Source organism: Micrococcus sp. TA1 (assembly GCF_014199555.1).
Classification (GTDB): Bacteria; Actinomycetota; Actinomycetes; order Actinomycetales; family Micrococcaceae; genus Citricoccus.
This window is the reverse complement of sequence record NZ_JACHNW010000005.1, coordinates 1-57,671: the sequence shown is the minus strand read 5'-3', so window position 1 is coordinate 57,671 and position 57,671 is coordinate 1. Positions and strand designations below refer to the sequence as shown.

The 57,671-nt window shown below is 70.2% G+C and carries 44 protein-coding genes and 1 riboswitch (1 of these 45 running past the window's edge); of the genes, 20 read left to right on the top strand and 24 right to left on the bottom strand.

The window, feature by feature from the left end; genetic code table 11:
- The 5 genes in view from mftC to GGQ69_RS15345 are tightly spaced (at most 44 nt apart) and all read left to right on the top strand, a layout consistent with a single transcriptional unit that may run on beyond the window.
- On the top strand, positions 1 to 686 hold the 3' portion of the coding sequence (gene mftC, locus GGQ69_RS15365; RefSeq protein WP_183530131.1) for a mycofactocin radical SAM maturase. It extends 547 nt beyond the left edge of the window; 686 of the gene's 1,233 nt are visible here — the last part of the coding sequence; its start codon lies off the left edge, out of view; its stop codon occupies positions 684 to 686.
- Between the two features lie 30 nt (positions 687 to 716).
- Complete coding sequence (gene mftD, locus GGQ69_RS15360) at positions 717 to 1,910, top strand: pre-mycofactocin synthase MftD (RefSeq protein WP_183530129.1); 1,194 nt, start codon at positions 717 to 719, stop codon at positions 1,908 to 1,910.
- On the top strand, positions 1,907 to 2,656 hold the full coding sequence (gene mftE / locus GGQ69_RS15355; RefSeq protein WP_221243872.1) for a mycofactocin biosynthesis peptidyl-dipeptidase MftE: 750 nt from the start codon (positions 1,907 to 1,909) through the stop codon (positions 2,654 to 2,656). The genes mftD and mftE overlap by 4 nt, the downstream gene beginning before the upstream one ends.
- Positions 2,653 to 4,137 (top strand): glycosyltransferase, encoded by a 1,485-nt coding sequence (locus GGQ69_RS15350; protein ID WP_183530127.1) that lies wholly within the window; start codon positions 2,653 to 2,655, stop codon positions 4,135 to 4,137. The genes mftE and GGQ69_RS15350 overlap by 4 nt, the downstream gene beginning before the upstream one ends.
- A gap of 44 nt (positions 4,138 to 4,181) precedes the next feature.
- On the top strand, positions 4,182 to 4,958 hold the full coding sequence (locus GGQ69_RS15345; RefSeq protein ID WP_221243871.1) for an IclR family transcriptional regulator: 777 nt from the start codon (positions 4,182 to 4,184) through the stop codon (positions 4,956 to 4,958).
- 118 nt (positions 4,959 to 5,076) lie between these two features.
- Here GGQ69_RS15345 and GGQ69_RS15340 read toward each other — a convergent pair whose 3' ends face one another.
- From GGQ69_RS15340 to glyA, 7 genes are all read right to left on the bottom strand, one after another.
- A complete protein-coding gene (locus tag GGQ69_RS15340; protein WP_183530126.1) occupies positions 5,077 to 6,489 on the bottom strand; it encodes an aminomethyl transferase family protein in 1,413 nt (470 codons plus the stop codon).
- 246 nt (positions 6,490 to 6,735) lie between these two features.
- A complete protein-coding gene (locus GGQ69_RS15335) occupies positions 6,736 to 8,130 on the bottom strand; it encodes an L-serine ammonia-lyase (RefSeq protein WP_183530123.1) in 1,395 nt (464 codons plus the stop codon).
- Positions 8,127 to 8,780, bottom strand: a complete 654-nt coding sequence (locus tag GGQ69_RS15330) for a sarcosine oxidase subunit gamma (RefSeq protein WP_183530121.1) — start codon at positions 8,778 to 8,780, stop codon at positions 8,127 to 8,129. The genes GGQ69_RS15335 and GGQ69_RS15330 overlap by 4 nt, the downstream gene beginning before the upstream one ends.
- Positions 8,773 to 11,682: a sarcosine oxidase subunit alpha family protein gene (locus tag GGQ69_RS15325; RefSeq protein ID WP_183530119.1), complete on the bottom strand. Its 2,910-nt coding sequence runs from the start codon at positions 11,680 to 11,682 to the stop codon at positions 8,773 to 8,775. The genes GGQ69_RS15330 and GGQ69_RS15325 overlap by 8 nt, the downstream gene beginning before the upstream one ends.
- Positions 11,679 to 12,035, bottom strand: coding sequence for a sarcosine oxidase subunit delta (locus GGQ69_RS15320; RefSeq protein ID WP_183530117.1), 357 nt, complete (start codon positions 12,033 to 12,035; stop codon positions 11,679 to 11,681). Before GGQ69_RS15320 ends, GGQ69_RS15325 begins: the two co-directional genes overlap by 4 nt.
- Positions 12,036 to 12,055: 20 nt before the next feature.
- Complete coding sequence (locus tag GGQ69_RS15315) at positions 12,056 to 13,273, bottom strand: sarcosine oxidase subunit beta family protein (protein WP_183530115.1); 1,218 nt, start codon at positions 13,271 to 13,273, stop codon at positions 12,056 to 12,058.
- 2 nt (positions 13,274 to 13,275) lie between these two features.
- Positions 13,276 to 14,607, bottom strand: coding sequence for a serine hydroxymethyltransferase (glyA, locus tag GGQ69_RS15310; RefSeq protein WP_183530113.1), 1,332 nt, complete (start codon positions 14,605 to 14,607; stop codon positions 13,276 to 13,278).
- Positions 14,608 to 14,726: 119 nt separating this feature from the next.
- Between glyA and GGQ69_RS15305 the strand changes: the two genes are divergently transcribed.
- Positions 14,727 to 15,386 (top strand): GntR family transcriptional regulator, encoded by a 660-nt coding sequence (locus GGQ69_RS15305; protein ID WP_183530111.1) that lies wholly within the window; start codon positions 14,727 to 14,729, stop codon positions 15,384 to 15,386.
- A 9-nt stretch (positions 15,387 to 15,395) separates the two neighbouring features.
- Here the strand turns inward: GGQ69_RS15305 and GGQ69_RS15300 are convergent, their stop codons facing one another.
- Together GGQ69_RS15300 and GGQ69_RS15295 are read right to left on the bottom strand one after the other, a co-directional pair.
- Positions 15,396 to 16,922 carry an MFS transporter gene (locus tag GGQ69_RS15300; protein WP_183530141.1) on the bottom strand — a complete coding sequence of 509 codons (1,527 nt, stop codon included), beginning with the start codon at positions 16,920 to 16,922 and terminating at the stop codon, positions 15,396 to 15,398.
- Positions 16,923 to 17,213: 291 nt separating this feature from the next.
- Positions 17,214 to 18,728, bottom strand: coding sequence for a PucR family transcriptional regulator (locus tag GGQ69_RS15295; RefSeq protein WP_183530109.1), 1,515 nt, complete (start codon positions 18,726 to 18,728; stop codon positions 17,214 to 17,216).
- A 108-nt stretch (positions 18,729 to 18,836) separates the two neighbouring features.
- Between GGQ69_RS15295 and GGQ69_RS15290 the strand changes: the two genes are divergently transcribed.
- The 5 genes from GGQ69_RS15290 (at position 18,837) to GGQ69_RS15270 (ending at position 25,776) form a co-directional block, all read left to right on the top strand.
- Positions 18,837 to 20,516, top strand: a complete 1,680-nt coding sequence (locus GGQ69_RS15290; protein WP_183530107.1) for a cytosine permease — start codon at positions 18,837 to 18,839, stop codon at positions 20,514 to 20,516.
- 296 nt (positions 20,517 to 20,812) lie between these two features.
- Positions 20,813 to 22,636, top strand: a complete 1,824-nt coding sequence (locus GGQ69_RS15285) for a BCCT family transporter (RefSeq protein WP_183530106.1) — start codon at positions 20,813 to 20,815, stop codon at positions 22,634 to 22,636.
- On the top strand, positions 22,633 to 23,463 hold the full coding sequence (locus GGQ69_RS15280; protein WP_183530104.1) for a creatininase: 831 nt from the start codon (positions 22,633 to 22,635) through the stop codon (positions 23,461 to 23,463). Before GGQ69_RS15285 ends, GGQ69_RS15280 begins: the two co-directional genes overlap by 4 nt.
- Before the next feature lie 127 nt (positions 23,464 to 23,590).
- A complete protein-coding gene (locus GGQ69_RS15275; protein WP_183530102.1) occupies positions 23,591 to 24,844 on the top strand; it encodes an aminopeptidase P family protein in 1,254 nt (417 codons plus the stop codon).
- 128 nt (positions 24,845 to 24,972) lie between these two features.
- Complete coding sequence (locus GGQ69_RS15270) at positions 24,973 to 25,776, top strand: IclR family transcriptional regulator (protein ID WP_183530100.1); 804 nt, start codon at positions 24,973 to 24,975, stop codon at positions 25,774 to 25,776.
- Positions 25,777 to 26,071: 295 nt separating this feature from the next.
- Here the strand turns inward: GGQ69_RS15270 and GGQ69_RS15265 are convergent, their stop codons facing one another.
- Positions 26,072 to 26,842, bottom strand: a complete 771-nt coding sequence (locus tag GGQ69_RS15265) for an N-carbamoylsarcosine amidohydrolase (protein WP_183530098.1) — start codon at positions 26,840 to 26,842, stop codon at positions 26,072 to 26,074.
- 365 nt (positions 26,843 to 27,207) lie between these two features.
- On the opposite strand from GGQ69_RS15265, the gene GGQ69_RS15260 reads away from it, so the two are divergent.
- Positions 27,208 to 28,584, top strand: coding sequence for an MFS transporter (locus GGQ69_RS15260; RefSeq protein WP_183530096.1), 1,377 nt, complete (start codon positions 27,208 to 27,210; stop codon positions 28,582 to 28,584).
- Between the two features lie 83 nt (positions 28,585 to 28,667).
- On the opposite strand, the gene GGQ69_RS15255 is transcribed toward GGQ69_RS15260, so the two are convergent.
- On the bottom strand, positions 28,668 to 29,456 hold the full coding sequence (locus GGQ69_RS15255) for an IclR family transcriptional regulator (protein WP_183530094.1): 789 nt from the start codon (positions 29,454 to 29,456) through the stop codon (positions 28,668 to 28,670).
- 799 nt (positions 29,457 to 30,255) lie between these two features.
- Here GGQ69_RS15255 and GGQ69_RS15250 point away from each other — a divergent pair.
- Together GGQ69_RS15250 and GGQ69_RS15245 are read left to right on the top strand one after the other, a co-directional pair.
- Positions 30,256 to 34,122 carry a hydantoinase B/oxoprolinase family protein gene (locus GGQ69_RS15250; RefSeq protein WP_183530092.1) on the top strand — a complete coding sequence of 1,289 codons (3,867 nt, stop codon included), beginning with the start codon at positions 30,256 to 30,258 and terminating at the stop codon, positions 34,120 to 34,122.
- 166 nt (positions 34,123 to 34,288) lie between these two features.
- A complete protein-coding gene (locus tag GGQ69_RS15245) occupies positions 34,289 to 35,656 on the top strand; it encodes an MFS transporter (protein ID WP_183530090.1) in 1,368 nt (455 codons plus the stop codon).
- A 170-nt stretch (positions 35,657 to 35,826) separates the two neighbouring features.
- Here GGQ69_RS15245 and GGQ69_RS15240 read toward each other — a convergent pair whose 3' ends face one another.
- Together GGQ69_RS15240 and GGQ69_RS15235 are read right to left on the bottom strand one after the other, a co-directional pair.
- The gene (locus GGQ69_RS15240; protein ID WP_298044021.1) at positions 35,827 to 36,486 is read right to left on the bottom strand and encodes a GntR family transcriptional regulator; all 660 of its coding nucleotides are present in this window, start codon (positions 36,484 to 36,486) and stop codon (positions 35,827 to 35,829) included.
- A gap of 109 nt (positions 36,487 to 36,595) precedes the next feature.
- Complete coding sequence (locus GGQ69_RS15235) at positions 36,596 to 37,219, bottom strand: DUF4126 domain-containing protein (protein ID WP_183530088.1); 624 nt, start codon at positions 37,217 to 37,219, stop codon at positions 36,596 to 36,598.
- 168 nt (positions 37,220 to 37,387) lie between these two features.
- On the opposite strand from GGQ69_RS15235, the gene GGQ69_RS15230 reads away from it, so the two are divergent.
- The 3 genes from GGQ69_RS15230 to GGQ69_RS15220 are packed head-to-tail and all read left to right on the top strand — an operon-like array spanning position 37,388 to position 39,518.
- Positions 37,388 to 37,888 carry a hypothetical protein gene (locus GGQ69_RS15230; RefSeq protein WP_183530086.1) on the top strand — a complete coding sequence of 167 codons (501 nt, stop codon included), beginning with the start codon at positions 37,388 to 37,390 and terminating at the stop codon, positions 37,886 to 37,888.
- A 1-nt stretch (position 37,889) separates the two neighbouring features.
- Positions 37,890 to 38,735 (top strand): bifunctional hydroxymethylpyrimidine kinase/phosphomethylpyrimidine kinase, encoded by an 846-nt coding sequence (thiD, locus tag GGQ69_RS15225; RefSeq protein ID WP_183530084.1) that lies wholly within the window; start codon positions 37,890 to 37,892, stop codon positions 38,733 to 38,735.
- A 45-nt stretch (positions 38,736 to 38,780) separates the two neighbouring features.
- Positions 38,781 to 39,518: a DsbA family protein gene (locus GGQ69_RS15220; RefSeq protein WP_183530082.1), complete on the top strand. Its 738-nt coding sequence runs from the start codon at positions 38,781 to 38,783 to the stop codon at positions 39,516 to 39,518.
- Positions 39,519 to 39,536: 18 nt separating this feature from the next.
- On the opposite strand, the gene GGQ69_RS15215 is transcribed toward GGQ69_RS15220, so the two are convergent.
- The 3 genes from GGQ69_RS15215 to GGQ69_RS15205 all read right to left on the bottom strand — a co-directional run bounded on the left by GGQ69_RS15215 (position 39,537) and on the right by GGQ69_RS15205 (position 42,530).
- Positions 39,537 to 40,781, bottom strand: a complete 1,245-nt coding sequence (locus GGQ69_RS15215; RefSeq protein ID WP_183530080.1) for a CynX/NimT family MFS transporter — start codon at positions 40,779 to 40,781, stop codon at positions 39,537 to 39,539.
- 333 nt (positions 40,782 to 41,114) lie between these two features.
- On the bottom strand, positions 41,115 to 42,302 hold the full coding sequence (locus GGQ69_RS15210) for a sensor histidine kinase (protein WP_183530078.1): 1,188 nt from the start codon (positions 42,300 to 42,302) through the stop codon (positions 41,115 to 41,117).
- 6 nt (positions 42,303 to 42,308) lie between these two features.
- Complete coding sequence (locus GGQ69_RS15205) at positions 42,309 to 42,530, bottom strand: hypothetical protein (RefSeq protein ID WP_183530076.1); 222 nt, start codon at positions 42,528 to 42,530, stop codon at positions 42,309 to 42,311.
- Positions 42,531 to 42,627: 97 nt separating this feature from the next.
- On the opposite strand from GGQ69_RS15205, the gene GGQ69_RS15200 reads away from it, so the two are divergent.
- Complete coding sequence (locus GGQ69_RS15200; RefSeq protein ID WP_183530074.1) at positions 42,628 to 43,311, top strand: response regulator transcription factor; 684 nt, start codon at positions 42,628 to 42,630, stop codon at positions 43,309 to 43,311.
- A gap of 111 nt (positions 43,312 to 43,422) precedes the next feature.
- Here the strand turns inward: GGQ69_RS15200 and GGQ69_RS15195 are convergent, their stop codons facing one another.
- The 8 genes from GGQ69_RS15195 to GGQ69_RS15160 all read right to left on the bottom strand — a co-directional run bounded on the left by GGQ69_RS15195 (position 43,423) and on the right by GGQ69_RS15160 (position 55,060).
- On the bottom strand, positions 43,423 to 44,703 hold the full coding sequence (locus tag GGQ69_RS15195) for a Y-family DNA polymerase (protein WP_183530072.1): 1,281 nt from the start codon (positions 44,701 to 44,703) through the stop codon (positions 43,423 to 43,425).
- Positions 44,704 to 44,746: 43 nt separating this feature from the next.
- Positions 44,747 to 45,247: a LexA family transcriptional regulator gene (locus tag GGQ69_RS15190; protein ID WP_183530070.1), complete on the bottom strand. Its 501-nt coding sequence runs from the start codon at positions 45,245 to 45,247 to the stop codon at positions 44,747 to 44,749.
- A gap of 9 nt (positions 45,248 to 45,256) precedes the next feature.
- Positions 45,257 to 46,429: a thermonuclease family protein gene (locus GGQ69_RS15185; RefSeq protein WP_183530068.1), complete on the bottom strand. Its 1,173-nt coding sequence runs from the start codon at positions 46,427 to 46,429 to the stop codon at positions 45,257 to 45,259.
- An 82-nt stretch (positions 46,430 to 46,511) separates the two neighbouring features.
- Positions 46,512 to 47,711 (bottom strand): glycine cleavage system aminomethyltransferase GcvT, encoded by a 1,200-nt coding sequence (gene gcvT, locus GGQ69_RS15180; protein WP_183530066.1) that lies wholly within the window; start codon positions 47,709 to 47,711, stop codon positions 46,512 to 46,514.
- 12 nt (positions 47,712 to 47,723) lie between these two features.
- Complete coding sequence (gene gcvP / locus GGQ69_RS15175) at positions 47,724 to 50,726, bottom strand: aminomethyl-transferring glycine dehydrogenase (RefSeq protein WP_183530064.1); 3,003 nt, start codon at positions 50,724 to 50,726, stop codon at positions 47,724 to 47,726.
- Between the two features lie 146 nt (positions 50,727 to 50,872).
- Positions 50,873 to 50,993: riboswitch (glycine riboswitch) on the bottom strand.
- A gap of 550 nt (positions 50,994 to 51,543) precedes the next feature.
- A complete protein-coding gene (locus GGQ69_RS15170; RefSeq protein ID WP_298045907.1) occupies positions 51,544 to 52,455 on the bottom strand; it encodes an SDR family oxidoreductase in 912 nt (303 codons plus the stop codon).
- Between the two features lie 139 nt (positions 52,456 to 52,594).
- Positions 52,595 to 53,698, bottom strand: coding sequence for a type I restriction endonuclease (locus tag GGQ69_RS15165; protein ID WP_183530062.1), 1,104 nt, complete (start codon positions 53,696 to 53,698; stop codon positions 52,595 to 52,597).
- A gap of 210 nt (positions 53,699 to 53,908) precedes the next feature.
- Positions 53,909 to 55,060, bottom strand: coding sequence for an MFS transporter (locus GGQ69_RS15160; RefSeq protein WP_183529819.1), 1,152 nt, complete (start codon positions 55,058 to 55,060; stop codon positions 53,909 to 53,911).
- A gap of 39 nt (positions 55,061 to 55,099) precedes the next feature.
- Between GGQ69_RS15160 and GGQ69_RS15155 the strand changes: the two genes are divergently transcribed.
- Entirely contained in the window at positions 55,100 to 56,659 is a 1,560-nt protein-coding gene (locus GGQ69_RS15155) for a TIGR01777 family oxidoreductase (protein WP_183529821.1), read from the top strand.
- Positions 56,656 to 57,450 carry a PIG-L deacetylase family protein gene (locus tag GGQ69_RS15150; RefSeq protein WP_324590196.1) on the top strand — a complete coding sequence of 265 codons (795 nt, stop codon included), beginning with the start codon at positions 56,656 to 56,658 and terminating at the stop codon, positions 57,448 to 57,450. Before GGQ69_RS15155 ends, GGQ69_RS15150 begins: the two co-directional genes overlap by 4 nt.
- Positions 57,451 to 57,671 lie beyond the last annotated feature (221 nt).

The following is a 57,671-nucleotide window of genomic DNA, read 5'->3' as shown; positions in this document are numbered from 1 at the left end:
TCAAGGCGATCGCGGACCGCTACGGTGCCACCCTGAGGCTCACCCGGCTGCGCCCCTCCGGACGCGGGGCGGACGTCTGGGACGAGCTGCACGTGCTGCCCGAGCAGCAGCAGGAGCTCTACCGGTGGCTGGTGGCCCACGGTGAGGACGTGCTCACCGGGGACTCCTTCTTCCACCTGGCCCCACTCGGTGGCCCGCTGCCCGGGCTGAACCTCTGCGGCGCCGGCCGGGTGGTGTGCCTCATCGACCCCATCGGTGACGTCTACGCCTGCCCCTTCGCCATCCACGACGAGTTCCTTGCCGGCAACGTGCTCGGTGAGGGCGGGTTCGCCGGTGTCTGGCGCGACTCCGGACTGTTCCGGGAGTTGCGGAACCCCCAGTCCGCCGGGGCCTGTTCGTCGTGCCCCTTCTTCGACTCGTGCCGCGGCGGGTGCATGGCGGCCAAGTTCTTCACCGGCCTGCCCATGGACGGCCCCGATCCGGAGTGCGTCCTGGGCCACAGCGAGACCGCCCTGCTGGGACAGCGATCCGTCCCCCCGGCGAGCCAGGACCACTCCCGGCCGTTCGCCACGCGCAACGAACCGGTCCTGGTACAGCTGCAGCGCCGACGGCCCGATGCCCCGCCGGTCTCGGCCTGTGCCGAGAGCCCCCTCGCCGGGTTCCAGCCGGCCCCCACCCTGCGCTGAACGCGCACCAGACCCGCAAGCAGGAGAACCATGGCAACACGGCTTTCGACCCCCTGGACCAAGAACCCCTGGTTCGAGACGGTGAGCGAGGCGCAGCGGCGGGCACGCAAGCAGCTGCCCTCGCCGGTCTACTCGGCGCTGCTCGCGGGGTCCGAGGCCGGTGTGACGGTCACGGAGAACGTCGCCGCCTTCTCCCGCCTCGGCCTGCGACCGGTGACGGTCGGCCAGACGAGGGGGCATGACCTGGCCACCTCCGTCATGGGCGTCGACCTCTCGATGCCGGTGATGATCTCCCCCACCGGGGTGCAGGCCGTGCACCCCGACGGTGAGGTCGCGGTGGCGCAGGCCGCCCGGAACCGCGGCACGGCGATGGGGTTGAGCTCGTTCGCGAGCAAGCCGATCGAGCAGGTGATCGCCACCAATCCGGACCTGTTCTTCCAGGTGTACTGGACCGGTTCGCGCGAGGACATGGTCCGGCGCATCGAGCGGGCCCGGCAGGCCGGGGCCAAGGGCCTGATCCTCACCACGGACTGGTCCTTCTCCGTGGGGCGCGACTGGGGCAGCCCGGAGATCCCCGAGCGGATCGACCTGCGCTCCGCCCTGCGGCTGGCGCCCTCGGTGGTGACCAGGCCCCGGTGGCTGGCGTCCTTCCTCGCCAACGGCGGGATCCCGGACCTCACCGTGCCCAACCTGGTCGATCCGGGCCAGCTCGGCCCGACGTTCTTCGGCGCCTACGGTGAATGGCTGCAGACGCAGCCTCCCACGTGGCAGGACATCGAGTGGATCATCCGCGAGTGGGGTGGTCCGACCATGGTCAAGGGCGTCATGCAGGTCGAGGAGGCCCGGCGGGCGGTCGACGCCGGCGCCACCGCGATCTCCGTGTCCAACCACGGCGGCAACAACCTGGACAGCACGCCGGCCGCCATCCGCATGCTGCCGGCCATCGCCGAGGCCGTCGGCGACGAGGTGGAGGTCCTGCTCGACGGTGGGGTGCGCCGCGGTTCCGACGTGGTGAAGGCCGTGGCCCTCGGTGCCCGCGCCGTCATGATCGGCCGCGCCTACCTCTGGGGCCTGGCCGCCAACGGCTCCTCCGGCGTGGAGAACGTCCTGGACCTGATGCGCTCGGGCATCGAGGCCTCCCTGACCGGCATGGGCGTCGGGTCCATCCACGACCTGGGCCCGGAGCACCTCGTGGTGCCGGACGACTTCGCCCTCTCGCTGTGACCACCCCCTCCGCACGGGCGATGCCGTCGACCGCGACGCCCACCGGGGCCGTCGGCCTCGAGGCGCGCACGTCCGCGGAGTCGGGAGGGTCGCCGATGCTGCTGGTGCCGCTGGGATCGGTGGAGCAGCACGGCCCGCACCTGCCCCTCGGCACGGACAACGTGATCGCGGGGGAGGTCTGCCGGCGCGTCGCCCCGCGGCTCGGACCGGACTGGGTCCTGGGGCCGCTCATCCCGTTCGGATGCAGCGGCGAGCATGAGGGCTTCGCCGGCACCGTGTCCATCGGGCGGGCCCAGCTCGTCGGGTACCTCGTGGAACTGGTGCGGTCCGCCACCCGCTGGACGCGGGGCGTCCGGTTCGTCACGGGACACGGCGGCAACGTCCCCTCCCTCATCGAGGCGTGCGGACTGTTGGCGTCAGAGGGCCGGGACGCGGCGTGGACCGGCATGGAGCTGGCCGGAGCGGACGCCCATGCCGGGCACACCGAGACCTCGCTGATGCTGCGGTTGCGCCCGGGCCAGGTGCACCACCGGGCGCGTGAACGCGGCCGGACCGATCCGGTCGGGGACCTCATGCCCCGGCTGCGGGAGCATGGTGTCGCCGCCGTCTCCCCCAACGGGGTGCTCGGGGACCCGACCACGGCGACGGCGGCGGCCGGTGACGATCTGTTCGACCGGTTGTGCTCGACGGTGCAGGAGCGGCTGGTGCAGGGCCGGGTGGGCCAGGGCGGGCGTCTCGTGCGATGACCGTGTCCGCGCCCTCCGAGACCCCCCTGCCGGAGGGGTTCCGCGTGCGCCTGACCGCGCGGCACCACCGTCACGGCGTCCTGGAATCGTCCCTCCGGCCCGCCGTGGCCAGGATGAGCCCGTCGGTGCGTGCGCTGCTGGAGGGTGACTCGGTGCGCGTGGGCGAGGACGTCGGCACCGGGGTCGTGCGCCGGCTGATGGAACTGGACATGGCCGTGCCCTGGCCGGATCGGCTCCCCGCGGCACCGGCCCTGGAGGACCTCACGGTCGTGGTCCCCGTGAGGGACCGCCCGGCCGGACTGGACCGCCTGCTCCGCGCCTTGGCCCCCCGCGCCCGTGACGACCGGGCCGCCCCGGGTCCCCCCGTGCTGGTGGTCGACGACGCCTCCGCGGACCCGCGGTCGATCGACCGGGTCGTCCGGGCCCACGGGGCCCGCCTGCTGAGGCTGCCGGCCAACCGGGGGCCGGCCGGCGCCCGCACGGCCGGGATCGCGACGGTGTCCACCCCCTACGTGGCGTTGGTGGACTCCGACGTGACCCTCGGGCCGGCGGATCTGCGCCGGTTGCTCGCCGAGCTGGCGGACCCGCTGGTGGCCGCCGTCGCACCCCGGGTCCGCGCGCACTCCACGCCGGCAGCCCATCCCGTGGTGCGCTACGACCAGAGGTGGGGTGCCCTGGACCTCGGGACGGTGCCCGGCCTCGTCGGACCGGGCCGCCGGGTCTCCTACGTCCCCACCGCCTGCTGGGTGGCCCGGACGGAGGTCCTCCGGGGCGGATTCGACGAGACCCTGCGCGTCGGCGAGGACGTCGACCTGGCCTGGCGGCTGGTGGACCGGGGCTGGTGGGTCCGCTACGTCCCGGAGGTCGTGGTGCGGCACGCGAGCCGGCCCGGCCTGCGCGCCTGGTGCCGCCAGCATGCGGGCTACGGCGAGAGCTCCGGTCCCCTCGCCCGGCGGCACGGCCCCCTCCTGGCCCCGGCCCGGTACACGGTGGGCGGACTGGTGGTCGCCGCCTGCCTCGTCGCCCCCGCGGGATGGTCCACCGCCATCCCCCCGGGCGTGTTCGCCGTGACCGCGCTCCGGTTGCGCGGCCGCCTGGCCCCATTGGGCCTGCCGCCGCGGTCCGTGCTGCGCCTGGCCGCCGCCGGGCTCCGGGCCAACCTGGAGCAGAGCTCGGCCCTGGTGGCCCGCTACTGGTTCTGGCCCCTGGTCCTGGCAGCACCGTCCTCGCGACGGGCGCGGCGCCTCCTGGTGCGTGGCGTCGCCGTGGACCTGGCCCTGCGCCTGCGCCATCCGGCCGACCTTCCCCTGCTGGCCCTGCGGGTGGTCGAGAACGCCGCCTTCGCCTGGGGGACGGTGCGCGGCCTGGCCCGCGGAGGATCGATGAGGGCCCTGCTGCCGGTCCTCATCGGCAGCCGCGCGGGCCCACGGGGGTCCTCGGGACGACGACGGCCCGCGCGACAGAAATACCTATCAAGATAGTTATTCGTTGAATACGATGATGCGATGGTGGACACGGTGAGATCATGACCTCTGCGGTATCCGAAAAGATGACAGCGGCCGGCCGCGTCCTGGCGATCCTGGACGCCTTCTCCGACCGCAACGACAGCCTCACCCTCAGCGAGATCGCCCGGCTGGCGGGACTCACGCTGCCGACGGCCCACCGGCTGGTCGGGGAACTCACCGACTGGGGTGCGCTGGAACGGCAGGCCAGCGGGCAGTACACGGTGGGCCTGAAGATCCTGGAGCTCGGCTCCCTCGCGCAGCACCGCCTGGCGCTCAAGTCGGCCGCGTATCCCTACCTCCATGGCCTGCACCACGCGACCCGTGCCAACGTCCACCTGTCCGTGTCCGTCGGGCACGACGTCCTCTACCTCGAGTCGCTCAAGGCACCCGGCGGGGCGGACGTGGACAGCCGCTTTGGGGGCCGGTGGCCGCGCCACGCCACCGCGACCGGGCGGGTCCTGATGGCGGCCGCCGACCCCTACGAGCAGGACCTCGCCCTCGACCGGCCCCTGGAGTCGTACTCACCCTTCACGGTCACGGACCAGCACGAATTGCGTCAGCTGCTGGCCGAGATCCGGCAGCGCGGCGTCGCCGTCGCCTACGACCAGATCGCCACCGGCGTCATGGCCGTCGCGGCACCGATCGTCGACTCCCACGGCAAGGTCGTCGCGGCCGTCGGCATCACCGTGCAGAAGGACCGCTTCACCTCCCACCAGCTGATCCCCCCGGTCACCACGACGGCCCGCAACATCTCCCGCGAGCTCGCGCGCCTGGCGTACTGCGCCGCCTGCGGGTGAGGCGGGCCCGGGGCGCGGCTCCGGGACCCTCGCGTGCGGGGCGCGGCAGGCGCACGGCGGCCCCGCGACCGGAGGGCTCGCGGGGCCGCCGTGGCGCTGCCTCAGGGACGGGCGCCGGTCAGACGGCCCCCACCTTGCGCCAGGACCCCTCGTAGTTCTCGCGGACCTCGGAGGAGTAGGGCACCGGGGAGACGGTCACGTTGACCTCGATCTGCCGGTGGCGTTCCACGGTGGTCTTGCCGGAACCGCCGTCGGGCTCACCCCACACGACCTTCAGCCGGTCCCCGACCTGCACGTCCGGGTCCACCACCGCGAGGGAGAGCGCGGTGCGCTCGTTGAACGAGTACCCGGTGAACATGGACAGCCCCACCACCCTGCCGGACTCGTCCACCACGGCGTCGAAGTTGGACGAGCCGTAGTTGGCGTTGGGCAGGTCGAAGAACTTGTAGGGCAGCTCGCCCTTGCCGTACATCGAGGCGTGGATGCGCGCCATGTCCTCGTCGTCCCAGGCCAGGGTGACCTTGTGGCGCTGGGCGGACTGGTCCATCTGCTCCAGGGCCTCGCGGCCGATGAAGTCGTGGTCGTACTTGATGAAGTTGCCGTAGCCCAGTTCGAACGGGGTGGTGTAGTAGTCCTCGATGTCCTCGGAGACGAAGGAGCCGGCGATCGTGTTCATCGCCTCGTAGGAGTCCGCACCGAGCCACCGCCGGTACTCGGCGAGCATGCCGTCCCCGGAGTAGATGGCCGGCAGCGGGGACGGGATCCAGCCGGACTCCAGGGTGTTGGAGGAGTACGCCCGGGCGCCCACGGCGGTGAGGCCGAACTCCTCACCGGCCTCCATGAACACCTCGCGGACACGGTCGTAGTCCTCGTACGGGCCCCACAGCTCCAGCCCCGGGGCGCCGGCCATGCCGTGACGCAGCGTGCGCACCTGCGTGCCACCCACGTTCATGGAGCTCATGTGGAAGAACTTCAGCTGCTCGACGGGTCCGCCGTTGACCTTCTCGATCACGTCCCACGCGCGGGGGCCCTGGATCTGCAGGCGCCAGAACTCGCGGGTGACGGCCTTGCCCATCGGTCGGGACGGCGAGCGCCGGTCCACGGTGAGCTCGACGTCGTAGCCACCGGTCTCGGCGTGGAAGGTGATCCAGTCCGTGACCGGGGCGCGGCCCACATAGGTGTACTGGTCCTGCTCGTCATGGAACAGGATGCCGTCGCCGATGACGTGGCCGGCCGGGGTGACCGGGACGATCTGCTTGGCCCGGTCGACCGGGAAGTTCTCCAGCGAGTTGATGGCCACTGTGGACAGCAGCCGGTGGGCGTCCCTGCCCCGGATGATCAGGTTGTCCATGTGGTGGGTCTGGTCGAACATGACGGCGGAGTCGCGCCAGGCGCCCACCTCGTCGCGCCAGTTGGTGAACTCCGGGGCCACCACCGGGTATATGTACGCGCCGGTCTTCACGTTGCGCATGTGGTCCACGGGGTTCCCGGCCGCGTCCAGCACGTCCTGCAGGGTCTTCTTCTCGGTCATGACTGTCTCCTCGCGTCGTCCGGCCGTCGGCAACGATCACCCGGCCGCCAATACCTCTCAGCATAGGTATTGAGGTGTGATCTGGGCAACACTTTTGTCAACGATCCGCGAGACCCGTTCAACGCCGGGCGCCCCCGGTGGTCCCGGGGCCGCCCCTGGTGCAGGGATCCCGCAGGGATCCACCGGGGGCGACGCCGGGACGCCGGGGGCGCGGGACGCCGGGAGCGGGAGGACGGTCAGCCCACCTCAGCACTCCGGGATGTTGACGGCCACGTTCACGGCCAGGCCGCCGCGGGAGGTCTCCTTGTACTTGGACATCATGTCCCGTCCGGTCTCCCGCATGGTGTTGATCGCCTCGTCCAGGGTGACCCGGTGCGAACCGTCCCCCACCAGGGCCAGCCGGGCCGCGTTGATGGCCTTGACCGAGGCGATCGCGTTGCGCTCGATGCAGGGGATCTGGACCAGTCCGGCGATCGGGTCGCAGGTCAGGCCCAGGTTGTGCTCCAGGCCGATCTCCGCCGCGTTCTCGACCTGCTCGGGCGTGCCGCCGAGCACCGCGCACAGGCCGGCCGCCGCCATCGAGCAGGCCGAGCCGACCTCGCCCTGGCAGCCGACCTCCGCGCCGGAGATCGAGGCGTTGCGCTTGAACAGCGTCCCGATCGCCCCGGCGGTGAGCAGGAAGTCCACGACGGCGTCGTCGTCGCACTCCCGGAACCGGTCGAAGTAGTGCAGCACGGCGGGGATGATGCCCGCCGCCCCGTTGGTCGGGGCGGTGACCACCCGGCCGCCCGAGGCGTTCTCCTCGTTGACGGCCAGTGCGAACAGGTTGACCCACTCCATGGCCCAGAGGGTGTCCTTGTCATCCCCCGCCGCCTCCTGCTCCTGGAGCCGGCGGAGCAACCCGGGCGCCCGGCGCCGGGCCTGCAGCCCACCGGGCAGGGTCTCCTCGGTGCGGCCGCACCCGTTCTCCACGCACTCCCTCATGACCGCCCACACGTGGAGCAGGGACGAACGGACCTCGTCCTCACTGTGCCGGGTCAGTTCGTTCGCGAGCATCACCTCGGCGATGGACTTGCCGGACTCCCGGCATCGCTGCAGCAGCTCGGCCGCGTCGGCGAACGGGTACGGCTCCGGGTTGTCCTGGTCCTCCGGTTCCGGCGTGCCCAGGTCCTCGGCCGTCACCACGAAGCCGCCGCCCACGGAGTAGTACTCCTGCGAGGCGACCAGGCCGCCGGCGGCGTCATACGCGGAGACGCGCATGCCGTTGGGGTGGCCGGGCAGGGACTGGCCGCGGTGCAGCACCACGTCCCGGTCCTTGTCGAAGTCGACCTCGTGGGTGCCGTTGAGGGCCAGCCGGCCGGTCTCGATGGCCTCGAGGACGACGCGCGGAGCCTCGTCCGCCTCGATCGTCTCGGGGTCCCGGCCGGCCAGCCCCAGCACGACCGCGGCATCCGAACCGTGCCCGATGCCCGTGGCCGCCAGGGAGCCGAACAGCTCTCCCTGGACACGGGCCACGGACTCCAGCGTCCCGCTCTCCGCCAGGCCGCCCACGAAGATGCGGGCGGCACGCATGGGTCCCACGGTGTGGGACGACGACGGCCCCAGCCCGATGGAGAACAGGTCAAGCACGCTCAGGGTCACAGAACCTCCTCATGGCAGAACTCCTCGGCGGCATCCAGCACCCAGCGTACGAGGTAGTCGGCGAAGGAGGCACGGGGGTAGACCCGGTATCCACTGTCCGCGTAGCGGTGCAGGACCACCGGCACCGGCCCGAGCTGGGTGGCGATGGCGGTGCCCACCCCGAACGACCGGGGGTGCAGGTCGGCGTGGCACCCCTTCTCCAGGACCTCGCGCACCCTCGGACCACGCAGGTCCAGGACGCTGCGGTTGGCCGAGATGTCCACCGCCTGACCGGGCAGGCCCTCCAGCGCGTCCTCCAGCTCGCGCCCCTCGCCGGGCACCTGCTCCCGGGAGACGTCCACGGCGAGGAACTCGTCCGGGGACAGCCACACCACGTGCAGGCCGTCCGGGTCTCCGGTGACCTGTCCGTGTCCGGTGGGCAGGGACACCCCGAGCACGCCCTCCAACGCGGTGGCCGAGGCGGAGTTCGGCCGGGCGCGCAGCCCCAGCTGCACCGGGAAGGCCAGCTCGCGCACGGACACTGCGCCCTGGGAGCGTTCACCCACCTGGGCCATCTCGGCGGCCAGGTGTGCGGCCGGGGTCCGGCGGAGGCCTGCGGCCACCTGGCCGGATGCCTGGGACTGGTCGATCGTCATGGTGTTCTCAGCCATCGCGACGGCTCCCTTCAGGGTCAAACAGGACGGGTGAGGTGATCTCGACATCCACGGATCCGTCCCCGAGCGGGGACTTCACGATCTCGCCGAACCGGTTGCGGCCGTTGTCCACGAGGGCCAGGCCGAACGGCCGGCCCAGGGCGGCCGAGTTGTAGGAGGAGGTGACGTGCCCGATCATCGGGACCGGGCCGGCGTCGGGGGTGATGGGGGTGTCCGCGGCCACCAGCTGGGCGCCTTCCGCGAGCCGCGTGGTGCGGTCCACGGGCAGCACGCCCACCAGGTGCCGGCGGTCCTCCCGGGCCGCGTAGGGCCGGGAGTAGGAGCGCTTGCCCACGAAGTCCTTGAGCTTCGAGACGGCCCACTCCATGCCGGCGTCCTGCGGGGTCACCGTGCCGTCGGTGTCCTGGCCGATGATGATGAGTCCCTTCTCGGCGCGCAGGACGTGCATGGTCTCGGTGCCGTACGGGGTGATGTCGAACTCCGCACCGGCCTCCGCCACGGCCTCCCACGTGGACAACCCGTAGAACGCCTCGACGTTGATCTCGAAGGCGAGCTCACCGGAGAACGAGATCCGGCAGATCCGCGCCGGGGTCCCGTTGGCCAGGGTGGTCTCGCGGAACGCCATGAACGGGAACGCCTCGTTGGAGACGTCCAGCTCCGGGGCCAGCTTCGCGACCACGGCGCGGGACTTCGGCCCCACGACGGCGATCGTGCTCCACTGCTCGGTCACCGAGGTGAACACCACGTCCAGTTCCGGCCACTCGGTCTGGTGCCATTCCTCGAGCCAGTCCAGCACCTTGGCGGCGCCACCGGTCGTGGTGGTCATGAAGAACCGGTCCTCGGCCAGGCGCATGGTCACGCCGTCGTCGAAGAGCATGCCGTCCGCGGTGCACATCAGCCCGTAGCGGCCCATGCCGACCTTCAGCTTCTTGAAGCCGTTGGTGTAGATGCGGTTGAGGAATTCACCGGCGTCCCCGCCACGGATCTCGATCTTGCCCAGCGTGGTCCCGTCCATGAAGCCGACGGACTCGCGCACGGCGGCGCACTCGCGCAGCACGGCCGCGTCCATGTCCTCCCCGTCCTTCGGGAAGTACCAGGGCCGCTTCCACTGGCCCACGTCCTCGAACAGGGCCCCGTTCGCCACGTGCCACGGGTGGATCGAGGTCAGGCGGGCGGGATCGAACAGCTCACCGCGGCGGCGTCCGGCGACGGCGGCGAAGGCCACCGGTGTGAACGGCGCCCGGAAGGTGGTGTTGCCGACCTCGCCCAGGTCCGACTCGTTCAGGGCGGCGGCGATCACGCCGATCGCGTTGACCCCGGAGGTCTTGCCCTGGTCGTTCGCCGTGGAGATGGAGGTGTAGCGCTTGACGTGCTCCACCGAGCGCATCCCGGCCCCGGTGGCGCGCAGCACGTCGGCCACGGTCTGGTCACGCTGCAGGTCCACGAAGTGCGTACGCCACTCCCGCGGCTCGCCCTCCAGGGCCGGCACCAGCCACAGCGAGCGCACCGATCCGTACTCCGACGACGGCGCCTCGGGTACCCGGACCGTTGCACCGAAGCCAGTGCGGTCGGCGGCCAGGCCGCCGGCCTGGGCACCCTGGGACAGGGCACCGGCCAGGGTGTACTCACCGGTCACCGCACCGGCCACGTGCTGGTCGGCGACGGGGGCGGACGGCACGAAGCCGGCGATCTCGGCGTTCCAGTGCAACCGGCCCTGGCGCTGGCTGTGCAGGTGGACCACCGGCGTGAACCCGCCGGCCACGGCGAGCAGGTCGGTCTCGAGGCGCTCGGGCGTGCCGGCGATGGCACCGGACTCGTCGATCTGGGCCACGGTGATGCCGCTGATGCGGCCGGCCGGCCCCTCGCCCTCGGTGTCCACCACCGCGGCGCCGAAGATGCCCCGCACGCCGGTGGCCTCGAGGACCTCCAGGGCGGTGGTCGAGGCATCCGGGCGGGAGTCCACCACGGCGGTGACGCCGATGCCCGCGGCGTGCAGGTCCTGCACGAGGAGGTAGGCGGAGTCGTTGGTGGTGGCGACCGCCACGTTGGTGCCGGCGGCGGCCGCGTACCGGTTCAGGTAGCTGCGGACGGCACCGGCGAGCATGATGCCCGGGCGGTCGTTGTTGGCGAACACCAGCGGGCGCTCGTGGGCGCCGGTGGCCAGCACCACCTGGGAGGCGCGCACGTGCCAGATCCGCTGCCGGGACACGCCCGGGCGCTCGCGCGGCTCGAGGTGGTCGGTGCGGTGCTGGACGGCGACGACGAAGTTGGCGTCGTAGCTGCCGAAGGCGGTGGTGCGCGGCAGGTAGGTGAAGTCCTCCGCACCGGCCAGCTCCGTCAGGGTGTCCTGGGCCCACTGACGGGCGTCGACGCCGTCGATGGTCTCGTCCCTGCCGGACAGCAACGACCCGCCGGCCGTGGGCTGGTCGTCCATCAGGATGGTGCGCGCACCGGTCCGGGCCGCCTCGCGGGCCGCGGCCAGTCCGGCCGGGCCGGCGCCGACGACCAGCACGTCCGTGTGCACGTACTTGTGGTCGTAGACCGCCTCGTCGCGTCCCGGGTCGAGCGTGCCCAGGCCGGACAGGTAACCGGCCCGGAGGCCCTCCGTGAGGCCCACCGTGGTCGCCGGCAGCATGGACTCGTCCACGTGACCGGGGAACCGGGCGGAGACCGTCACCAGGGCGTTGGGCTCCTCCACGCCGGCAGCGAGGATGCCGCGGGGCCGGCCGAGGTACATGGACGGGCCGCAGTCGAGGCGGCCGGCGGCCACGAGGGCGCTGGCGAGGGTGTCACCGTGGTGACCGGTGTAGTCCTGGCCGTCCACGGAGAAGGTGATGGTGCGGGTCCGGTCGATGGAATGACCGGGGGCCCGATCGGCGTCCAGTCGTGCGCTGCTCACAGGGTGCCTCCCGCGGGGCTCGAAGGGGTGGTGGAAGGGGTGGAGGGACCGGCCGGCGCCGCCCCCGGGTGGGGGTCGGCGACGTCGGGCCGGGGCTCGCCGACGCGGTAGGTCGCGGCGAACTCGTAGGTGTGGGTGTCACGCAGGGCGTTGAACCACTTGCGGCATCCGGCGGCGTGCTGCCAGCGCTCGGCGAACAGGCCCTTGGGGTTGTCCCGGTAGAAGAGGTACTCCGCCCAGCCACGGTCGTCCAGGCTGTGGGGATCCTCGGGGTAGGCGACGTGCGCCTGGCCCCCGTAGTGGAATTCGATCTCGTCTCGGGGCCCGCACTCGGGGCAGGGAATGGAAAGCATGTCGAAGGCTCCTGAAGCTGTCAGTGGGCCACGGCGGCGGCGCCGTGCTCGTCGATGAGGTGGCCGGTCTCGAAGCGCTCCAGCGCGAACGGGGCGTTCAGCGGGTGCGCCTCACCGGTGGCGATGGTGTGGGCGAAGGTGTACCCGGATGCCGGGGTGCCCTTGAACCCGCCCGTGCCCCAGCCACAGTTGACGTAGAGCTCGTCGATCGGGGTGGTGGACACGATGGGCGAGGCGTCGAAGGTCGTGTCCACGATGCCGCCCCAGGTGCGCAGCAGGTGCGCCCGGGCGAAGATCGGGAACAGCTCCACCGCCGCGGCCAGCTGCTCCTCCACGACGTGGAAGGCACCGCGCTGGCCGTAGCCGTTGTACGAGTCGATGCCCGCACCCATCACCAGTTCGCCCTTGTGCGCCTGGGAGACGTACACGTGCACGTGGTTGGACATCACCACGGTCGGGTGGACCGGTTCGAACAGTTCCGAGACCAGCGCCTGCAGCGGGTGCGAGGAGATCGGCAGGCGGAATCCCGCCAGGTCGGCCAGGACCGAGGAGTGCCCGGCGGCTGCCAGTCCCACCTTGCCCGCGTTGATGCGGCCGCGGGTGGTCTCCACGCCGACGACGCGGTTGCCGTCCTTGACGAAACCGGTCACCTCGCAGTTCTGGATGATGTCCACGCCCATCTCGTCGCACTTGCGGGCGAAGGCCCAGGCCACGTGGTCGTGCTTGGCGATGCCGGCGCGGGGCTGGTAGGTGGCGCCCATGACGGGGTAGCGGATGTCGTCCCCGATGTTGATGATCGGGCACAGCTCCTTGACCTGCTTCGGGTCGAGCCATTCGGCGTCCACCCCGTTCAGGACGTTGGCGTTGACCCGGCGCTGGGACTCGCGCACGTCCTGGAGGGTGTGCGCCAGGTTCATCACGCCGCGCTGGGAGAACAGGAAGTCGTAGTCCAGTTCCTCGGGCAGGCCCTCCCACAGCTTCAGGGAGTGCTCGTAGATGGCGGCGGACTCGTCCCACAGGTAGTTGGAGCGGATGATCGTGGTGTTGCGGGCCATGTTCCCGCCGGCCAGCCAGCCCCGTTCGAGGATGGCGATGTTGGTCATGCCGTGCCGGGAGGCGAGGTAGTACGCGGTGGCCAGGCCATGGCCGCCGCCGCCGACGATCACGGCGTCGTAGCTCTTCTTGGGCTCCGGGTTCCGCCAGAGGAAGTCCGGGTGCTCGGGCAGCAGATCAGCCATGGTCAGGCTCCCATCGGGTCGAGGTTGGGGTAGAGGGGGTGGGCGGCGGCCAGGGCGTGGACGCGGTCGCGCAGGCCGTGCAGGGTCTGCTCGTCGGGGCCGGTGTCGCTGGCCCCGGTGATCAGGGTCTGGGCGATGATCTCGGCGACCTCGGTGAAGGCGGCCTCGTCGAAGCCGCGGGTGGCCAGGGCCGGGGTGCCGATCCGCAGCCCGGAGGTCACCATCGGCGGGCGCGGGTCGAACGGGACCGCGTTGCGGTTGATGGTGATCTCGACCTTCGCCAGCAGGTCCTCACCCTGGCGCCCGTCCAGGGAGGAGTCGCGCAGGTCCACCAGCACCAGGTGCACGTCGGTGCCGCCGGTGAGCACGGTGATCCCGTGCTCGGCCACGTCCGGGCGGGTCAGGCGCTCGGCCAGGATCCGGGCCCCGGCCAGGGTGCGGGCCTGGCGGTCCCGGAAGGACTCCCCGGCGGCGATCTGGAACGCCACCGCCTTGCCGGCGATCACGTGCTCCAGCGGCCCGCCCTGCTGGCCCGGAAACACCGCGGAGTTGACCTTCTTGGCGATCTCGGCGTCGTTGGTCAGGATGATCCCGCCGCGCGGGCCGGCCAGGGTCTTGTGGGTGGTGGAGGTCACCACGTGGGCGTGGGGCACCGGGCTCGGGTGCAGCCCGGTGGCCACCAGCCCGGCGAAGTGGGCCATGTCCACCATCAGGTACGCCCCGACCTCGTCGGCGATCGCCCGGAACCGGGCGAAGTCCAGCTGCCGGGGGTAGGCCGACCAGCCGGCCACGATCAGCTTCGGGGAGTGCTCCCGGGCCAGGGCCGCGACCTGGTCCATGTCCACCTCGTAGGACTGCTCGTCGACCCCGTAGGCCACGATGTTGTAGAGCCGGCCGGAGAAGTTGATCTTCATCCCGTGCGTCAGGTGCCCGCCGTGGGCCAGGTTCAACCCCAGCACGGTGTCCCCGGGCCGGATCAGCGCGTGCATCACCGAGGCGTTGGCCTGGGCCCCGGAGTGCGGCTGGACGTTGGCGAACTGCGCCCCGAACAGGGCCTTGACCCGCTCGATCGCGATCGTCTCGATCGCGTCGACGTGCTCGCACCCGCCGTAGTACCGCTTGCCCGGGTACCCCTCGGCGTACTTGTTCGTCAGCACCGAGCCCTGGGCCTGCATCACCGCCGCGGCGGTGTGGTTCTCCGAGGCGATCATCTCCAGGCCCTCACGCTGACGGGCCAGCTCCGCATCGATGTGCCCGGCGATCTCCGGGTCCAACTCCGCCAACGACGACGTCAACTCAACCGGCACCTGCGTAGCCGCTGCGGTCTGCGCCATGTCTGCTCCTCGCTCTTGTGGATCTATTGTCGATAACTGATATATCAACCTGCAACGCAGACTATGATGGAGATCACACGAGGTCAAGACCTCTCGCGAAAATGACGGATTGGAGCCTTATGAGCACCCAGGTCGACACCGCCCCCAGCGGCCTGTCCCTGGCCGAACAGGCCTACCGGACCATCCGGGACCGGCTGATCATGCTGGACATCGCCCCGGGAGAGCCGATCAACGAGGCCCGGCTCGCCGAGGAGCTCGGCTTCGGCCGCACGCCGGTCCGCGAGGCGCTCAAGCGGCTCGAGATCGACCACCTCGTGGCGTCGTTCCCCCGCCGGGGCACCTTCGCCACCGCGGTGGACATCACGGAACTGGCGGCGATCTCCGAGGTGCGCCAGCTGCTCGAACCCCTCGCGGCCCGCAAGGCGGCCCTGAACACCAACGACCAGGTGCGGACCGAGCTGCAGGATGTCGCGGCGGGCCTCGAGGCACTGGACGGCACCAGGTCCCGGCGCGAGCTGATGGAGTACGACCTCGAGGTGCACCGGCTCATCTACCGTGCGGCCGGCAACCACCATCTCCAGGAGTCACTGACCCGCCTCGACAACCTCGCCACCCGCATCTGGTGCATGGTCCTGGACCGCCTCCCCGCCGTCGAGGAGCACATCACGGAACACAGTGGGCTGATCCGGGCCATTCTCGCCGGTGACGCGGAGGGCGCGGAGTCACTGGCCGCCGACCACGTGGGCCATTTCGAGCAGATGGTCCGCGCCGCACTCTAGGCCCGATCCTCATCCCAGGAGCGTGGCCCCTCCCCCGCCGGTGGACTCGGGATCCGGCAGGCGCTGCATGCGGAACGCGTTGAACAGTCCCAGCAGGCCGGCGAGGATCGGCACGAGCAGGGCGACCTGCAGGGCGATCGGGCGCGCGTCGGTATTGATGCGGATGATCTCGTCGGCGTACTCCTGCGGCTGGCCGGCCAGGAGCTCCTCGAGCTGGGCGTCGCTCATCACCTGGGCGTCGCTCTCGAGGACGTAGGCCACCTGCTGTTGCTCCTCCGGGGGCAGGACGGTGCTCGACGTCGCCATGCCGGTGAAGATGATCGACAGCGCCGCCAGCATGATGCCGCCGGCGAAGGCCAGTCCGAAGGACAGGCCGAAGGATCCGGCTGCGGAGTTCACACTGGCCGCCTCGCTGACCCGCTCGTCGGAGATCGGCGACAGGGTGTAGTTGTTGAGCTGGGACACCAACAGCCCGAGACCGCATCCCGCGATGACCAGCGGAGGCAGCAGCCACCATCCTGAATCGGCGCGTGGCACCACGGGCACGATCACCAGCAGTCCCAGGGCCAGGAGCAGGAAGCCCCACCTGATGGTGGCGGCCGGGCGGGGCAGCCTGGAGGACTTCCCGGCGAGCATCGCGACCGCGAACATCGTCAGGGACAGTGGCGCGATCGACAACCCGGACAGCAGGGCGTTGTACCCGAGGACCATCTGCAGGTAGATGGGCAGCACGATCATGGTGCCGCCGAGGGCGACCTGCTGCAGCATCTGCCCCGTGGCGCCGAACCGGAAGCCCTCCGAGCGGAACAGGTCCGGGTCCAGCAGTGCCGGCCTGTGGTGGCGCTTGCGGGACCTGAGCCAGTAGACCAGGCTGACCAGTCCGACGGCCCCCACCGTCAGGAGCGCGCCGACCGGACCGCCGCCCTCCTGCCAGACCAGGATCCCCAGCACGATGCCGCCCATGCCCACGATGGACAGCACCGACCCGAAGAGGTCCAGGGTCCTGGGCCCCGTGAAGGGGACGTCGTGCACGGCCTTGATGCCGAGCAGGACGACCGCGATGATGAGGGCCTCGAGCAGGAAGGCGACCCGCCAGGACAGGAACGTGGTGATGAAGCCCCCCAGCAGCGGGCCGACCGCTGCGGCGATCGCCGCCGAGGCGCCGACCAGGGCATAGACGCGCTTCTGGGCGTCCCCCTCGAAGTTGCCGTGGACCAGCGACTGCATGGAGGGCAGCAGCAGCGAGGCCCCCAGGCCGCCGATCACCGCCCAGAAGACGATGATCGGGAGCAGGCCCTGGGCCAGGGTCATCGCGACGGCGCCGATCGCGTAGAAGACCAGCCCGATGACGTAGGCCCGCTTCCTGCCGATCAGGTCACCCACCTTGCCGCCGATGAGGATGAACGCCGCGGACACCAGCGCCTCGAGCGCGATCGTCGACTGCAGGCCGCTGACGGTCGTCTCGATGTCGTGGACCACCGCGGAGATGGACACGTTCATGATCGAGGTGTCGACGACGAGCACGAACATCGCCATCGCCAGCAGCAGCGCGAGCCTGCGGTTGAACGGTTCCGTCCCGGCGCCCTCCCGGTGTGGCGAACTCACCGTGGGCCACCTTCCCGGCGCGGGGGGTGGGGTCTCGGGGTCGAGCGGGACATGGGATCCTCCCGTGGGGTTGTCCCGTCAGGGTCCATGGCGTATGGGCCTGATCGAGCAGATCCAACCACAACGATGCCGCCGGCGATAGGTCTGGACGGGTGTCGCGCCCGGGTATCGTCCCGGGTGCGTCCGGCGCCCTCCGGGGGGTCGTCGTACCGGCCGGGCGACCTAGGTCCCCGGGGCCGTCGAGCCGGCCACCACCACCTTCACGGCCACGTGCAGGGACCACAGGTCACCGCCGTGGCGCGGGTCGCCGCCCAGGAGCTCGAAGGCCGTGGACAGTCTCTTGTGCAGCGTCTGCCGTTCCACGTGCATCCGGCCTGCCGCCACCGTGGTGTTGCATCCTGCGTCCAGCCAGCAGGCCAGGGTCTCCACCAGCTTGCTCCCGTTCCGGACGTCCCAGGAGATGACCCTCCCCAGGGCCGACTGCACGTGCCGGGCCACGAATGCCAGGGTCTCCAGCTGGCGCAGCACCCGCCGGCCGAACCACTCCATGGAGTCGATCACGGCGGGTCCGCCGGCGTGCTCGTCCACGAGTGCCAGGGCGTCGGCCATGGACTCGCCGGCAGCGGCGCCCTCCCACACGATCGGGCCCACGGCACAGACCACCGGGAGGGTCCCCAGCGCGTCGGCCAGCGACGAGAAGAGCTCGGCACGGCGAGTGGGTGCATCCTGCCCGCCCAGCGGGACCAGCAGGGCCCGCCCCCGGGCCCAGGGCGATCCTGCGGCCCGGATCACGACCCGGCGCAGCAGGACCTCGTGGGCCGTGGAGGGTGCGAGGGGAACGGCGTAGACCATGCACGCCGGCCCCTGGGGAAGGCTGGTGGCGTCCCAGAGCCGGCGCACCGTCTCACGGGGCGCCCCCTCCAGCACCGCCAGCATCAACCGTGACTCCGCCAGCTGGTCGGCGGACGGCCCGAAGGTCGGTGCCAGGGCCAGGGCCAACACCTCGCTGAGGCGGTTGGCGGCCGCCTCCAGCAGGTCGGTGGTGGCGACGGCAGACTCGATGACGAGGTGGGCGGCGACATGGCCTGCGACGATCACGACGGCCTCGGCGGTGTTCGCCTCCGCGGTTCCCTCCGGCGGGGAGCCGGTGGTGCCGGCCTCCCCGATCAGGTCGTCCTCGCCCCGGTGCACCCCGAAGAGCCGGACCCGGGCCCGCAGTTCCGAGGCCACCAGGTCGAGGATGGGCGGCAGTTCCGGCCCGCGCGTGGAGATGTGCTCGGCGATGCGCCGGGAGAGGTCGTCGACCAGCGTGTGCCGACGGGCGTGGCGCGTGACGATGGCGCTGTTGACCGCCTCGGTGACGTCGATGAAGGGGATGGTCCGGCGGAATTCGATCAGCGCCACCTCCGCCGCGGTCGCGGCGGTCACCAGCGGCTCGACCTCCCGCTGCTCCCAGCCGGCCGTCTGCACGACCAACGCGGCCAGGCCCCGTGCCGACAGGGAGGCCATGTACCCCGCGAGCCCGGCCCCGTCCAGACGGCGCAGCTCCGTGCCACCGGTCAGCAGCACCTCGCCCCCGTGCAGCAGGCCGCCGATGTCCAGCACCTCGCTGGAATGCACCCAGCGCACGGCTCGTGCCATCGCGCCCGGCGGGGCGTGGCGAACCACCGGGTCCGCCCCGGTCACGGCCGGGTTCTGGAGGAGGTCTCCGAGCAGGGGCAGGGAATGGGACGACACTTCGTCACTGATGGCAGGCGAAGGAGTAGACACACTGTCCATTCTAGGTGACCTGGATCACCCCTACGCTCGAACCGTTCCCCCTTCCTTCGTTGAATCGAGCGAAATATGAGCGTGCAGACAAGGTCCCAGGACCTGACGCCGACTCCCACCTCCGGCCCGGCAGACGGGTCCCAGGGTCACGGCGACATCGAGGAGATCCTGCAGCCGATCCCGGAAGCGCACCGGACACGGAAGCTGTCCGGACAGTTCTGGATCTGGGCCGGCGCCAACGTCGCTCCCATCAACTGGATCCTCGGCGCGCTCGGCATCCAGTTGGGCCTGGGCCTGGCCGACACGCTGATCGTCCTGATCGCCGGCAATGTCATCGGCATGCTGGGCTTCGGCTTCTTCGTCCTGCTCGGCCAGCGCACCGGGGCCACCGGGATGCTCCTGGCGCGCGGGGCCTTCGGGCGCCGGGGCGCCTACCTCCCGGCGGCGATCCAGGCCACCATCGCGATCGGCTGGTCGGCGGTCAACACCTGGGTCATCCTCGACCTCATCATGGCCATGCTCGGGCAGATCGGCTGGGTGGACCCGGCCCAGCCCAACATGATCTGGAAGATCGGCACGGCCGCACTGATCATGGCGATCCAGGTGGCCATCTGCTACCGGGGCTACGGGGCCATCTCCAAGTTCGAGCGCCTGACCATGCCGCCCACCATCCTCGTGCTGATCGCCATGTCCGTGGTCGCCTGGACGCAACTGGACATCGACTGGTCCTACATGGGCCCGCCCGGTGAGGTGCTCGAGGGCATGCCCCGCATCGCCGCCATGTCCTCCATCATGACCGCCATCGGCATCGGCTGGGGCGTCGGCTGGTTCACCTACGCGCCGGACTACTCGCGCTTCGTCTCCAAGACCGTCCGCCCGTCGAAGCTCTACCTGGTCAGCGTCCTCGGCCAGTTCATCCCCGTCGTCTGGCTCGGCGTGCTGGGTGCCAGCCTCGCCACCCGCAACGGCAGCGCCGATCCCGGCGAGCTGATCGTCTCCAGCTTCGGCGTCCTGGCGGTCCCCGTGATCCTGCTCGTCATCCACGGGCCGATCGCCACGAACATCATCAACCTCTACACCTTCGGCGTGGCCGTGCAGGCCCTGGACATCAACATCTCCCGCAAGAAGATCTCGATCATCGTGGGCTGCCTGTCGATGTCCGCCGTCATCGGCTTCCTCTTCGCCTCCGACTTCGCCCACCTGCTGCACAACTGGATCATCGCGATCGCCGCCTGGGTCGCGACGTGGGGCGGCATCATGGCCGTGCACTACTTCGTCTTCGAGCGCCGCCACCGGGACTTCTCCTACCTGTTCCAGGCACCGAAGAACACCGTGCTCAAGGCCGTCAACCCGGCCGCGATGATCGCCTTCGCCGGCGGCATCATCATGACCTGGATGTGCATGTACGGTTCCTTCCCCATCCTCCAGGGGCCCATCGCCGCCGCCGTCGGAGGGGTCGACTTCTCCTGGCTGGCCGGCACGGTCACCGCGTCCGGCCTGTACTTCGTCCTCGGCCTGCGGCGCTTCCGCGACAGGATCGACGCCGGCGTCCCCCTCGGCCTGAAGGCGGACATCGACGACGAGGAGGCCGCGCGGCGGCAGGACGCCGCCATGGCAGTCACCGACGGCGACGCCGGCCCGGACGCCGCCCCGTCGCAGGACCGGCAGCCCCTCCTGCACGCCACGGTGGACGCGACCACGGAGATCACCGACGACCGGCCCGACGCGGATCGGATCGCCGCCCCCGTCCCGTGAGCGGAGTGACCCGCGACTGATGCGGGCAACGCCCAGGGGGCGGCCATCGACCGGTGACCTTCGACCGGCGGTGGCCGCCCGCCTGCGTGTGCACCGCGTCCCCCACCCACGGTGACCGCTCCCGCCCCCCTGAGCGTGGGCCCTCAAGGCGGCGTGCACCCCTTGACCGTGATCCGCATCACTGTCAGGATCAATGCAACTCAGTTGCCTCAAGTGCAACAGCGCCACGCCCCCGGCGAGGCGCCACGACCCACCCACCGTCCCCCGGTCTCGCGCCGGGCCGATCAAGGGGCCTCATGTCCGAGCATCGCCACTCCTCCACAGAGACGACCACCAGCGTCGACGACCCGATTCCCACGACCCCCGACCAGGCCGAACAGCACCACGGGGCCGACCGGCCGCGCACGGTCGACCTCCCCCGGTTCCGCGGCAGGGTCATCCCTGCGCTGGACCGGGCGATCATCATGATCCTCCCCCCGGTGCTGATCATCGCCGCTGTCCTGGCCGTCACCACCAACCCCGAGGGTGCCGCCGACCTGATCAACAGGCTGCGGACCTTCGTCACCGGCGGTTTCACGTGGTGGTTCGTGGCCTACTCCCTGATCGCCGTCGCCGTCTGCGCCTGGTTGTGCGTCAGCAGGATCGGCCGGGTGCGGCTGGGCGGCCCCAAGGCCCGGCCCGAGCACAGCAAGTTCGCCTGGTACTCCATGCTCTTCGCGTGCGGCCAGGGCATCGGCCTGATCTTCTGGTCGCTGGCCGAGCCCATCCTCCTGCGCGAGGAGACCCCGGTCATCCCCACCGGGGCCAACCCCGGCGAGGGGGGTATCGTCTGGACCTACTTCCACTGGGGCCTGACCGCCTGGGCCATGTACTGCGTCGTGGCCGTCTGCCTGGCGTACTCCCACCACAACCTCGGCAAGACCCTGACGTTCCGCGAGGCGACCGTGGACATCCTGCCGAAGCGCGTCCAGCGCCCGGCCGGCGTCGTGGTGGAGCTGCTGGCCATCATCGCCACCGTCCTCGGCCTGGCCACCTCCTTCGGCTTCGCGGCCATGCAGTTCGCCTCCGGGGCCACCCAGGTCCTGCCGTTCGAGGCCGGCCCCGTGGCCTGGGCCGTCATCATCCTGATCCTGGGCGGGCTGACCGCCGTCTCCGCCTTCCTGGGCGTGAACAAGGGGATGAAGCGGATCAGTGAGGCCAACTCGATCCTCAGCATCGTGCTGGTCGTCGGCGTCTTCGTCTTCGGCCCGACGGTCTACATCCTGTCGAACATGTCCCAGACCTTCGGCTCCTTCTTCTACCACTTCGTGCCGATGAGCTTCTGGACCGGCGCCGAGACCTCCGGCGCCCCGCTCGCGGACTGGCAGGACAGCTGGAACGGCTGGTGGACCGTGTTCATCTGGTGCTGGGTCATCGCCTTCTCCCCCTTCGTCGCCGGGTTCATCGCCCGCATCTCCCGCGGGCGCACCATCCGCGAGTTCGTGCTCGGGGTGACGATCATCCCCTCGCTGATCGTCATGGTGTGGGTGGCCGTCATCGGCTCGGCCGGCATCCATTACGACAACGAGTCCGGACAGATCTCCGCCGACGCCGCCGAGGACACCTCATCGGCTCTGTTCTCCATGCTGGAGATGATCCCGTGGATCGGCACCCTGCTGATCATCGTGGCCACCGTCCTCGTGGCCACGTACTACGTCACCAGCCTCGACTCCGGCACCTACGCGCTGGCCGAGTTCGTCTCCGCCCCGAAGAAGTCCGGCCCGTGGTTCCGCGTGATCCTCGTGGCGAGCATCGCCACGGTGGCCCTGGTGCTGCTCTCCATCGGCGGCGTCGACGCGGTGGACACGGTCCAGACCGGCACGATCATCGGCGGCTTCCCGTTCTCCTTCGTCATCGTGCTGATGATCGTCAACCTCATCCGGCGCCTGCGGGCCCGGGACGCCGAGACGCGCCAGCTCGAGAAGGACATCAACGACCCCGAACACCGGCCCGAGGACGAGCACTGCGACGAGCACGGCGTCCCGCGCGCCGACCCGCGGCGGGGCGTCGGACCCGGGACCTACGTCCCCGCCCAGGACCTCAACCACCCCCGCCCCAATGGAAGGGACGCCCACTCATGACCATCACCACCACCTCCTCCGGTGCCGTCCGCCTGGCGCACCTGGACGCCCACACCTACCGGGACTGGGTCACCTCCGGGCACGCCACGGTGATCCTGCCGGCCGGCGCGTTCGAACAGCACGGACCACACCTGCCCCTGGGCACCGACGCGACCCTGTCCACCACGATCGCCGAGGCCGTGGGCCGCCAGACCGGCGCGAAGGTCGCCGAGCCGTTCACCTACGGCTACAAGTCGCAGCAGAAGTCCGGCGGCGGCAACCACCTGCCCGGGACCGTCAGCCTGGACGCGGAGGCCCTCGTGGCCATGACGCGGAACCTCGTGACCGGATTCCTGGGCCAGGGCATCCAGAACCTGGTGATCCTCAACGGACACTACGAGAACTACCAGTTCCTCTATGAGGGCGTGGACCTCGCCCTGCGGGACCTCGGCCTGGGATCCGATGCGGAGCAATGCGTGCTGTTGCTGTCGTACTGGGACTTCGTCTCGGACACGACCCTGGGCGCGGTGTACCCGGACGGCTTCCCCGGCTGGGACATCGAGCACGGGGGCGTCCTGGAGACGTCCCTCATGCTCCACCTCCGGCCGGAGCTCGTGGACATGGGCCGGGCCGTGAGCCACCCGCCGGCGGACCTGCCCCGCTTCGACCGCCTTCCCGTCGTCCCCGGCCGCACGCCCGCCACGGGCTGCCTGTCCGCTCCCGACGGCTCTGACGCCGTCAAGGGACAGCTGCTGTTCGACCAGGTCGTGGCCGATCTCTCCCAGGAGATCTCCGCCGAGCTCGGCCTCTCCCCGGCCCGGGACAAAGAAGTCCTCGCAACCCCTTGACGTGACCTGGACCACAGGTCACAATCAATGCAACCGGGTTGCATTCAATGCAACCGGCAAGACCCCATCAGACCGTGAAGAACCACGGATCCCGCCGCACCGCGGCCCCTGACCCAAGGAGATCCCCATGACGACCACCTCGAACGCCGTGAACTCCGTCTCCGAGCTGGAGCGACTGAAGACCCTGCACAACGGAGAGAAGCAGCAGCTGACCTTCTCCGACGCCGAGTTCGAGCGCCGCCTGACCGGCCTGCGCCAGATCATGGCCGAACAGGGCATGGACGCCGCGATCCTCACCAGCTACCACGGCATCAAGTACTACTCCGACTTCCTCTACACCACCTTCGGCCGCAACTACGCCCTGGTCGTGACCCAGAACGAGTCGGTCACGGTCACCGCCAACATCGACGCCGGCATGCCGTGGCGCACCAGCTACGGCGACAACATCGTCTACACCGACTGGAAGCGCGACAACTTCTACTACGGCCTGCAGGAGGCCCTGCGCCGCGCCGGCGTCTCCGCGCAGCGCATCGGCGTCGAGGACGACGCCCTGCCGCTGATGGTCCGCCAGCGCATCCAGGACGCGTTCCCCGGTGCCGAGCTGACCGACGTCTCCGTGCCCGCGATGCGCCAGCGCATGATCAAGTCCGCCGAGGAGATCGAGGTCATCAAGCACGGCGCCCGCATCGGCGACCTGGGCGGCGAGGCCATCAAGGCCGCCATCCGCGAGGGCATCACCGAGTACGAGGTCGCCCTGATCGGCACCGAGGCCATGACCCACGAGATCGCCCGGACCTTCCCCCACCGCGAGGTCCGTGACACCTGGGTCTGGTTCCAGTCCGGGATCAACACCGACGGCGCCCACAACTGGGCCACCACCCGCAAGCTGCAGCGCGGCGACATCCTGTCCCTGAACTGCTTCCCGATGACCTCCGGCTACTACACCGCCCTGGAGCGCACCCTGTTCCTCGGCGAGCCGGACGAGGCCAGCCTGCACCTGTGGAACGTGAACGTCGAGGTGCACCGCCGCGGCCTCGAGCTCATCAAGCCCGGCGCCGTCTGCAAGGACATCGCCGCCGAGCTCAACGAGATCTACATCGGCTACGGCCTGCTGCCGAACCGCACCTTCGGGTACGGTCACTCCTTCGGTGTGCTGTCCCACTACTACGGCCGCGAGGCCGGCCTGGAGCTGCGCGAGGACATCGAGACCGTCCTGGAGCCGGGCATGGTCGTCTCGATGGAGCCGATGATCACCGTGATGGACGGCGAGCCCGGGGCCGGTGGCTACCGCGAGCATGACATCCTGGTGGTCGGCGAGGACGGCGCCGAGAACATCACCAAGTTCGGCTTCGGCCCGGAGCACAACATCATCGACGCCTGACCCGCACGACGATCCGCTCTCCATGAGGGGGTGGCCGGACCGGAAGCACTTCCGGTCCGGCCACCCCCTCTGCGCATCCGCCCACCCCGCCCCCGACCCGCACCCCGTCACCCGATCCGAGGAATGACATGACCCCCGCATCCGACGCCCCGTCCGCCACGTCCGCCTCCGAGAACGGGGCCCGCGGCGCCTCCGTCATCGTCAACGTCCTGCAGGTCATCCGCTGCTTCACGTCGGACGAGCCACTGCAGGGCGTGACGGAGATCGCCGCCCAGGTCGGCCTCCACAAGTCCAGCGTGTCCCGCATCCTCGCCACCCTCGAACAGGAGCACGTGGTCGAGCGTGACGAGGCGTCACGGAAGTACCGGCTGGGCCTGGGACTGATCGCCGTCGCCGGCCCCCTGCTCGCCAACCTGGACGTCCGCCGGGTCGCCATGGAGGACCTGCAGACCCTGCGGGAGGTCACCGAGGAGACGGTGGCGCTGGCCATCTGGGACGGCTCCGCGGCCGTGACCGTCGAGCAGGTCCCCAGCCCCCAGAAGATCAAGCACACCTCGGCCATGGGAAGCCGCTACAGCACCGGCCTGAGCGCCAGCGTCCAGGTGCCCCTGGCCCACATGGACCCTGACCACGTTCGCCAGCTCCTGGACGACTGCCCCATCCGGCTCGACGGCCACATCACCCCGGACCAGTACCTGGAGCGCCTCGCGGACGTCCGCCGCAACGGGTACGCGGTGAACTACGGCGAGACCTCCGATGATGAGGTCGGCGTCGCGGCCCCCGTGTTCGACCACCGGGGCGAGGTCGTTGCCACCATCCTGGTGGCGGCCCCGCGCTACCGGGTCCCGGAATCCGCCCTGCCGCAGCTGACCCGGGCCTGCACCACTGCAGCCCGGCGTGTCTCGCAGCGCCTCGGGGCCCCCGTCAGCTGACATGCTCCCCGCCCGGGGGCATCACCCGCCGGACCATCGACCGGCACGACGCGCTCACCGGTCGACTCCGCGCAACCCGGAGGCGGTGCCGGCCCTGCACCGGAGGACACCCCGTGCAACCGGGTGCGCCCGCCACCGTGAGCGGAAGCCAGGGACCTTCCTACCCGGGGACCTTCGCGCCCGGCATCATCTTGCCCGGACACATGCGACAGTCCGGCACCCACTGAGGGGTACCGGACTGTCATCGGCGCGGCCCGGGAACGCCGGGCCGCAGGACTTCCACGGCGGGTGGGGCTCAGGCCGGGTCCGCGGGGGCCTCGACCTCGGGCTGGGGATCCGAGAGGGTCTTCGGGACCGTGTCCTCGAACTGCGGAAGCTTGTTCAGGTACTCCACCACCGAGTCCGTGGACTCCACGTCTCCGAACTTGTTGTCGATGTCGTAGAGGTTCCACTGCACCACGCCCGGGACCCGGTCGCCGATGGTCTCCCGGGGGATGATCGGGCGGAAGCCCTTGGCGATCGCGTCCTCGACGGTGTGGCGCACGCACCCGGCGGCGGTCGCACCGGTGACGATCAGGGTGTCGATGCGGTTGGAGGTCAGGAAGAGCTCGAGGTTCGTCCCCGGGAACGCCGAGGCGCGGTTCTTCTCGATCACGACCTCGCCGTCCGCGGGTGCGATGCGGTCGTCGATCTGAGCCCAGTAGGAATCGGCCGGCAGGGTCTCCACGGGGATCTTCGAGTACCACAGGCCCATGTCGTTCGTGCCGGAGGTGGCGTCGCGGTTGCGGTACACGTTCGTGGTGTAGAAGACCGGGACCCCCTTGGCGCGGGCGGCCTCGTTGATCCGCTGGACATTGGGGATGATCTCCTCCATGCCCGGGCAGCTGAACGGGTGGCCCGGGCGGGTCCAGGCGTTCGCCAGGTCGATGTGGATCACGGCGGGACGGTTGCCGTAGCCGATCCGGCGCTTGAAGCCGCGGTCGTTGTAGATACTCGTGCCGGCCTCGAACGCCTCCTCCAGCACTGCTGCAAGACGGGCTTCGATGTCGTTGGACGTGATGGTCATGGTTCTCTCCAGTCTCACGGATGGTTGTTGCTAGACGAGCAACTGGGTTGCTGTGGTAGGTACTGTAACCCATGGATTGGTCCAGCACCAGAGGTCCGGGAAGGCAGTTTCTTCTTGGACCGACTGCTTCAAGAACGCAGGCCCGGGCACGCAGCTCACCTCGTCCTGCACGCCCTCGGCAATAGCGCCTCTCGCTGGACATCACCGTGAAACAGGACGGACACAGACCGCGATTAGCCTTCGACCATCCATTGCGCGTTGCAATGTTCGTAACTAGATTGCTCACCTAGCAACTCCTGGTGATCCAGATCACTCTCCGCGCACGGTGCGCGACCGGACCCACCTCCAGAGACAAGGACCCCGTCATGAGAGCCCCGAACGCCCCCACCCACGCCACCGACTCCGCAGCCGGGCCCCCGGACGCTCTCGAGAAGGTCAGCCCCGCGCACCTGCGCAAGGTCGTGAGCGCATCCTTCGCGGGCACGGTCGTCGAGTGGTTCGACTTCGCGATCTACGGCTATATGGCCACCCACATCGCGGCGACCTTCTTCAACTCCACCGACCCGGTGATCGGTCTGCTGGAGACCTTCGCGGTCTTCGCCGTGGCCTTCGCCCTACGCCCCCTCGGCGGGATCATCTTCGGCCGGCTGGGTGACAGGCTGGGCCGCAAGAAGATCCTCGTCCTGACCGTCCTGTTGATGTCCGGGTCCACGGCGGCCATCGGCCTCATCCCCGGCCAGGAGGCGATCGGCATCTGGGCCGCCGTCCTGCTCGCGGTGGCCCGCTGCGTCCAGGGCCTCTCCGCCGGCGGAGAGTACGCCGGCGCCACCATCTACGTGGTCGAGCACAGCCCGGACCGCCAGCGGAACCGTTATTCCAGCGCCATGTCCGCGGCCACCTTCGTGTCGTTCGCCCTCGCCGCGGGGCTGGGCGCACTGCTCAGCACCGTGCTCCCGCCCTCCGCGATGGGCGACTGGGGATGGAGGATCCTGTTCCTGCTGTCCATCCCGATGGGCCTGATCGCCTTCTACATCCGTTCCAAGCTTCACGAGTCCCCCGAGTTCCAGGCCATGGTGGAGGAATCGGCCCACCGCCCGACACCGACCCTCGGTCAGGTCATGCGCACGCAGTGGCCGCAGATGCTCAAGCTGGGCGGGTTCGTCATGCTGACCGCCCTGTCCTTCTACATCTTCTCCACCTACATGGCCACGTTCCTGACCCAGGTGGTCGGCCTGCCCCAGCACCTCGCCCTGCTCTCCAGCCTCATCTCCCTCCTCTTCGCCACGGCCCTGTCCCCGGTGATGGGCCGCGTCTCGGACCGGCTCGGACGCCGGCGCACCATGCAGCTGGCCGCAACGCTGCTCGTCGTCCTGACGATCCCGGCGTACATGCTGGCAGAGATGGGCACCCTCGGCAGTGCCGTGGCCAGCCAGTTGCTCATCGCGACCGGCGCCGTCACGGCCAACGTGGTGACCTCCGTGCTGATCTCGGAGATGTTCTCCACGGACGTGCGGTACACGGCGTCCGGGATGAGCTACAACATCACCTACGCCGTGTTCGGCGGCACCGCCCCCTACCTCGCCACGTGGCTGGTGGCGTCCACCGGCAACTCCCTCGCGCCCGCCATCTACGTCTCCATCGTGGCCGCCGTGTCCCTCATCGTGGTCTCGGCCTTCATCAGGGAGACCGCCGGGCGTCCCCTGCGTCGCTTCCATGACGACCCGGTGGCAACAGGCTCCTGACCACCGACCGCTCGAACCCGACGAGGCCGCCGCGCCGCAGGCCGGGACCTGCGACGCGGCGGCCTCTCACCGTCACGGGCCGGTCACCTGCTGCCCAGGCGCGCGGAGACCCGCTCGGCGGCCCGCAGCACGGCGTCCCGCAGGAGGGGCTGGCTCGCCTTGAACTGCACCCGCGACCGCGGTGCACTGGCGGTGATGCAACCGACGGCCTGGCCTCGGTAGTCCCGGATGGGCGCGGAGACGCCGTACTCCTCGAAGGTGGTCTCACCGTCATTGACGGCGAAGCCCTGGTCCCGGACGGTTCGCAGGTGCTCATGGGCCGGGTCGTCGAGCCCCCGGTAGCTGTCCCGCTGGATGATGCCACCCGAGAGCAGGCGGCCGACCTCCTCCGGCGGCAGTTCGGCCAGGAACACGCGGACGGACGAACTGGCGAACTTGTTGTAGCGCGTGCCGATCGAGGCGCTGTGCTTCACCTGGTGCGGACTGGCCGTCTGCTCGACCACGATCGCATTGGTGCCGTTCCAGACGGCGATCGCGGCGGTCTCGTCAGTGGCCTCGGTCATCTCCTCCAGGTGCGGCACCGCCGCCCTGCGCACGTCGAGCTCGGCCAGCAGCGGACCCGCCAGGCCGATCATCCCCAGGCCGAGACGGTAGCGCCCGGAGTCCTCATCGCGCTGGACATAACCGGATTCCGTCAGGCCGGCGAGCATCCGGGACACGGTGCTCTTGTGCAGTCCGACGAGTTCGGAGATCTCCGTGACCCCGAGCAGCGGACGCGGGGTCGCGGAGAAGGCCTCCAACACCGCCAGTCCATTCAACAGTGACGCGGCCGCACCCTGCGGCTTGTCGCCCTGTGACTGGGTTCCCGGCATGACTTTCCTCCCCGGGCGAGTGCACCATGCCTCCGCCGCCTGTCCGTGAACATGCTAGGCGATGCCATCGCGTCCCGACGTGGCCCAGAACGGACCCGGCGGATCCGGCACCGCGACCGACGCGGCGGCTGAATTCGCGCTGGCGGTACGTCTCGGCGCCGGCCTCGAAGACCCGTCCCAGCAGGGACTCGACATCAACGTCCGACTGCCCGCGCTTCACGGGCATGACCATGATGACACCTGGAGGCCAGGAGAGTCGCGAAGAGCCGGCATCGGGACGATTAACCGTGAGACGTTGCTGATTGATCAATATCGTTGCTCAAAAAGCAACTTAGATCTCTTGCCTCGAAGATCCCTGAGGGCTCAGCCGACCAGACCCTCCGCGCCCCGGCCCCGTCACGCCACGCGCCTCGACCCCCTGCCACCCCCGGGCATTCCGCGTCATGAACCGGAAACACGGACTTAATCCCCCAGGTCTTGCGGGCCGGTTGCTACGAGAGAAATCTTGGTGTCGTCACTGCAACAACAATCAGCCCGCACCGTCAGCTTCCTCCCGCGACCGCAGGACGACTCACGGCCCGTACCTCACCGAAAGCGAGATGCACTCAGCCATTGCACGTTGCTCTAGATGGAACTACATTGCTATCCAAGCAACGGCGAGTGATTCAGATCACAGCATGCTTCAGGGCAGGCCCGGGCCGTCAGGTCCGCTCACCGCCTGGGGTGGAGACCCACTCCACCTCTCGAACCCACCCTCCGCCCCCAACGAAGTCCCGAGCTCCTCTCGAAAGGACCCATCATGAAGCGCATCGGAGTAGACGTCGGCGGTACCTTCACCGACCTGTATTTCTCGGACGACGACCAGCGCATCGCTGTCGTCGAGAAGGTTCCATCGACCCCGCACGACCCGTCCGAGGCGGTCGTCTCCGGCATCACGTTGCTCTGCGAGAAGGCCGGGGTGTCGCTCGCGGAGATCGACCAGGTGGTGCACGGGACCACGGTGGCCACGAACACCGCCCTGACGCATACCGGTGCCGAGGTCGGGATGATCACGACCGAGGGCTTCCGGGACATCCTGCACATCGCCCGCCACAAGAAGCCGCACAACTTCTCCCTGCAGCAGGACCTGCCCTGGCAGACCAAGCCGCTGATCAAGCGCCGCCACCGGCTCACGGTCAAGGAGCGCGTCACCGCGCCCCATGGTGAGGTGCTGGTTCCCCTGGACGAGGACGAGGTCCGTGAGCGCGTCCGCGAGCTCAAGGCGGCCGGTGTCCAGGCCATCGCGGTGTGCCTGCTGCACTCCTACCTGAATCCGGTCCACGAGCGGCGTATCGGGGAGATCGTCAACGAGGAGTTCCCCGAGGCGTTCCTGTCCCTGTCGAGCGACATCGTGCCCCTGTACCGGGAGTACGAGCGGTTCTCCACCACCGCCCTCAACGCCTTCGTCGGCCCCCGGGTGTCCGCCTACCTGCACCGCCTGCACGATGAGGTCACCGCCCTGGGCTACCAGCGGGAGATCCTGCTGATGCAGTCCTCCGGCGGCATGGTGCCCATCCGCGAGGCGGCCAAGCGACCGGTCACGCTGATGATGTCCGGTCCGGTCGGTGGCCTGATCGGTGGCATGTGGTCCGCCAAGCAGTCCGGCTTCGACAACGTGGTCACCCTGGACATCGGTGGAACGTCCGCAGACATCGGCGTCGCGTACCAGGGTGAACTGCGCATGCGTCACCTGCTGGACACCAAGATCGGCGACCACCAGGCCATGGTGCCCATGGTGGACATCGACACCATCGGTGCCGGCGGCGGGTCCATCGCCTACGTCGACGCCGGCGGCGTCTTCCGCGTCGGTCCCCAGTCGGCCGGTGCGGTCCCGGGACCGGTCTGCTATGGCCGCGGCGGGACGGAACCGACGTCGACCGACGCACAGGTGCTGCTCGGCCGGATGCGCCCGGACCGCATGCTGGCCGGCTCCGGCCTGGACATGGACCTCGACGGTGCCCGCACCGCCATGGAGGGACTGGCCGAGAAGCTGGGCATGTCCGTGGAGGAGGCGGCCCTCGGCGCCCTGCAGATCCAGAAGTTCGGCATGACCCAGGCCATCGAGCAGAACTCCGTACGTCGCGGCTACGACCCGCGCGACTTCACCCTCGTCGCGGCCGGTGGTGCCGGTGCGCTGTTCGCCTGCGAGATCGCCGCCGAGCTCGAGGTGCCGAACGTGCTGGTCCCTGCCCACCCCGGCATCATCGCCGGCATCGGCCTGTTGGCCACCGACGAGCAGTACGAGTTCGTGGCCACCAACCGCTTCCGCTTCGCGGACGCCGATCCGGCGGCCATCCAGGCGTCCTTCGACCAGCTGGAGCGGGAGGCCAATGCCCAGCTGGACGCGGAGGGGGTCCCGGCCGAGCGGCGCCGGATCGACTGGCTGGCCGACGCCCGCTACGAGGGTCAGGGGTACGAGATCCGCTTCGACGTCCCCGAGGGCCCGGTGACCACCGCCTGGCTGGACCAGGCCGAGGCAGCCTTCCACGACGCCCACTTCGAGGAGTACGGTCACCGCTTCAAGGACGGCTCCGTGGAGGTCATCAACATCCGCGTGGAGGCCCGCGCCGTGATGGACGACCTGCCGACCCCGACCCCGACCCGCTCGGGCTCACTGGCCGATGCCCTCGTGGAGACCCGCCCGGTGACCTTCGACGTGGACGGTACGCCGACCACAGTGGACACCGGCTTCTACGACCGGGAGAAGATGGGCGTGGGAACCACCTTCGAGGGACCGGTCGTCATCGAGCAGTATGACTCGACGGTCGTGGTCCCCCCGGGCTTCACCGGGACGGTGGACGAGGCCGGCAACCTGGTCATCGCCTGCCCGGCCGGCACCGAGACGGCTGAGAAGCTGGCCACCCCGATCCTGATGCGCGTGATCGGCGGCGGCCTGAACTCCGCGGCCAAGGAGATGGCCTCGGTGCTGTTCCGCATGGCCTACTCCTCGATCATCCGCGAGTCCGAGGACCTCGGGGCGGGACTGTTCGACAAGGACGGCAACGTGCTGGCCGAATCCGATTCCACGCCGATGTTCATGGGCTCCATGCCCAAGATCGTCAAGGGCGTGATCTCGGTCCTGGGTGACGACATCCACGAGGGCGACGTCATCCTGCACAACGACCCCTACCTGGGAGCGACCCACTCCCCCGACGTGGCGATCATCGAACCGATCTTCCATGAGGGGGAGCTCGTGGGCTTCGCCGGGGCCTCGGGGCAGCTCATCGACAACGGCGGTGCGTTCTCCGGGTTGATGGTGGACATCCAGGACGTCCAGTCCGAGGGCACCATCTTCCGGGCCGTGAAGGTCTACGAGAAGGGTGTCCGCCAGGAGTCCCTGATCCGGCACATCCTCAACAACACCCGGACGCCCACCTCCAACGAGGGTGACTTCCAGGCGATGATCGCCGCGTGCGACCTGGCCAAGTCCCGTTACCTGGCCCTCGTGGACCGGTACGGCATCGGCGCCGTCCAGGACGCCGGCCAGAGCTGGATCGACTACTCCGAGCGGATGCTGCGCCAGGAGATCGCCAAGATCCCGGATGGCGTGTACGAGACGGAGGTCGGGTACCTGGACGACGACGGCCGCAACTACGGCAAGAAGCTGCCGATCGTCGTGAAGGTCATCGTGGAGGGTGACGAGATCACCTATGACCTCACCGGTTCCTCCGAACAGGTCCCCACGGCCTACAACTGCGCCTTCGAGGGCACGACGGTCTCGGCGTTCACGTTCATCACCCGCATGATGTTCCTGGACGAGGTCGCCTTCCCGGTGTTCGTGCCGCAGAACGAGGGAATGCTCAAGCCGCTGAAGGTGATCGCCCCGGAGGGCACCATCTTCAACCCGAAGTACCCCGCGGCCACGTTCTCCCGGTTCTCCCAGGTGCAGCGCGCCGTCGACCTGGCCCTGCGGGCCCTCGCCCCCGTCATCCCCGAACGCGTCACCGCCGGCAACTCGGCCCACATCCACTTCATGTCCTACTCCGGGTGGGACGAGAAGCAGGGCGAGTACTGGGTGTACCTCGAGGTCAACGAAGGCTCCTATGGCGCCCGCTCCACCAGTGACGGGCCGGACTCGGTGGACAACCTCATCGCCAACACCCGCAACAACCCGATCGAGGAGCTGGAGTGGCGGTTCCCGATGCGCACCGACCGCTATGAGCTGCGCGACGAACCGGCAGCCGCCGGCGAGTTCCGCGGTGGCATCGGCATCGTGCGGGAGAACACCTTCCTGACGGACACCGTGGTCACCTGCGAGGGTGAACGCCACGAGTCCGACGCCCCCTGGGGCGCCCAGGGCGGCCATGACGGCCTCAACGCCTCCCTGGTGAAGAACCCCGGCCGGGACGGTGAGGAGTCCTGGCCGTCCAAGGTCACCGGCTGGCAGCTGAAGGCCGGGGACTCCCTCCAGATCACCGTCCCCAGCGGCGGCGGTTTCGGGGATCCGCTCACGCGTGATCCGCTGAAGGTCCTCGAGGACGTGCTGGACGGTTTCACCACCGCCGAGGCCGCCACCCGGGACTACGGCGTGGTCCTCAAGGACGTCAACGGCCAGCTCACGGTCGACCTGACGGCCACCGCCGAGAGGCGGGAGCGGCAGGGCGCGCGCCTCAGCTCCGTCTCCTGACCTGACGCACCACCACGGAGGGGGCGGTCCAGGACCGGTCAGTCACGTACCGGTTCCGGATCGTCCCCTTCGTGCTCCCTGCCCTCGGAGTCGCCCCGACGGCAGCCCCCTCCCCACCCGCTGTCCCCTCACCCCTCCTGCTGTCCTCCTCCCCCAAGGAACCGTCATGACCACTACCCAGACCCTGCAGGCCGACTCCACCGACATCACCCCCAAGGACGTCCGGCTGGCCACGTGGATCTGCTTCTTCGCGTGGACCTTCGCCGTCTATGACTTCGTCCTCTTCGGAAACCTCCTGCCCCAGCTGGCCTCGGACCTCGGATGGACGGCTGCGCAGTCGACCGAGATCAACACCTGGGTCACCGCCGGCACGGCGCTGGTGGCCTTCGCGATCGGCCCGATCGTGGACCGGATCGGCCGGCGCAAGGGCATCCTCATCGCGGTTGCCGGCGCCGCCGTGGCCTCCCTGCTGACCGCGACGGTCGGCTGGGTCGCGGGAATCACCGCGGGACTGGGCATCGTCTTCCTGGTCCTCGTCCGTTCGCTCGCCGGCCTCGGCTACGCGGAGCAGGCCATCAACGCGGCCTACCTCAACGAGATGTTCGCCCACAGCCACAGCGACCCGGCCAAGGCCCGCCGCCGCGGCCTCATCTACTCGCTGGTCCAGTCCGGCTGGCCGATCGGCTCCGTGCTCGCGGCCGGGTCCGTCTACCTGTTGTTCCCGGTCGGCGGTTGGGAGCTCTGCTTCATCGTCGCCGCCGTCCCCTCGGTGTTCATCATCATCGCCGGGCGCTGGCTCAAGGAGAGCCCGCAGTTCGCCCGTCGGCACCGGATCGACCAGCTCCTCAAGTCCGGGGAGGAGACGGAGGCGCAGCGCCTGGGCGTGAAGTACGGCATCGACATCACCGCCCAGGACAGTCCCCTCGTATCGGTCTTCCGGGGTGAGTCCCTGCGGTCCACCCTGTCGATCGGCGGCGCCTTCCTCCTGAACTGGCTGGGCGTCCTGGCCTTCTCGATCCTGGGCACCTCGCTGCTGACGGCACCCGACGGCAAGGACATCGCCTTCGACAACGCGCTGCTGATCCTGATCATCTCCAATGCCACGGCCTTCGCCGGGTACCTGTTCCACGGGTGGCTGGGGGACCGGATCGGCCGCCGCAACGCGATCGGATTCGGCTGGATCCTCTGCGCCGTCTCGTTCTTCATCATGATCCAGGCACCGAGCGGGAGCTTCGCGCTCATCGTGGCGTTCTACAGCGCCGGGCTGTTCTTCCTGATCGGTCCCTTCTCGGCCCTGCTGTTCTTCACCGGCGAGAGCTACCCCGTGCACACCCGCGCCACCGGCAGCTCGATCATCAACGCGGCCGGCCAGGTCGGCGCGATCATCGGCGGCCTGCTGATCACCGCCACCCTCGCGGCCGGCAGCGGCTGGATCAATGCGGCCCTGTGGTGGGGCATCCTCCCCATCCTGGCCTCGGGACTGCTGATCTTCACGGCCCGGAACGTCGATCCCCGGACGGTCCGCACGGACTGACCCCCCGGCCATGCCACCACCCACGGCAGCCGCCCGGTGACGATGCCCGGGTCCGCACGGACCCGACAGTGGGCACGTCGTCGGGCGGCTGCCGTCCTGTGCGACCGGCCGGGTCACCATCGCCCTCCGCGATCTCGCGCGTCTCACCTGCGGACGGGGAGGGGGCCCGCTCAGTCCCGGGTGGACTCGACGATCGCCTCGGACACCGAGGCCAGGTGATCCCGCATCGCCCGCGCGGCGCCCTCCGGGTCCCGGGCACAGACGGCCTCGATGATGGCCAGGTGTTCGGGCAGGGACTGCTGGGACCGGCCGGGCCGGGCGGAGAGGCGGTACTGGAAGCGCACGGCCTGGGCCCGCAGCCGGTCGATGGTCGCCGCGGCCGTCCGCTGGCCGGACACCCGGATGAGCATGCCGTGCAGGTCGGTGTTGCCGCGCGCGTAGGCCGACTGGTCATGGTCCCGGACGGCCGCCTCCATGGCCCGCCCGATGGCCCGCAGCTCCTCGGCCTGGTCGTCGGTGATCCGCTCGGCGGCTCGCGCGGCGCACAGCGCCTCGAGGGCGGCGCGCACCTCCACGATCTCGAGGGCCTCCTCCAGGGGGACCGAGCGTACCCGGGCGCCGCGGTTCTGGATCCGCTCCACGAGCCCCTCGACCGTCAACTCACCCAGCGCCGTGCGGACGTGCCCGCGGCTGGCACCGTAGGCCTCGGCCAGATCGGCCTCGACGAGCCGCTGGTTGGGGACCAGTTCCCCGGCGGAGATGGCCTCCCGGATCCGGGCGGCCACGTCCGCCGCGGTCACCGTCGTGCCCGTCCTGGTTCCGGTCGCCACTGATGCCTCCCCACTCGTCGGCCGCGATGGCCTGGATTGTCACCAATTTTGTCACACGTCCGGCGCGAGCGCTCCCCGGGGACGGAGCGCACCGGGGTCACCCAGCCGGTCAGACGGCGAAGTACCGGTCCTCGCGGCTCATCAGGCGGTCCCGGTGACGACGGCGGAGGACCCACCGGCCGAGCAGCCACAGCCCCACCACGATCAGCACCAGCAGGATCCCCACGGACACCGGCAGGAGCACCGCCGTCAGGGCCAGAAGGATGGACGCGGTGTCCTCAGCGGTGGACAGCACCGGGGCGGCGGCCCCGGCGGTGGCGGTGTTCGCGCCGGCGCGGGTGGTGGCCTTGAACAGGTGCACGAGCAGGGCCAGCCCCGCACCGACCACCACCGGGATCCACGCCTCACCGGCGAACAGTGCACCGGGGTCCTGGACGGTGACCGTCTCCGTCCCGACCCCGGAGGCGAAGGTGATGCCGCCGGCGGCAGGCCGGATGACGGTCTGCACGGCGTCGTTGACGCTGTCCAGCACCGGGATCTTGTCCGCCACCACCTCCAGGACGAGCAGCGCCGCGAGGATCCACAGGGTGGCGTCGTGGGAGAGCCACTGCCAGGCGGTCGGCAGCTCCACCAGGGACGTGAAGCGGTCCAGCAGGCCCAGCACGAGCATGGGGATGTACGCGTTGAGGCCGGCGGCCGTGGCCAGTCCGGACCCGGTCAAGATCTCGAGCATGACTGCCCTCCGGTCGGTGCGTGGCGCGGCCGGTTCGGCCGCAACTCCAGTACAACGCCGCGCGGGCCGCAGAACTTCCCGGCCGGCGTCGTCGTCTGAGGCCACGGACCGGCCCCGACGGTAGACTGGCACGGCCCGCGCGCCCCCTGCCAGTTCTGGAGCCACCCCATGACGACCCCCATCCCGGTCAAGCCGAGCCGACGTCGGCGGAGCACGGTCCCCGCCGGGTCCCGCCCGCACCTGAGGATGTCCCTGTACGGGTTCCTGGTCGCCTGGCTGGTCCCGAACCTGCTGATGGCCGCCATCGTGCTGGTCCTCAGCCTCGTCCCGGCCCTGCAGGCCTATGGCTCCCTGACCCCGCTGCTGAGCATCGTGGGGCTGGCGGGCATGGTCATCGGCCTGCCGCTGTGCCTGCTGGTCAACTGGCTGTTCCGGTTCAAGCTCAACCAGTGGATCCACGTGCTGGGCTACGCCCTGGTGGGCATGCTCTACGGCCTGGCCGTGCTGTTCTCCGGGGTCGGCGGCCTCGTGCCCATGCTCATCCCGGTGGTCGGGTTCCCGGCGGCCGTCCTGATGGCCCTGGGCCGCGCCCTGGCCCGTCCCCTGGTCACCGTGGTCCGCCCCGGGGACGACGCCGGCCAGGCACCTGGCCCCGGGAACGGGGATTAACATGGTGCGCATGCCCACGACAGACCCGTACGACGTGCACAGCCCCGCTCTCGCCCTGACGATCGCCGGATCGGAGGCCACCGGTGGCGCCGGCGCCCAGGCCGACCTCAAGACCTTCCAGGAGCTCGGCGCCTTCGGCATGGTGGCCCTGACCTGCATCGTGGCGTTCGACCCCCAGGATGACTGGAACCATCGGTTCGTTCCCGTGGATCCCGACGTCATCGCGCACCAGCTCGAGGCGATCCAGGCCGATTACGCCGGACAGTTGAAGACCACCAAGCTCGGCATGATGGGGTCCCCGGCCACCATCTCGACCGTGGCCACCGCCCTGAGGACCCAGGACTGGGACCACGTGGTCCTCGACCCGGTCCTGATCTGCAAGGGCCAGGAGCCGGGCCACGCCCTGGACACCGACCAGGCCCTCAAGGCAGAGCTGCTGCCCCTGGCCACCTTCACCACGCCCAACCACTTCGAGTCCGAGCAGCTCTCCGGGATGACGATCGAGTCCCTGGGTGACCTGAAGGACGCCGCGAAGCGGATCCACGAGGTCTCCGGCGCCGCCGTGCTGGCCAAGGGCGGGGTCCGGTTGTCCGGACCCGACGCCGTGGACGTCTACTACGACGGCGAGACCCTCGAGGTGCTGTCAGCCCCCAAGATCGGTGAGCACGCGGTGTCCGGCGCCGGCTGCTCGCTGGCGGCAGCCGTGACCGCGGAGCTCGCCAAGGGTGCCGCTCCCCTGGACGCCGCCCGCCGCGCCAAGGAGTTCGTCACCGAGGGCATCCGCCAGCGCGTCGCCGGAAACACCCCCTTCGCCGCCCTCTGGCAGGGTGGCCTGCGGCAGTCCTGACGGCCTGGGGAATAGTGCGCCGCTGATCCTGGGTTGTGCCTGGTTGTGAAGATCGAGATTTTTTCTGACGTCGGGTGCCCCTGGTGCTTCATCGGCAAGCGCCGGTTCGAGAGGGCGCTGGAGTCCTTCGAGCACCGGGACCAGGTCGAGGTGGAGTGGAAGAGCTATCAGCTGGATCCCTCCCTGCCCGAGCATGACCACCGCAGCGAGGTGGACTACCTGGTCCAGGCCAAGGGCATGCCGCGCGAGCAGGTGACCCGCATGCTCGCGCACGTCACCGAGCAGGCACGCGGTGAGGGCCTGGAGTACGACTTCGACAACCTCGTGGTCGCGAACTCGTGGAAGGCCCATCGCGTCATCCAGCGTGCCAAGGCGGAGGGGCTGCGGACCGCGGAGGCGCTGGAGGAACAGCTGTTCCGGGCCCACTTCGAGCAGGGCCTCGACATCGGCGAAGAGCAGGTGCTGGCCCGGCTGGGCACTGCCGCGGGACTGACGCAGGCCCAGGTGCACGAGGCCCTGACCGAGGACCGGTGGGAGACCGCCGTGGCAGAGGACGTGGCCACGGCCCGTGCCCTGGGAGTCACCGGCGTCCCGTTCTTCGTTCTCGGCCGCACCTACGGCATCTCCGGGGCCCAGCCGACCGAGTTGTTCGCCCAGGCCCTGCAGCAGGCCTGGTCTGAGTTCCAGCCGCTGCGGATGGTGCAGCCCGTGACCGCCGGGACGGGCGAAGCCGCCGGTGCCGGTCTCGACGGCCAGGCCTGCGGCCCGGAGGGCTGCGCCTGATCCCGCGCCGGGGTGGTGTCAGCCGTGGTGGCGGAAGTCCAGCCCCAGTTGCCGTTCGGACAGGAAGCGCGCGGCCAGCAGGACCCCGAGCAGGGTCGCCGCACCGGTCATGATCCACGAGTAGTGCCAGCTCCCGGCCGCCGTGGCGATGGCAGCGAGGATGATCGGGCCGACGAAGTTCGCCCCGTTGTAGATCTGGACCATCAGGCCCACGACCGCAGCGGGTGACCCGTCGGGCGGAGCGATGTCCACGGCGATCCGGTTCAGCGAGGCAGGGATCAGGGCACCGACCCCGGAGAACAGCGCGACGGCCACGATCTGGACGGCAAGCCCGCCGCGCACGCCGCTCCAGTCCGGGGCGAAGGTGATCACGGAGGTCACCCCCATCGTGATGAGGCCGATGAGGATCAGTCGCCGCATCGGTATCCCGCGCTGGTGCAGGCGGCCGGTCACGATGTTGCCGACGCCGTTCAGGCCGCCGACGATGGCGGTGACGATGCCGGGCCACAGTCCCCCGACGCCGGCCTCGTCGAAGATGGTGGGCAGGAAGCCGATCACCGAACCCCATTGCAGGGTGTAGCAGGCGAACACGAGGCCGGCGATCCAGGGCGTGGAGGTCTTCACGGTGGCCAGCACCCGACGCGCGGCCAGTCGCACGTTGGCCCCACGCCCCGCCGGCGGCGGGGCGACGAACACCAGCAGCAGGGGAATCGTCGCGGCCGTGATCACGGCCATGGTGACCCACCAGGCCTGCCAGCTCACCGCGGTCAGCAGCAGGGTGGAGGTCAGGACCGCCAGGAACGTGGCGATGCCCTGGAAGGCCGCCCACCAGCCCAAGGCGATGTTCGCCCGGGCGGGGTGCGCCGTGAGGCGGATCAGCGGCGGCGCGACCACCGTGGCCATCAGGAAGCCCACGCCCTCGAGCGCGCGCGTGGCCATCAGGAACCCGGTGGAGTCCGCGAAGGCCCCGGCCAGGGAGCCGACCGTCAGCAGCGCCATGCCGATCAGCAGCGTCCGCCGCAGTCCGATCACCTCGGAGAACAGGGAGACGCCCAGGCCCAGCAGCATGGAGCCGACCTGGACGATGCCCAGGAGCACCCCGGATTCGACCAGGGTCATGCCCAGGTCCTGCTGGATGTAGGACAGCGCCTCCGGCAGCTTCCAGATGTGCATGGCCGCTGCCACGCCGGCGATGACGATCGGGACCCACGAGGAGTGAGCGCGCACCGGATGTCCGGCGGAGGCGCCAGATACGGCGTTCATTCCAGCCACTTTAACGCTGGGCCGCGATCGGCCGACGTCATACTCGGTCCGTCGGGCTCGGCAGACGTGCTGGTCAGCACCGAAGCGGGTGCGGAAGATGGGCGTTAAACACCTGAGAGGCGGTGGCATGGCCACCGCCTCTCAGCGGATTATAGGTTGGTGGGCCCGTATCCCCCCGGGCTGATTCCACCGTCCTGATCCGTGTGCACCGTCTCATGGGGCCCCTTTAGGTTATAGGCGAGCCCTAAGCCACCACCATTAGACCTTTGGCTAGACTTTCGGCGTCTTATGTGACCCACATCACATTAGGCGGCGGCCTCCTGCAGGGGCACCTCAGCCCCTGACCCGCCACCAGCTACCGTCCCGCTGTGAACTCATGGTCCCGCCGAAGGCATCGACCCGGTCGCGCATCCCGATCAGGCCACTGCCGGAGGAGTTCCAGCCTGCCCGGGCCGGCGCGCCTCGGACGGGAAGCGTGTTGTCCACGGCGAGTTCCAGCCGGTCGTCGTTGACGCGGATGCAGATCCTGCATTGGCCCCCCTCGGCCGCATGCTTGGCCACGTTCGTCACCGCCTCCTGCAGGACGCGGTACAGGGCCGTCTGCACGCTCCGTGGGATGTCCTGGTCGAGCCCTTCCGTCTCCACGTGGGTCTCGATCCCGAGACCCTCGAGCATGCGACCGAACTTCACGGCGCCGTACTCGAGGTCCAGGGCGGCCGCTCCCTCGCCGAGTTCGATCTGTGCGGCCTCCTGATCTCCGGCGACGAGGCCCTCCGCCTGGAGCAGGGACAGCATGCGGCGGAGGTCGGCCAGTGCTTCCGTGGCCGAATGCCCCACCACGTCCACGGCGTGGCGCGCGGCCTCATCCGTGCCGGCGTACTGTGCAGCACGGGTCTGCATCGAGATGATCGTGAGGTTGTGCGCCACGATGTCGTGCAGGTCCCGGGCCAGGGACTTGCGCTCCTCCTGGGCGGCCCGCGCCGCGCGCCTGGTGGCCTCCGCCACGCGCGCCTGGTCTTGGAGCCGGCGATCCAGGAGGAAACCGACGAAGTTCCCGACACCCCATCCCAGGGCGACGAAGATCAAGGCGACCCACACCACGGGTCCGAAGGTCGTTGTGGTGAAGGGAATGAGCAATGTCCAGGCCACGGACACGGCAAGGGCCACCAGGCTGAAGGACTTCTGGGCCGTGGCCGCCACGGCGCCGAGAAGCAGCGGAACCACCAGGGACGTCATCCAGAAGGCATCCAGGAGATGGCTGGCCACCAGCGCCGGGATGAGCGCGGCGAACGCGAACGTGGTCCGCGTCCAGAGAACGTAGATGGCCAGACAGTTCAGCAGGATGACCAGCGTTTGCGGGGCATCCAACGTCCCGGACCCCGTGATCGCATTCGCGAAGTCGGAGGCGAACGAAACCGTCGCGAAGAGCGAGGCCAGCACGAGCATGGCCCGGTTCAGGGGCCGGGCAGACCAAAAGTCGGCCGGCCCCACGGTGGGGCCAGCCGACTCATCAGCGGTCATGGTTGCCTAGCAGGCGCCGAACCAGCACCAGAAGACCCGCGATCCGGCGCCGAAGCCCATGGTGGACAGCTCTCCATCGGACTTGTAGGTGGGATCGACCTGGAGCTCGTGGGTGGGGGGCAGCACGACAGCTTCAGAGGTAGAGGTCTCCACGGCAGCGGCCGGGGAGACGACGAGGGCGGACGAGACGAGCACAGCGGCCATCGAGGCCATGAGAGGACGTTTCATGTCTCCATTATCAGGGTCTGACAAGCGCTTTACCAGCATGTGGCACAAATTACAGGCTCTTCAAAGGTCGGGGGTGAAGGAAGGCTACGCTTGGGCCATGCCCGACCGCAATATCGCAGTGCTCATCGTGGACGACCAGCCGCTCATGAGCGGTGCCCTGAAACTGCTCGTCGAGAACGCCCCCAACATGCACTGCGTGGGTGTCGCCGCCAACGGCGTCGAGGCCCTGGAGGCCTGTCAGGCCACCCACCCGGACGTGGTCCTCATGGACATGCAGATGCCCGTCATGGGGGGCGTGGAGGCCACCGCGCGCATCTCGGCGGAGTTCCCGGAGACCAGCGTGCTGGCCATCACCACGTTCACCTCGGAGCCGTACCTCGTGCCCGCGCTGCGTGCCGGCGCCGGCGGGTACCTGCTCAAGGACGCCGCGCCGGAGACGATCGTCAGCGCCATCCGCAGCGTGCACCGGGGCGAGTCGGTCCTCTCCCCCGCCGTGACGCGCAAGCTGCTGTCCTCCATCGAGGACGACCGCCCCTCCCTCAGCAACGGCGCGAAGCCGGGGGACCCGGACGGTTCCGAGCTGACCCCGCGGGAACTGGACGTGCTGCGGATGCTGGCGCGCGGCCGGTCGAACACCGAGATCGCGGACGAACTGCACATCTCCGAGTCGACCGTCAAGGCGAACCTCACCAAGATCCTGGACAAGCTCGAGGTGCGCGACCGCGTGCAGGCGATCATCCGGGCCGCACAGTTGGGCCTGGTCACGCTGTCCCTCGACTGACCAGCGACTCCCCGTCCGATCCCGCTTCCGTCCCTGGCCCCGGTTCCCCGCTGGGTCCCGGCCCGCCACCTGGCCCCGGTTTCCCGTGGCGGCCCCTGGGCCGGCCAGCGCTCAGGCCCTGACCACCGGCAGGTCCGAGAACCGGGTGGTGTACTGCGGCGAGGCGAACTCGCGCCGCATCGTCCACGATCCCTGCTCGCTCAGCCCACCCTGGCCCAGGCCGATCGACGTCCCGCCGAACCGGCCGCGCACCCGCTCCAGCACCGCCTCGAGGTGCCGGTCCGGTTCCTGGTCGCCGAAGCCCGCGAGCATCTCCTGCGCCGTCCCGGCCGGCTCCAGCCCGGTCAGCATCACACCGGCCCGGGTGTACGGCACGCCCTCAGTGAGCACGGAGCGCATCGCGCGCACGGCCGAGCGGGTGATGGTGACCGGGTCCGCCGTGGCCCGGGACAGGGCCACGGCCCGGGAGACCGACCCGTCCGGCCCGGTGAACCTCGAGGTCCCGGCCGTCACGGTGACCATCCGGGCCTGCTGGCCCTGCATGGCCAGCCGGGCGGCGGCCCGCTGCGCATAGACGTTCATGACATCGTCCATCTCGTCCGCGGCGGTGACCGGCCGGGAGAACGAGCGGGAGAAGATGACCTGGGTCGGACCGGCGTGCTCGTCCACGTCCGGAACGCTCGGCGTCCCGTTCAGTTCCAGCACCGTCCGTTCCAGCACCACGGAGAACCGCGACCGGATCCAGGCCGGGTCCGAGGCCCTCAGCTCCGCGATCGTGCGAATGCCCAGCCGGTCCAGTCTCTCGCCCGTCTTCCGGCCCACGCCCCAGACCTCGGTCGCCGGCAGCCCGGACATCAGCGCCTCCACCGCCCGGGGCCGCGCGGACACGGAGAACACCCCGCCGATCCGCTCGTCGTCCGGGTTGTTCTTGGCCACGTGGTTGGCGAATTTCGCCAGCGTCTTCGTGGGCGCGATGCCCACGCACACCGGCAACCCGAGGTTCCGCTGCACGGCCGCGCGGATGCGCCGCCCGGTCTCCAGCACCTGTTCCGGCGTACCGGTCAGGCCGAGGAAGCACTCATCGATGGAGTACACCTGCTGCCACGTCCCCCACCGGCCCAGCAGTTCCATCACCCGCGCGGACATGTCCCCGTACAACTCGTAGTTCGACGACCGGGCCACCAGGCCCCAGGCGGAGGCCTGCGGGGCGAGCTGGAACCAGGGCGTCCCGGTCCTCAGCCCCAGGGCCTTGGCCTCCGGGGAGCGCGCCACCACGCAGCCGTCGTTGTTGGACAGCACCACCACGGGACGCCCCTCGAGCCGCGGGTCGAAGGCCCGCTCGCAGGAGACGTAGAAGTTGTTGACGTCCACCAGCGCCATGGCCTGGGTCATCGCCGGCCTCCGTCCCGTTCCGCCCGGAACCGGTGTGCGGCCCTCACAACCGGTGCAGGCAATACGTCGCCACGCCCCAGACCCGCAGGCCCTCGGGACCGGCGGCCGGCAGCACGACCGGGGCGGCGCCGTCGTCGGACTCCAGGATCACGGTTCCCGGGCCCGCAGCCGACCGTGTGTGCGAGCCGAGCGCCGCGGGAGGGGCATCCACCGCGAGTCCCGGGACGGTGCCATCGAACACCATCCGGCGCACCACCAGCTCACCGTCGAGGACCGCCACGACCACCGACCCGTGGCGCGGGGTGGCGGCCCGGTCCACCACCAGCTCGTCGCCATCGCGGATCCCGGAGGCGGCCATCGCGTTGCCGGCCACCCTCATCAGGAAGGTGGACGTGCGGTCGCGGACCAGTTCACGGTTCAGGTCGATGCCGCCATCGAGGTAATCGCGGGCCGGGGACGGGAAACCGTGGGCGCGCGGCGCCTGCTGTGCGGCGGATCCCGATGCCGGCCCGCGGCCGGATGCCCCCGGCTGCGGGATGGACATGGCCGGGCCTCAGTCCTCGCGTGCGGGGCCGGACGATTCCTCGTCGTCGTCCGCCGAGGGGCGGGACGAGGAGGGAGAGGAGCTCGGCTTCGACGGGCTCGGTGATGCCGATGCACTCGTGGAGGGCGTGGGGCTGGAGCTCTCCTCCGCCTTGCGGCGGGCCTCTTCCTCGGCCCGGCGCCGTTCATCCTCCCGCGCGTCCTCGCGGGCGGCCTCCTGACGGGCCGCCTCCTGACGGGCGAGCTCGGCCTGGCGAGCGGCCTCCTGGCGGGCGAGCTCGGCCTGGCGAGCGGCCTCGGCCTGGCGGGCGAGCTCGGCCTGGCGGGCCTCCTCCCGCTGGCGCGCGGCCTCCTCGCGCTCACGGGTCAGCAGGACGCCGCGGGTGGTCTGGAGGGACGCCAGCTCGGTCTGCGCCTGGGTCAGGGCCTCATCCAGCCGTTGCCGCAACCGGGGCACGTCCTCCCCCCAGGCGAGCGAGGAGAGGGAGGTCCCCTCGGGGTCGATCGTGGCGAACACCTTCTCCGCGGTGACGCCCTGCTCCACGGCGGCCGCAACCGCCTCGATCTGCTCGTCGGCCTCCGCGGCCGAGGACGGCCCGCCCTCCGGCAGCCCGCGCAGCACGTCGACCACGGGCGCGACCCTGCCGGGCAGGGTGCAGTCCACGGACGGAGAGTACAGGCCGGCCTCGTCGGTACGGGCCGTCTCCTGCGCCTCCTGCAGGTCGGCCCCGAGCTGTCCCATCGGCTGCTCGCGCACCGGGACGGCCAGTCCGGCCTCGACCTGGACGACGTTGATCACCTGGCCGCCGGAGCGTGCCAGCACGAACCGGGTGTCCCCGGGACCGTCCACGTACTGCACCTGGATGGAGTCACCGGACTCCAGCATCCCGGACAGGTTCGCCGTCGACTCCTCGGCCAGGCAGTTGTCCAGGGTGGTCTTCTTGCCCTCGGGAGCGCTCAGCGGCGCCTGCACTCCGGCCAGGGTCACGGTCTCCTCGGTGCCGTCCATGTTCACCACGATGGTGTGGCCGTCCACGACGCGCACCACGTTCCCGTAGGACTGGGCGGTGCGGACTCCCTTGACTGCACTGAGGACGGCCAGCGTCAGCAGCAGGGCCGCGAGCAGCACGAACGCGATGATCCCCAGGACGGAGATCCGCCCGGCGGTTCGCTGTTGAGTCATGGTCTTCCTGCGGTGATGGGAGGGCCGGGACGGGGGCCCGCTGGCTCAGCGAAGTCTAGCAAGCGGGACCCCCACCCCAGGCTCAGTCCTGCCGACGGTAGAACGGCAGCTCCACCACGGTGAACGGCTCGGCCTTGCCGCGCAGGTCAACGGCCACTTCGGTACCCGGCTCCCGGTGCGTCACGTCCACCCGCGCCAGCGCGATCGGGTAACCCAGCGTCGGGCTGGGGATCCCGGAGGTGACCTCGCCGATCCGGTTGCCGTCGCCGTCGAGCACGGCGTAACCGGCCCGGGCCGCGCGGCGGCCGGCCGCCCGCAGCGCCACGATCGCCTGGCCGGAGGTCGTGCCGGTGCCGTCCTCGCGCGCGGCGAGCAGGGCGTCACGGCCCACGAAGTCCGTCTCCTTGGACTTCAGCGGCACGGCCATCCCGGCACCGGACTCCGAGGGCAGGTGCCCCAGGTCCAGTTCATTGCCGTACAGCGGCATGCCGGCCTCCAGCCGGAGCGAGTCCCGGCTGGCCAGGCCGCACGGCAGCACCTCCACGCCGGCCTCGGCGCCCGCCGCGGACAGGGCGTGCCACACGGCCGTCGCCGCCGCGGACAGCTCGTCCCGGTCGGCCACCGGGCCGATGATCAGCTCGAAGCCGTCCTCGCCCGTGTACCCGGTGCGTGCCAGCAGCACGGGCACCTCACCGGTGCCGGTGCGCACGGTCACGGTCCGCGCCGCGTAGTACTTCAGCTCCGGCAGGGCCGCGGCCTCATCCTCCGGCAGCACCAGGGACAGGACGCGGGCCGCCTCGGGACCCTGGATGGCCACCAGGGCCGTCTGCGCCGACTCGTTGCGGACGGTGGCCTCGAAGCCGACGGAGCGCTCGGTCAGCGCGGCCGCCACGGAGGAGGCGTTGCCGGCGTTGGGCACCACCAGGTACTCACGCGCCGAGTCGTCCTGGCCGTCGTCCAGCCGGTAGACGATCAGGTCGTCCAGGATGGTGCCGGCCTCGGTGCAGATCAGCGAGTACTTGGCCCGCCCCGGTGCCACGTTGGAGACGCGCGCGGTCAGGGCGTAGTCCAGGGCCTCGGCGGCCTGCGGGCCGGTGACCCGGACCTCACCCATGTGGGAGAGGTCGAACAGCCCTGCCGCCTTGCGCACGGCGTGGTGCTCGGAGAGCTCCGAGCCGTACTTCAGCGGCATCTGCCAGCCTCCGAAGTCGGTGAACGTGGCCCCGGCCTCGGCGTGGACGGCGTGCAACGGGGTGGTGCGGAGGTCTTGGTTCGGTGACATGACGGTCTCCTGTCAGTGGGAAACGGAGGACGAGGACTCGACGGCGTCGGCCACGGCGGTGGGGTTCGCCGCCTCCTTGGCCTCGTCGGCGACGGGCTCGAAGGACTCGACCGGCGGGCAGGAGCAGAACAGGTTGCGGTCACCCCACGCCCCGTCGATCCGGCCGACCGGGGCGAAGTACTTGTCGACCCGCAGGCTCTCCACCGGGTAGGCGGCCCGCGAACGGGGGTACTCCCGGTCCCACTCGTCAGCGGTGAGCACCGAGGCGGTGTGGGGGGCGTTGCGCAGGACGGACGCGTTCAGCGTCTCCGGCGTGGTGGCCTCCATCTCGGCATGGATGCTGATCATCGCGTCGATGAACCGCTCGATCTCGGCCAGGTCCTCGGACTCGGTGGGCTCGACCATGAGGGTCCCCGCCACCGGGAAGGCCAGCGTGGGGGCGTGGAAGCCGTAGTCGATCAGGCGCTTGCAGACGTCCTCGGCGGTCACCCCGGTGCGGGCGGTCAGCTCGCGCAGGTCCAGGATGCACTCGTGCGCGACCAGCCCGGTCTCACCCGTGTAGAGCACCGGGAAGTACTCGCCCAGTCGCTTGGCCACGTAGTTCGCGTTGAGCAGGGCGTAGCGGGTGGCATCGGTGAGCCCCTCCGGGCCCATCAGGTACAGGTAGGCCCAGGAGATCGGCATGACGCCCGCGGAACCCCAGGGCGCCGAGGTGATCGGCTCCTCCCGGCTGGGCAGGAACGGGACGAGGTGCTCGGCCACGGCCACCGGGCCGACGCCGGGACCGCCGCCGCCGTGCGGGATGCAGAAGGTCTTGTGCAGGTTCAGGTGCGAGACGTCGCCGCCGAACTTGCCCGGCTGGGCGAGGCCGACCAGGGCGTTGAGGTTGGCCCCGTCGATGTACACCTGGCCGCCGGCCTCGTGGACCTTGCGGCAGACCTCGCGCACGTCGGCGTCGTAGACACCGTGGGTGGAGGGGTAGGTGATCATGATGGCCGCGACCTGCCCGGAGTGGGCCTCGATCTTGGCGTCCAGGTCGGCGCTGTCGATGGTGCCGTCCTCGGCGGTCTTGACCACCACGACCTTCAGCCCGGCCAGCACCGCCGAGGCGGCGTTGGTGCCGTGGGCCGAGGCCGGGATGAGGCAGATGTCCCGCTCACCCTCACCGTTGGCCAGGTGGTACTTGCGGATGGCCAGCAGGCCGGCGTATTCCCCCTGGGAACCGGCGTTGGGCTGCACCGAGACCCCCGCGTAGCCGGTGATCTCGGCCAGCTTCTCCTCGAGGTCCGTCAGCAGGTAGCGCCAGCCCTCGGTCTGGTGGTCGGGCGCGTACGGGTGGATGGAGCAGAACTCGGGCCAGGAGATGGACTCCATCTCCGCGGTCGCGTTGAGCTTCATGGTGCACGAGCCCAGCGGGATCATGGTGCGGTCCAGGGCCAGGTCGTACCCGGAGAGGCGCTTGATGTAGCGCAGCATCTGGGTCTCGGACTTGTACGTGTTGAAGACCGGGTGGGTCATGTACTCGCTGGTGCGCTGCAGGGACGCGGGGATGTGCCCGCTGGCCCGGCCGGCGTCGGGTGCCCCGGTGTCCCCGGACTGCCCGCTCCCGGCACCGGCCGGGAGGGCCTCCGCGGGGGCGCCGAAGGCGGACAGCACCGCGAGCAGGTCCCGGTCCGTGGTGGTCTCGTCACAGGAGATGCCGACCGTGCCCGCGTCCACGAGGCGCAGGTTCACCCCGGCCGCCTCGGCGGCGTTGACCACGGTGCGGGCCAGTCCGGGCACGGAGACCTGCACGGTGTCGAAGAAGGACTCGTGGTTCAGCGTGAACCCGGCGGACTGCAGGGCTGCGGCCAGCCGGCCGGCCTGCCGGTGGGCGTGCTCGGCGATCGCCCGCACGCCGTCCGGGCCGTGGTAGACGGCGAACATGGAGGCCGTGATCGCCAGGAGGGCCTGGGCGGTGCAGATGTTCGAGGTGGCCTTCTCGCGGCGGATGTGCTGCTCACGGGTCTGCAGGGCGAGGCGGTAGGCGGGCCGGCCGGCCGCGTCCTGCGAGACGCCGACGAGACGGCCGGGCAACTGGCGCTCCACGCCCTTGTGGACGGCCATGTAGGCGGCATGCGGGCCGCCGAAGAACAGCGGGACGCCGAAGCGCTGGGTGTTGCCCACGGCGATGTCCGCACCCTGCTCGCCCGGGGGGACGATGAGCGCGAGGGAGAGCAGGTCGGCGGCGATGGCGACCATGCCGCCGCGCTCCTTGGCCTGGGCGATCACCGCGGAGTGGTCGTGGATCCGGCCGGAGTCCCCGGGCTGCTGCAGCAGGATGCCGCACAGGCCCTTCTCCTCCAGATCGGCCGCGAGGTCCTCGGGCAGGCCCGCTGAGAGGTCCGCGACGCGCACGTCCAGGCCGAGGGCGCGGGCACGGCCCTCCACCACGGTGCGAGTCTGCGGGTAGAGGTCGGCGTCGATCAGGGTGATGCCGTTGGCGTTCTTCCGGTTGGCCCGGTGCATCAGCAGCACGGCCTCGGCGGCGCCGGAGGCCTCGTCCAGCAGGGAGGCGTTGGCGATCTCGAGGCCGGTGAGGTCGGCGACCATGGTCTGGAAGTTCAGCAGGGCCTCCAGCCGGCCCTGGGAGATCTCCGGCTGGTAGGGGGTGTAGGCGGTGTACCAGGCCGGGTTCTCCAGGACCTTGCGCAGCACCACCGGCGGGGTGACCGTGTCGAAGAAGCCCTGGCCGATCATCTGGGTCTTGACGATGTTGCGGTTGGCGATGGCCCGCAACTCCTCCAGGACGGCGGCCTCGGTCCGGGCCTCGGGCAGGTTCAGGGGCTCGTGCTGGCGGATGTCCGCGGGCACGGCCTCGTCCACGAGGGCCTCCAGGGACTCGAAGCCCAGGGCGGCCAGCATCGTCTCGGCGTCCGCCTGGCGGGGACCGATGTGACGGCTGGTGAACGGGGCTGACGCGGTGTCCCGCGGCTCGTGGCGTTGACCGGTGGACGGGGTGACGATGGCGTTCATGGGTTCTCCTCCAAGGCGCTTCTCGGGCGCGGATCGGTACCTCCCCGCTCTGTCATCGACCTGAGAGATTCCGCACGTATCTGGAGGATACGTGCTTGCACCGTCGGTGGCCGAGGCGTTGGGGGCCTGGCACTTTCCAGAGACGCCGACCCTGCGCGGTACGTGGGCCTGAGAGATTCTCGGGGAGAGATTGCTCCTTCGGCGTCCGGCGCCGCCGGGTCCGGAGGCCCGGATCCTGCAGCACCGGCACTCTCCCGCGCGGGAGATGTGGCGCGGCACCAGTCTGGCACAGCCGCACCGCCGACGTCCCCCCGAGTCGCTGGGTGCGCGCGCCCTCACCCTTCCCACAGGTCAGGGTCCTGCCGCGGCAACGGTCATCGGCGTCACCGTCGATACTGCGTGGCCTCGCCGTCGACGTCCCGGCCCCTCAGGTGGACAGGGCGTCCAGGCTCTGGATGAACCGGGACAGCACGGCCCCGTCGAACGGCTCGGGGACGCTCCCGACCCTCAGCTGGGGGATCTCGTGCTCCACGTGGGCGCGCCCGGACGGCGTCGCCGCCCGCGAAGCCCGTTTCGACGGTGTCCTCGATCGTCGCCACGGCGAACCGGCCGCTGAGCCAGTCCCGGTCGGGGACGCAGTCCTGCACCGGAGACCACGTGATCCGGCCGGACTCCGTGGCAGTCCTCAGCCGCCGCAGGATCTTGGTGGCGATGGGGGCCTCGAGCTCGTTCCGCTGCATGGTGGGGCGCCGATCGTTCGTCGGGGATGTCCTGGGTGGTGGAGACGTCCCGGAGGGTCCGGTCCGCCGGAGGGGTCTCAGAACACCGGCAGCCCGCCGGTCACACCCAGCACCGTTCCGGAGACGTAGCTCGCCTCGGCCGGGTTCGCCAGGAACACGTAGGCCCCGGCGAGCTCGGCGGGCTGGCCGATCCTGCCGAGCGGGGTGTCCGCACCCATGTGGGAGACGGCCTCGGGGGTCTTGGTGGCCGGCTGCAACGGCGTCCAGACCGGTCCGGGCGCCACCGCGTTCACCCGGATGCCCTTCGGCCCGAGCTCGCCGGCGAGGTTCGCGGTGACGTTGTTCAGGGCGGCCTTCGTGGCGGCGTAGTCGATCATCGTCTCCGAGGGCTGGTAGGCCTGTACCGAGGTGGTGTTGATGATGCAGTCCCCGTGGGACAGGTGCGGCACGCACGCCCGGGTCAGCCACAGGGTGCCGTACAGGTTGGTCCGCACCGCCCGGTCCAGGTCCTCGGTCCGCAGCCCCTCGATCCCGGGCTCTCCGCGGGCCCAGTGGTAACCGGCGTTGTTGACCAGGATGTTCAGGCCGCCCAGTCCCGCGACCGCCTCCTCGGCGATCCGCCCGCATTCCTGCTCGTCCCGCAGGTCCCCGGGTACGGTCACCGCCGTGCGGCCGGCCTTGTCGATCCAGCCGACCACGTCCTGGGCGTCCTCCTCCTCCTCGGGGAGGTAGTTGATCGCCACGTCGGCACCCTCCCGTGCGAAGGCGATCGCCACGGCACGACCGATGCCCGAGTCACCGCCCGTGATCAGGGCCTTCAGCCCCTCGAGCCGGCCCCGCCCGACCCAGCTGGACTCCCCGTGGTCCGGCACCGGGTCCATGGGGGCGGTCAGCCCGGGCGGTTCCTGCTGCTGTGCCGGCATGGTCCCGTCCTGCCCGGCCATCGACTGCGCGTGCCGCGCCACCTGCGGATCCTCGTGCTGCGTCATCTCACCGCTCCCCTCAACTCACCCGAATACGGCAACGAACAGAACCGCCGTCGCTTTTGGATCAGACTATGGGGACGCCCTCTGGACCGGAATGGCCAGACCGCTCGCGTGGAGACTGATAAGCCCGAGGACCATCAGATCAAGAGGCGGTCTGATATCCGCGAACACTCTCTCGGAGCTCTTCGGCGTGGTTGTAGATGTCCACCAAGTTCGTGAGCGGAACGCGGGTCTCCGCCTTGTGTGCGTCGAAGATACCCAGGTACTTCTGAGATCGATTGAAGTGGAGGCGGGCTATGGGTTTCCGGTTGTTGTCATCCAGCAGAATTGCGAAGTAGGACTTTGCATCACGGTGCACAATACGCTCCGGACCGACCTCACTGCAGACGATGGCGCGCACGATGTGGAAGCCTTCCAGCTCTTCAACAGTGGTCTCGATTCCGTCTGCGACGACATCTATGAGATCGCGCTCGGCGATTTCCCCGCTGGTGACATTGCTGGCGAGCTCCTCGGTTGCCGCTGATGGTGAGGACTCTCCCAGCGCGGCCTTGAGACGGTCGTTGACCTGGTCCTTCAGATACTGACGGCAGGCCTTCGCGACCAAGGGGCTGAACTGGTCCCGGACCTTCTGTGTCATCGCTCCCTCATGCACCTTTGAGGCGAGGAACTTCACCCATTCCTCGTCAGGAGTCGTGAAGTAACCACCAATCACGCGTTTCAGGGCACCGATGTATTTGAGTTCTTCGGCAGCGCTGACGACCGAGTCGAGGTCAAACTCATCCTTGGAGAGTTTGCGAAGCTCCGGAATCAGTGCCTCATCAATATCATTGAGATCGAGAACCAGGAACGGCTTGGAATCCATTCTGTTGGGAGCGTCCAAGTCCGTGTAGAACTGGTATGCCTCTCCGTTGGTGAGAATGGCGATTCGCGCATTGGTCACCGCGAAGTACCTGTATAGCTGCGAGGCATGCTCGAGCGTCAGGGAACCGAGAGACTTCTTGCATTCAATGAGCATCTGCACTTCACCGTCATGGACGATCGCGTAGTCGATCTTCTCGCCCTTCTTGATGCCCACGTCAGCGGTGAACTCTGGCACCACCTCAAGAGGGTTGAACACGTCGTAGCCCAATATCGACGAGATGAACGGCATGACCAGTGCGTTCTTCGTGGCCTCTTCGGTTTCGATGACACTTTTCTGCTGTTGTAGTTTGGCCGCTAGTGAGAAAAGACGGTCAGTAAACTGCATGCTGGATCCCCCATCAAGGTGTTTGGTACACCGAGGCTATATGTCTCTGTGGACAAAACAAGGGGGGCGTCAGGGCGATATTCGAAGCCTGCGAAGTGCCGATGGCCCGCGAGCGTGATGCTTTCGCGAAAGTCTCCGGTTCGGCTTCCTCAGCAGGGGTTGGTTAAGAGTTCTGCCTGGACGTTCGCGACATTCCCCAGCCTCTCGCGGTCAGCGCCGCGACGACCACAGGGGGAGGCTGGCGGCGAGCAACAGTCCGGCGACCCCGGCGAACGTCGGCCCCGTTCCCAGGAAGGTGAAACCCAGCCCGCCGAACAGCCCGGCCAGGCCCAGGCCGCTGTCGAAGGTCATGTTCCACCCGACGCTGGCCTGGCCGCGACTGCCGGCCCGGGCGAAGGCCAGCACCAGGCTGGCGGACTGCACCGCCCCCACGCCCAGCCCCATCAGCACCAGGCAGGCCGCCAGCGCCCACCCCGGGGGCACCAGGGCCACGGTGACCAGCCCGAGCACGGTCATGACGATGCCTACGGTGTACACCGTGCCCGGGTTCCCCCGGTCGGTCAGCGCACCGGCCACCCACCGGCTCACCACCGCGGACGCCTGCATGGTGGCGATGAACAGGGCGGGATGGGCGGTGCCCCCGCCCGGGCCGAAGGCGATGACCAGCCCGTAGGCGCACATGCTCACCAGGAAGGGCAGGAGCACCGGGGCGAGCGCGGACCAGAAGGATCCCGACGCACGGTCCCTCCCCGGGGCGGGCCGCGCGGACGGCCGCGTCCCGGGCACGGAGGACCGGGAGGGGACGAACCGCAGCGCGGGCAGGGCCAGCAGCACCGCCGCGGCGGCGAACCCCCGGAACGCCTCCGGTGGCACCTGGGCGCTGAGCCACAGCCCCAACGGCGCGCCGGCAGCGGCGGCGGCAGCGGTCATGGCCCCGAACCGTCCCAGTGCCCGGCCGACCCGTTCCGGGCTCGTGACGGCGGGCACGGCAGCGGTCGCCAGGACCACGAGGACCCCGAACCCGCCGCCGACGGCCACCCCCGTGGCCAGCAGGCCCGCCGCCGGGTCCGGCACGAGGACGGCGGCACCGTGTCCGGCCGCCATCAGCAGCAATGACCCACCGATGGCCCGCTGCGGCCCCAGGCGCCGCTGCACCGCGGGAGCCGCCGGCTGGACCGCGATGACGCTGAGCATCATGACCAGCAGCAGCGCGCCACCCGTGACGGAGGACAGGCCCCGCTCCACGCTGATCGGCACCATGGTCGAGTAGCTGAGGAAGAACCCCGAGAACCCCCACAGCGCGATCCACATCAGGCCCAGCAGGGCCGGGGATCCTCGGGTCAGGGAATTCTGCGCACTCATGCCCTCACCGTAGGCAGGGCTCAGTGCAAGACTGGCCCCATGCCTGTCTTCGAGCGTCGTGTCCACCTCCCGTTCAGCCGCCGTGACGTCTTCGCCTGGTTCACCCGCCCCGGCGCCCTGGTCCGGCTCACGCCCCCGTTCGCCGGTTCGGTCCGGCGGGAGCCGGACGGGATCGACGTCGGCGCCGAGGCCCGGCTGGGCATCGGCGCCCCCGGGTCGCTGGGCCTGGGCCTGGAGTCCGCGGCCGGCCTCGCGCGCACCATCCTGCCGGTCAGCCTGCCGGCCTGGCTGGCCCCGGAGGTGCCGTGGACGGCCCGGCACACCGCCTTCGAGGACGGGACCATGTTCCGCGACGAGATGGCCTCCGGGCCCCTGCGCTCCTGGGTCCACACGCACACTTTCGAGGACGCGGCCCCCGGTGAGGCGGACACCGCCGACGGCTCTCCCGGCACCGTGATGGTGGACCACATCGAGTACGAATTGCCCGGGGCCCCCCTGTTCGGCCGCCTCGGCCAGGCCGGGCGCTCCACCGAGCACTGGACGCAGGACCACTTCGAGGCCGAGCTGGACCGCCAGTTCGCCTACCGGCACGCCCAGGTGCGTGACGACCTGGACTTCCACGCCCACCATGGCAGCGGTCAGGCCCTGACCATCGCCGTCTCGGGCGCGAGCGGACTGATCGGCACCCAGTTGACGGCCCTGTTCACCGGCGGTGGCCACCGGGTCATCCCGCTGGTGCGGCCCGGCAGCACCGCCTCCGGGAACCGGGGGCCGGCCATCTCCTGGGACCCGGCCGCCGGCAGCCTGGACCCGGACGCCCTGCGGCAGGCCGACGTCGTGGTCAACCTCTCGGGGGAGAGCATCGGCGGCCGGATGACCGAGGCCCACCGCACCGCGGTGCTGCAGTCCCGGCTGGACACCACCGGCCTGCTGGCCCGCACCCTGGCGGACCTCGCGGACGACGGCCGCACCCGGACGCTGGTCAACGGCTCCGGGGTGGGGTATTACGGGGCCGAGGCGGGCACCGGGCCGAACGGTGACGGGCTGGACGAGACCGACCCCGCCGGCACGGACTTCCTGGCCGAGGTCTGCCAGCAGTGGGAGCAGGCCACCGCCCCGGCGGCAGAGGCGGGAGTACGGACCGTGATGGTCCGCACCGGGCTGGTCCAGACCCCGGCCGGTGGCATCCTCCAGCAGGTGCTGCCGCTGTTCCTGGTCGGCGCCGGCGGCCCGATGGGCACCGGCGGGCCCTTCGGCGGCGCGGACCGGGACCCCTGGCAGAGCTGGATCTCGATCGACGACATCGTGGGGGTGTTCGCCCATGCCGCCCTGTCCGGCACCCTCACCGGTCCCGTCAACGGCGTGGCGCCGCATCCCGTGCGGGCCCGCGAGCTCGCCCAGACCCTGGGCCGGGTCCTGCACCGCCCGTCGGCGCTGCCCCTGCCGCCGGTGGCGCCGCGGATGGTGCTCGGCGAAGAGGGCAACCGCCTGCTGGTGGAGGCGGACCAGAAGGCCCGCGCGGACAAGGCCCGGGCTGACGGTTACCGGTTCCGGCACCCGGACCTGGAATCGGCCCTGCGTCACGTGCTGGGGCGGTGAGCGAGATGGGTGGCGGGAAGGACGGGAAGGAACTGGACGATGTGAAGGACCCCACGACGGGACCCGCCGTACCGCCGCCGCTGCCGGCTGTGCCCGACGCGGACTGGTCCCGGGTGCTGTGCGTCGTCGCGCACCCGGACGACATGGAGTACGGCACCTCCTCCGCCGTCGCGACCTGGACCCGGCGGGGAGTCGAGGTCTGCTACCTGCTGCTCACCGCCGGGGAGGCGGGGATGGCCGAGCCGCCGGAGGTCGTCGCGCCGCTGCGAGCCATCGAACAGCGCACGGCCTGCGCGGCGGTGGGCGTGACGGACCTGCGGATCCTGGGCCATCCAGACGGGATGCTGGAGTACGGACTGGCCCTGCGCCGGGACGTCGCCCGGGTGGTTCGCCAGGTGCGGCCCGACGCGGTGGTGACCGCGAACTTCGACGTCGAGGCCTACGGCGGGTTCAACCAGGCCGACCACCGGGCCGCCGGGCTGGCCGTGGTGGACGGCGTCCGGGACGCGGCGAACCCCTGGGTGTTCCGCGAGCTGGCCGAGGACGAGGGCCTGGCCGCCTGGCACGCCGGCGGGCTACTGGTGGCCAACCCCGCCCAGCCGACGCACGCGGTGATCGTGGACGAGGAGGCCGTGCAGGCCGCCGTCGCCTCCCTGAACAGCCACGAGGCGTACCTGCGGCACGTGGCGGACCACCCGAGGCCCGAGGAGATGATCCCGGAGATCCTGCGCGCGGGCGGTGCGGCGGCCGGCACCGAGTATGCCGCGGCCTTCCGGTACTACGGGCTCTGACGGCCGCCGGACGGCCAACCGGCAGGACGAGGACGGGGGCCGTCCGGGGCCCGGGGTGCTCGGCGCCCCGGGGATGACGGCGACGTAGGATCATGGGCATGACTTGCGGCATCCAGCACGCCGGGGACTCCCGCTGATGGCCGGAGGCAATCGCGACCCCGGCCGCACCGTCACGGACAAGGTCCTGTCCGTCCTGACCGCCTTCGAGAAGGAGCGCCGCA

Excerpts from the sequence above, each read along its gene's own strand:
- mftD (WP_183530129.1), top strand. The coding sequence starts at position 717 with ATGGCAACACGGCTTTCGACCCCCTGGACCAAGAACCCCTGGTTCGAG.
- GGQ69_RS15350 (WP_183530127.1), top strand. The coding sequence starts at position 2,653 with ATGACCGTGTCCGCGCCCTCCGAGACCCCCCTGCCGGAGGGGTTCCGC.
- GGQ69_RS15345 (WP_221243871.1), top strand. The coding sequence starts at position 4,182 with ATGACCTCTGCGGTATCCGAAAAGATGACAGCGGCCGGCCGCGTCCTG.
- GGQ69_RS15340 (WP_183530126.1), bottom strand. The coding sequence starts at position 6,489 with ATGACCGAGAAGAAGACCCTGCAGGACGTGCTGGACGCGGCCGGGAAC.
- GGQ69_RS15330 (WP_183530121.1), bottom strand. The coding sequence starts at position 8,780 with ATGGCTGAGAACACCATGACGATCGACCAGTCCCAGGCATCCGGCCAG.
- GGQ69_RS15320 (WP_183530117.1), bottom strand. The coding sequence starts at position 12,035 with ATGCTTTCCATTCCCTGCCCCGAGTGCGGGCCCCGAGACGAGATCGAA.
- GGQ69_RS15315 (WP_183530115.1), bottom strand. The coding sequence starts at position 13,273 with ATGGCTGATCTGCTGCCCGAGCACCCGGACTTCCTCTGGCGGAACCCG.
- glyA (WP_183530113.1), bottom strand. The coding sequence starts at position 14,607 with ATGGCGCAGACCGCAGCGGCTACGCAGGTGCCGGTTGAGTTGACGTCG.
- GGQ69_RS15305 (WP_183530111.1), top strand. The coding sequence starts at position 14,727 with ATGAGCACCCAGGTCGACACCGCCCCCAGCGGCCTGTCCCTGGCCGAA.
- GGQ69_RS15300 (WP_183530141.1), bottom strand. The coding sequence starts at position 16,922 with ATGGCGATGTTCGTGCTCGTCGTCGACACCTCGATCATGAACGTGTCC.
- GGQ69_RS15290 (WP_183530107.1), top strand. The coding sequence starts at position 18,837 with ATGAGCGTGCAGACAAGGTCCCAGGACCTGACGCCGACTCCCACCTCC.
- GGQ69_RS15285 (WP_183530106.1), top strand. The coding sequence starts at position 20,813 with ATGTCCGAGCATCGCCACTCCTCCACAGAGACGACCACCAGCGTCGAC.
- GGQ69_RS15280 (WP_183530104.1), top strand. The coding sequence starts at position 22,633 with ATGACCATCACCACCACCTCCTCCGGTGCCGTCCGCCTGGCGCACCTG.
- GGQ69_RS15275 (WP_183530102.1), top strand. The coding sequence starts at position 23,591 with ATGACGACCACCTCGAACGCCGTGAACTCCGTCTCCGAGCTGGAGCGA.
- GGQ69_RS15270 (WP_183530100.1), top strand. The coding sequence starts at position 24,973 with ATGACCCCCGCATCCGACGCCCCGTCCGCCACGTCCGCCTCCGAGAAC.
- GGQ69_RS15265 (WP_183530098.1), bottom strand. The coding sequence starts at position 26,842 with ATGACCATCACGTCCAACGACATCGAAGCCCGTCTTGCAGCAGTGCTG.
- GGQ69_RS15260 (WP_183530096.1), top strand. The coding sequence starts at position 27,208 with ATGAGAGCCCCGAACGCCCCCACCCACGCCACCGACTCCGCAGCCGGG.
- GGQ69_RS15255 (WP_183530094.1), bottom strand. The coding sequence starts at position 29,456 with ATGCCGGGAACCCAGTCACAGGGCGACAAGCCGCAGGGTGCGGCCGCG.
- GGQ69_RS15250 (WP_183530092.1), top strand. The coding sequence starts at position 30,256 with ATGAAGCGCATCGGAGTAGACGTCGGCGGTACCTTCACCGACCTGTAT.
- GGQ69_RS15245 (WP_183530090.1), top strand. The coding sequence starts at position 34,289 with ATGACCACTACCCAGACCCTGCAGGCCGACTCCACCGACATCACCCCC.
- GGQ69_RS15235 (WP_183530088.1), bottom strand. The coding sequence starts at position 37,219 with ATGCTCGAGATCTTGACCGGGTCCGGACTGGCCACGGCCGCCGGCCTC.
- GGQ69_RS15230 (WP_183530086.1), top strand. The coding sequence starts at position 37,388 with ATGACGACCCCCATCCCGGTCAAGCCGAGCCGACGTCGGCGGAGCACG.
- thiD (WP_183530084.1), top strand. The coding sequence starts at position 37,890 with ATGGTGCGCATGCCCACGACAGACCCGTACGACGTGCACAGCCCCGCT.
- GGQ69_RS15215 (WP_183530080.1), bottom strand. The coding sequence starts at position 40,781 with ATGAACGCCGTATCTGGCGCCTCCGCCGGACATCCGGTGCGCGCTCAC.
- GGQ69_RS15210 (WP_183530078.1), bottom strand. The coding sequence starts at position 42,302 with ATGACCGCTGATGAGTCGGCTGGCCCCACCGTGGGGCCGGCCGACTTT.
- GGQ69_RS15205 (WP_183530076.1), bottom strand. The coding sequence starts at position 42,530 with ATGAAACGTCCTCTCATGGCCTCGATGGCCGCTGTGCTCGTCTCGTCC.
- GGQ69_RS15200 (WP_183530074.1), top strand. The coding sequence starts at position 42,628 with ATGCCCGACCGCAATATCGCAGTGCTCATCGTGGACGACCAGCCGCTC.
- GGQ69_RS15195 (WP_183530072.1), bottom strand. The coding sequence starts at position 44,703 with ATGACCCAGGCCATGGCGCTGGTGGACGTCAACAACTTCTACGTCTCC.
- GGQ69_RS15190 (WP_183530070.1), bottom strand. The coding sequence starts at position 45,247 with ATGTCCATCCCGCAGCCGGGGGCATCCGGCCGCGGGCCGGCATCGGGA.
- GGQ69_RS15185 (WP_183530068.1), bottom strand. The coding sequence starts at position 46,429 with ATGACTCAACAGCGAACCGCCGGGCGGATCTCCGTCCTGGGGATCATC.
- gcvT (WP_183530066.1), bottom strand. The coding sequence starts at position 47,711 with ATGTCACCGAACCAAGACCTCCGCACCACCCCGTTGCACGCCGTCCAC.
- gcvP (WP_183530064.1), bottom strand. The coding sequence starts at position 50,726 with ATGAACGCCATCGTCACCCCGTCCACCGGTCAACGCCACGAGCCGCGG.
- GGQ69_RS15170 (WP_298045907.1), bottom strand. The coding sequence starts at position 52,455 with ATGACGCAGCACGAGGATCCGCAGGTGGCGCGGCACGCGCAGTCGATG.
- GGQ69_RS15165 (WP_183530062.1), bottom strand. The coding sequence starts at position 53,698 with ATGCAGTTTACTGACCGTCTTTTCTCACTAGCGGCCAAACTACAACAG.
- GGQ69_RS15160 (WP_183529819.1), bottom strand. The coding sequence starts at position 55,060 with ATGAGTGCGCAGAATTCCCTGACCCGAGGATCCCCGGCCCTGCTGGGC.
- GGQ69_RS15155 (WP_183529821.1), top strand. The coding sequence starts at position 55,100 with ATGCCTGTCTTCGAGCGTCGTGTCCACCTCCCGTTCAGCCGCCGTGAC.